The sequence below is a fragment of the uncultured Tateyamaria sp. genome (genome assembly GCF_947503705.1).
Lineage (GTDB): Bacteria > Pseudomonadota > Alphaproteobacteria > Rhodobacterales > Rhodobacteraceae > Tateyamaria.
Genome location: NZ_CANNES010000007.1, coordinates 114385 through 171226 on the forward strand (window position 1 = coordinate 114385; position 56842 = coordinate 171226).

The following is a 56842-nucleotide window of genomic DNA, read 5'->3' on the forward strand; positions in this document are numbered from 1 at the left end:
TCTGTGCAATCCGGCGCAAGTTGCGCTGCAACTCAATCTGGGATGGGACACCGTTCATCACTATGCACCACGATCCCGCAGGCCAAACATCAGGCATAATCCCGTCACTGCCCAACTGCCCGCGCAATCTATGGCTCAGCAAATACCGCCCCGGCGCAATCAAGTCGGCATCGCGAAACTGGATCAACTCCCACGCGTTCAAACTGCCATCGCCAATTGCCATCACATTGCCTCCGTTCAACAGCGCCGCGTCCGAGATTGAGGCAAGCGTGCCGTGGATCATCTTGACCTCCAACGGATCACTGCGGTCGACCAAGGCAGGGTGAACACGGGCCAAAGGCGTTGTCGTAAACCCAATGGACGAACGCGCAGCGACAATCGAGTTGAGGCTGAAGTCAGCATCCGTCGAGGACTGATACACCGCAACACTTCCAGGCCATGGCGTCCCCGTCACGGCGATATGGGGCGCATGCTCCACTTCGTCACCTGTCAATAAGGGCAAATCCATGAAAACCGAAGTCAAAGGCACCGGCGGGACAAATTCCCGCACACCGGCAAGCTCATCGGACAACTCCGACGGTTCATAGACCTCCACCTCGATACGAACGGCCTCGATCAGCTGCATCGCGCCCTGCTCCACACGGTCCACCCTGTAAAGCCCCGCACCTTCGCTCTGATCGGCCTGCACCTTTACGACGTCACCTGCACCAATACCGCTCAGCGATGGTGGCAAGGCGAGGCGCACCGTATCGCGTGAAATCCGGGATTCCGTCAGCCAACGTTCGGCAATCTGGCGTCCTTCGGGCCTGGTCAAGGCCATAGGCAAGTCAGTGGCTGAAACCGCATGGGTCGCATCATCAGCCAAGATGGCTTCTTCAGACAGCACATCAAAATTACCGTCCGTCTGGACAAAGCGCACCCGCACCCGCCCCGCCAATTCCGCCTCTGCCTCGCGGGATTGTTCCAACCGACCGTCCAGATCTTCGCTGATCGCCAAACGCTCTGGCGCAAGAGGCTGCGCATCCAGCCCCGTCCGCATCACAAATTTCAGCAACCCGTCCCGCTCAATCGCGTCAAAGGCATAGCGCAGCATCAAAGGCTGCAACGCGCTGCGGGCATCCGATACATCGTCGATAGCGTAGCCCCGGACATGGCCATAAAGACCCGTGGTGTCATAAGCCGTCAGACCCGCCCGCTCGCAAATCTCGCCAACGACCGACGCCAGCGTGCGCGCCGACGTTCGCCCGTTGATCCAGTGACCGCGTGGGTAGTTTTCACCATCCGACCAAGTGCTCAACGCATTTGGGAAAAACGGATAAGGCCGGGCATCCCAAGCCCAGACGAAAGCGCGAGCCATGTCCACCATCGGCCCGTCATAAAGCTCTGATTGCGGGTTGTTTTCACCATCCACCCAATAGGAGTTCATAGCGCGCAGATATTGCTTCTGGATCAGATCATCCCTTGCGCCGTTCGAGAACTTGGGCACACTACTTTCCGACGATTTTTGGTCCAGGAACTTGTTTGGCTGATTTGTCCCTTTGTCGATGGCGGCACATCCGAACTCGGTAAACCAGATGGGCTTGGATTGAGGCTCCCAGTCCGTCGGGGTCAAGGACCGGACACCGCCCACACGCTCATGGTGCGCATTGCGCCACCAATTCAGGATATCCTTATAGCGCCAGACCCACGGCTCATTGTATTCGCCATCGGTTATGGGTGTCCGAATTTGGGCGGCCTCGGCATCAACGGAATGGTAAAACCAGTCATAGCCCTCACCGCCCGCCACATTGGCGCGCAGATAGTCGAGATTATAAATGTCGCCCCAAACTGCATCCGCATGATCTTCGCCATCACGCCAGTCCGACAACGGCATGTAGTTGTCGATGCCGATGAAGTCGATGTTGTCATCCGACCAAAGCGGGTCGAGGTGAAAATACCGGTCGCCCGTGCCGTCCTGCGGCTGATACCCGAAATATTCGGTCCAATCGGCGGCATAGCTGATCTTGGTATCCGGCCCCACCAAGGCGCGCACCTCAGCCGCCAAGGCGCGCAAACGCTGCACCGCAACAAACTGGTTGCCAGCTCCACGGATCTGGGTCAGCCCGCGCATCTCGGACCCAATGCAGAATGACTCAACACCGCCAGCAGCTGCACAAAGCGCTGCATAATGCAGAATAAAGCGCGACATCGACCACTCTTCGGCTGGGCCGGAATACTGCACTGTTTCGCCCACAACAAAGTCTGCCGCCGTCACAGTGCCAAAGAATGCATCCACCTGCGCATCCGCCCCCACCGTCCCATCCGGCGAGCCGTCAACGCCCGGAGCCACGGACAAGGTGATGCGTCCGCGCCAAGGCAGATGAGGCTGCGTGGCGGACAGATCATAAGGGTTGAGCAGCGCATTACCCTCCAACTGATCCATCAGGATAAAGGGGTAAAACATCACCGCTTTGCCCGCGTCATTCATCGCTTGAATGGCCTCGATCACGGACTGATCTGACGGTGTGCCGCCATAAATGGGCCTGCCATCGGACTGTGCAATTTCTTCGGCGAGCTGACGGGGGATGGCTGCAACCTCCCAGGGCATATTCTCGCCTTCGATATCGCGGCGCTCGACCTTGGGGCGCAGCGTGCAGGTGCCACAGCGCAGGTCATTGCCAAACCACGACACGATCAGGGATGCCGCTTCACAATTGGGCAACTCATCGCGCAAACTGTCGAGAGACTCGGTGAAATCACTGCGGCCCGCGGGCGTGTTGACATTCGCACTCCACCGGCCACGATCGGCATCGGTGTAATAAACCGGCGTCGTGGCCAAAGCATATTCCCCCGTACCGGGCATAAGGGCGACGCCACGCACCGCGCGGGTCATCTCTTCCTCCGCACCATCTGCGCCAGGCTGCTCGGGGCGAACAACTTCAAAGGAAAACTGGGGCACGCGATTGCCAAATTGCTGCAATGCCAGGTTTTCAAACACAACATAGGCTGTCCCGCGATAGGCCGGGACAAAACCTTGACCCTCAATGGCCTCCATAACCGGGTCAGGCTGCTGATCCTGCGCGCCAGTGTAGACGCGCATGTTCAGATCGGGCACGGCGATCTCGTCACCATCAACCCAAACACGGCCGACGCGGGTGATCTCACCCTCACACAAGGCCAAGGCAATGCTGACGGTATAGGAAAACTCGCGGGTCTCTGGACCGCTCGGTGCACCCTTGCCGCCGCCCGTTACCGTTTCAGTCTCCAGGAAATCAGACGCCCAGATCACATGACCACCCAAACGCATGCGCCCATAAAGCTGCGATATCGCTGCGCCCTCACCCGAGTTGGTCAGGCGGAACCGGTCCACCTTGCCATGCTCAACCACGTCAGAGCCCTGGCCGAGCAACCGCTGATCGACCAGCTTGCCGAACGTGGCCCCCACGGCCCGGCCAATAGCCACAGACGACAGACCCGCCAATGTGCCGCCAATCGAGCCGCCAATCGCCGCCCCCGCAGCCGAAAGAACAACAGTCGCCATCAGATGACCTCCTCGGTCGGAATTTCAAAACGCGCTACAACGCGCCGCGCCCATGGGGCGCTCAGCGGGCTCTCCACGACGCCGTGGCCGCTATAGGCATGGACAAAACGGGCATCCGGACCGACTTGGGTCTGAATACCCAGATGCTTGGCCACGGCTCCCGATTTCATCCGAAACAGGATCACATCGCCCGGGGCCCCATCCACCAGGCGTTTGCTCACCAGATGCCGGGTCGCAGCAGCCCAAAGGCGCTCTTCGCCCTGCGGCTCTGACCAGTCGCGCGAATAGGCAGGCGGGCGTTCAGGCTCAGACCCCATCACCGCCATCCAGACGCCGCGGACTAGGCCGAGGCAATCGCAACCCGCTGCTTTGGCATTCATCTGGTGCACATAAGGAGTGCCAATCCAGTCACGCGCCTCGCGAATGATACGCTGATGCAGATCGCTCATCGCAGGCTCCCCCCGGTATTGGCCCCGTGCTGGGTCGGATAGGCCATGACCCAATCCTCGCCCGGCAGGTCGGGAAAACCCTGAAAGTTCAGCAAGTTGTTGAACTTCAACCGACAGGTCTCGAACCGTTTGTCACAGCCCGCTGTCAGGCGCAGCGCCGTACCTTGGGCAATCTCGCCGCGCGCAGGTTCCCACAGCTCAATCCGGCGGATACCATCCGTCACCGTATCGCGCTTGATCATCCCCCAGAGGCCAGCCGCCGCGCCATCCACGATGTCCAGACGACCCCGCTGAAACCAGCCCGGCTCAAACCCGTTCAGGTCATCCCATTCAAACACGCGGCCCTCTGTGATCCGGTCCGCAGGCCCATCAAAAACGTAACCCGGTGTGCTCACATCAAAGCGGCATCCACCGTCCCCTAAAACTGCCGTGCAGGGTTTTTGAAACACGCGGCCCAAGGGACGGTTCAACGCCTCGGTCAGCCCGCGTAGTTCTGCGTGAAACGCCCCACCCGCCCGGCGGATCTCACCGATTGAACCGCGAAACTGCAACCAGCGCACATCAGTGTCCGCCCAGTTCACCATCCAAGCGCGGACCTCAGCTCCATCAAAGCGCCCCGCCTCAATGTCGTCTTCGCGTACCGCGGCATCGGTCAAAGCGCCCAGCGCCTCGGTATTGTCCACGCTCAGCCCCGTACTTTGGGCCAGGGCGGCGGCGGTCAGCCCGGTGTCGGCGCGAAAGGTGATCCCATCAAAGGTAAAATCCCGGTCATGATCGGTAAAGCCATAAGCCACACCATCGGGCCGCGTGATCGCCCAGGCCCGGCACAGCGTGGTCAGCCCCGTGGCCACATGCGCTGCAAACGCCTCGCTCTGCCCGCCCATCACACACGCACCTCGACAATGGGAACATCGGGCACACTGCCCGCCTGAAAGCTCGCCACCGAAGTCTGGATCTGATCGGTGTCAAAGCGAACCGGTACGTCAAACTCAAACCCTGCGCGGATCTTCACCCCCACTTCGGGCGGATGCTGAAAGGTGACGATGCCAGTATTGATGTCGATTTCGTAATCGACAGTTTCCTGCATCTCGTCCTGATCCAACCCTACATAGACCGTGCCCAAAACCGGTTTGGTGATAGGGCGGGCATAGCTATGGTCGCCCGAACGATAAGTCTTGATCAGCGGAAAAGCATCCTTGACGCCATCGCCGGTGGCAATGACCTGATCAAGGTAACTTGGATCGGCACTGGCGTTGGAGGATTTGAAATCCGACCAGTCTTTCCAGCGAAACCCGTACATCTGGCCCATGCGGGCCTCAAAAAATGCGATCAGCGTCTCGATGTCGTCCAGCGACCGCATACCCAGGCCCGCATCATAGCGGCGGCGCGAATGGGCCCAGGGCGTGTTGCGCTCCTCAAAACCGTTGGCGAGCGTAACCACATCCGTACGCCGCTCTGGCCCCCCTACCGAACCAAAGCTCAGCGAAGCAGGAAATCGAACCTCATGAAATTGCATCTGCATAGCTCCCCAAAATTCTCAGCGATTGCGATTGGCACGACCCAAAGCGCGGTTCATCTGGGCCGCGATCTGGGTCTGACTGCGGGCAAAGCCCTGCACATCCGGTGTCGTGATGTTCATGACGACGGTGGGGCTGTTGCCCCCCGCGCCGCGCACGCCCAGCTTGCCATCGGGCCCGCGTGCGAGCGGCATAATGGCTTCCGGCCCCGCCTCACCCATGACGCCCATACCGCCCCGCATGCCAAAGGGGGTGGCCGAACTGACGACCCCGCCCGTGGCAAAGGGCATCACACGGCCCTGACTAAAGGGGGCGCCATCGGCAAAAGGCAGGATGCCACCGACAAGCGACCCCACACCCGAGGCCAGCAAACCACCAAAGTGGTCCGTAACGGGCCGCATGGCCGCGTTAAAGGTGGCGTTCATCATAGAGGTCGCAACAGTGTCCAACGCATCCGACAGGCTCGCCCCGTCAAAGACCAACCCGTCAAAAGCCTTGCGCAACCCCGACGACAACCCCTTTTCCAGGGTCGCCACGTCCTTGCCGGTGGCGGCGAGGCTCTCGCGCATCCGGCGCAATTCGCTGTCAAAGCTGGTCACCATCACCGATGTCGCATCCAGAGTCTGACGCAACCCATCGGTCTGCGTGTCCAACCCCTCGATCTCGTCATCATAGTCGCTCATTGCGCATCCCCTCAGGTTTCGTCCGGCCAGGCCGCCATCAGCGCCTCAAGACCATCGCTGAGCAGCGGGGCAGCCTGCCCCGGGTCGCCCAGCATCAGTTGAAATTCGGCAGGGGTCAGCGCCCAGAACGCATCCGGCGTCAGGCGCAGCCCCTGCATCCCAGCCCGCATCAAAGCGGGCCAGTCCAGGCCACGGCTCATGCAGGCACCACAAAGGCCCGGGCAATCAGCTCCGCGGCGGCGCGAGCCGCCCGCATTGGGCCGCCTTCAATCTCGGCGTGATCCAGTGCCGCAGGGTCCAAGGAACAACCGCCCCCCAGCAACCCGGCCTTGAGCACCGCCAACACGTCAGCGCTGCCAAAACGGCCCTGCTCGAACCGCTCGACCAAAGCGACCAAAGACGGCTCATCCAGAGCCGTCTCCAGCCCCGCCAACGCGCCAAGGGTCAACCGCATCACCTGCGGTGCCCCATTGATGACCAAAGTCACCTCTCCCCTCCAAGGATTGGCCATGGTCAGATCGCGGTAAAGCTCAGGGCACCCGCCGACGCCATGGTCAGCTCATAGGTAGCCTCGCCATTGTGGCTGCCGCTGTACTCCACGGCAGAGACCTGAAACGGGCCCTCCACAATGCCGAAATCGGGAATGATCACCTGAAAATCAGGTGTCTCGCCGTCGAAAAACAGCTGACGCGCCCGTTCGTCCGTACCCGCATCCTTGAACACGCCCGAACCCGAGATGTTGGCCGAGCGGACACCGGCACCTGCCAGCAACTCGCGCCAGCCGCCCTGGCTTTCCAGGCTGGTGACATCGACAGTTTCGGCGTTAAAGCTCACGCGCGTCGCGCGCAGGCCCGCAATGGTTTCGAACTGCCCGTCCGAGGTCATGTCGACCTTGATCAACAGGTCTTTTCCGTTCTGAGCACCCATGGGTATTCTCCGTTTGAAATGAAAGAGTTATTGGTCTTCGACACGGGCGCGGAAGGTCAGGTCGATCATGCGACCAAGGCCCTTGTCGATCTTGCCCGCGCGGGCTTTTTCAAAGCGCAGCGACACCAAACGGCCCCGGCTGAGCGCCAGATCACCGTCATGCAACACGTCGCAAACCGCACCAGCGGCCGCTTTAGCTGCGCTAAAGCCGGGCACATCGGTGATGATGGACACCACAAACAGATGCACCGCGCCGCTGCCGGTCTTGTCATCGGCGGCGCGAACCGTCTCCGGGCCAAGGCTGATGTAGAGGCTCGGCAAAGCCCCCGCAGGCACCGCATCATAAATCGCGTCACCCACGGCCCCCGACACTCCAATATCCGCAGAGAGAGCCGCGAAAACAGCACTCTGCAGAGCGGCAGAAATGGCATAACTCATATCACCACCTCCTCGTCGGACATGCAGATCAGGTAACTGCCATCCGGGTCACGCTCGGCGACGGAGCGGATGTGAAACACCCGATTACCATCACGAAACCGCTGCTCAGGCTTGGGCCGCTCGGGGTGTCCAACAGGGGCGCCACGGACGATCACCGCATAAGGCACGGTCGAAACAGCCGCGCCAGAAGCCACAGTTTCACGCCCTGTGCGGGCCACAAGCTCTGCCCACAACACGCCCAGGGACGTCCAGCTTTCGGAAAAACCCCCTGAGTCATCGGGCACCCGCGACGGGCCTTCCAGTGTCAGGCGCCTGTTCAGGCGCGGCAGGCTCATCTCGCCCCCCCGCCATACAGGCGCATGACCTTGTAACGCTCGATCAGGCTGGTCACACCAAAAGGCATGCAACCGTCGCTTAGCGAGGTTTCATTGCGGAACTCATAGTAATGGGCGGCCAGCAATAAAACAGCCTGACGCAGGTCCGCAGGCACATCCATCCAATCCACGCCAAATCCCGCGTCAAAGGTGACCACCGCCTCGCCCGCTTCCGGCACCGTGGGCAGGGCCACGCCAGTCGAGCGCAAGCGCGGCACATGGCCGTCACGCTCCAACCAATAGGTAGCGCTGTCGATGGACGTGCGCGTACCATCACGCTCCACAATCTCAAGGTCAGTCAACGCATTCACCGGGGCCACGGGCAAGCCATGACTGCCCAGATCGCGCCACACCTGTACAGACAGCTCAAAGGTACGTCCAAACAGAACCTTGCTGGTGCGCGCTTCGATCGCTGTCACCGCTGCCCGCAGAAAGCTGGTCAAGACGGCGTCTTGCACGCTGTCCTGACCAAACCCGCTGCCCAGACGCAGATGCGCCTTGAATTCATCAACCGGCAGCGACCCATCGGGCACTGCGGTCTTTTCGATCAACATCATGGCACATCTCCATAAAACTCTGCCCCTCGTCTGGAATGGTCCGGGCACGCGCCAGTCCGCATTGCTCGGACGGAGGGGAGCAGCTAGACAACACGGCGCAAAATCAGCGCATGCCCGGGACCGGGGACAGGCTGTTAGACCCACCCCCAGCCATTCGCGTCAGGCGGTTAGGCCGTGGCGAATTTCAGGATCTTGATCGCGGCAAAGTCGCTCACATCACCACCCACGCGCTTGGTCGCATAGAACAGGACATGCGGCTTGGCGCTGAAGGGGTCACGCAGCACGCGCAGATCAGGGCGCTCGGCGACCGTGTAACCAGCGGCAAAATCACCAAAGGCGATGGCGTTTGCACCTGTAGCAGCATCCGGCATGTCCTCGGCAATCAGGACGGGATAGCCCATCAGAACAGCAGGCTGACCGGCGGCCAGACCGTCGGTCCACAGGAAACGACCGTCATTGTCCTTCATCTTGCGCACGATGCCCGCGGTCTTCGAGTTCATAACGAAAGACGCATTGGCGCGGTATTCGGCACCCAGGGCATAGACCAGCTCAATGATGGCCTCGGCGGTAACGTCGCCATCAACACCCGAAGGGACATAGCCCAGGTTGCCCCAGCTCCAGATTGCATCATCCACGATTGCATGGGCCAAATAGCCCTTGGGCTTGTCGATGCCGTCACCATTGACGAAAGACGCGGCCTCGGCGCGGGCAAACTTGTCCGCAATACGGCCCGCAAGCCAACCTTCGATGTCAAACGCAGCATCATCCAAAAGACGCTGGGACGCTTTGGGCAGGGCCGACAGCTCGTGCAGCGGAATGGTGATCCGGTCAATCTGAGGCGTGTCAGTCTCAGTCAGGTTCGACGTCTCAGTGGCCCAACCTGTGCCCACATCACCGTGGTCCACGAGAACATCATAGGACGTGGCCTCGACATTTACGACGGATGCGATGGACCGGATCGAGGCGGTCGCATTCAGCACGGATTTCACGGTTTCGGACGTCTGTGGGTCCACAAGGTAACCGCCATCCGAGTTCACAGCGGTGGACAGCGACTTGCCGTCCAGCTCCAGGCCACGCAGGCCGTCATCATCACCCGCACGCAGATAGGCGTTGAACGCCTTCTGATGAGGGGCGCCCAGCTCTGCGCCACCCGCCAAAGGGGTCCGCACAGCAGTCATATTCTTACGATCCAGCATGGTCAGTCGCTCTTCTGTTTGTTGAAGTTTGGTTTGAAGGTCGGCTTGAAAGCCTTTGAATTCCGTCACGAAACCCTGCATGGCCTCTGCGACGTCCTGGGCGGGAGACAAACCTTCCCCGGCCCGAGCCTTGCTCTCGGTCTTGCTCATCAGCATGTCCTCGATTGTGGAAGTTGAGGCGGGCGCGTCAGCGCTGCGCCAAGCTCGCGCGCGCACCCCGAAAGGCCGCCGCCATGTCACGCAATGTGGCGTCGGCGTCGGTCGCAACGTCCTCCGATTTGGCCACAACACGCGCACTGGGAAGCATCGGGAAGGTGACCAAAGACACCTCCCAAAGCTCCAGTTCTTTCAAGAGCCGCTGGCCCTTGTCATTCTTCACCGCCTTGACAGTGCGGTAGCCGATGGACAGGCCATCAATGGCTCCGGCGGCGATCAGTTCCGCCGCCTCGCGGCCCTTGGCCACCTCCGGCAACAGGCGGCCCTTGACCCACAGGCCACGAGCGTCCTCGCGGACCTCGTCCCAAACGCCGATGGGCTGGGCCGGATCATGCTGCCACAACATTTTCACGCTGCGACGATCCCCGGCGATGGCTTTCAAAGAGGCCGCATAAGCCCCCTTGCTCACCACATCACCGCCCTGATCACAGGCACCAAACAGACTGGCATACCCCTCGATCACATGGCCGTCCTGCACCTCGATCCCGTCGCCAAAGCGCGCGAATTTCGTCTCCAAACCGGTCTCAGCCTGCATGGAAGCTCTCCTCTTTCGAATGGGCTACCCTCAGTGAGGGATGGCCGTCATAATGGATTGAAACCCCGTCGCCAGGATCACGGCCACAACGCCGTATACGGTCAGCCACAGGCGCTTTTCCAAGCGTTCGATGACCTCTTCCAGCCGCGCCAATCGGGACGACAGGTTGTCGAAATGAACCGCCGTCAGGCGCTCATGCGCCTCCAGCCGCAGGCCCGGTGCACAGGCAAAGCGTTCAAAATGCTTGCCATCCTCCATCTCAAGCCTCCTCGGACGCCGCAGGCAGACCCAGCAGACGGCGCTTTTCGGCCTCGCTCAGGAAATCAGCCCCCGCCACGCGTGCCCACTGGGCATCGCGTTCGGCGGACAATGCAGGCACCTGATCCAGATCCGGTGACAACACCACATCTTCTCCGGTAAAGGCCCCCAACCACGTGGCCAGCGCCGCCGTCACCCGCGTCGCCTGAGGCAGCACAGTCAGGCGATAAAAGGCACGATTGGCCTCCTGATAATTGGCATAGGTCGCATCGCCCTGAATGCCCAGCAGCATAGGCGGCACCCCAAAGGCCAGGGCGATCTCACGGGCCGCGGACTCCTTGGTCTTCTGAAATTCCATGTCCGAGGGCGAAAAACCCATCGGCTTCCAGTCCAGCCCCCCTTCCAACAACATCGGCCGACCGGCATTGCGCGCGCCCGAATGGTTGGTTTCGATCTCGCTGACCAGACGGTCATATTGGTCAATGCTCAACTGCCCCTGACCGTCCGCGCCCTTGTAGGTAATCGCCCCAGAGGGACGGGCCGCATTGTCCAGCAAGGATTTCGACCAGCGCGACGCCGCCGTATGGACATCGAGGGCCATGGCCGCCGCCTGCATGGGGCTAAAGCCATAGTGATCGTCCTGCGGATGGAACGACTTGATGTGACAAATGGGGCTGACGGGGCCGCTGGCATCAAAGCGGTGCGTCTTGCCACCCACCGCATAGTCATAGGCCACCGGCCATCCATCGGCCCCGGGGACCACAGACATGCGATCCGACCGCAGCACATGCAGCTCCAGCGGCATCCCGCTTTCGCCGGCCACAGCCTCGACATAGGCATTGCCGGTCAGCAAAAGTTGCGCATATAGCGCCTCCAGCAATTCCGCACGGCCCTGCCCCGGATTGGGTCGCTTGATCAGACCCAACAACGGATGGGTGTCAAAACGCTGCTCGGCATCCTGCAACACCAAAGGCAAGGCGGCAGCGGCTTCCGCAATCAACTTGACCGACCGAAAGCCCACCGGGTTGCCCGAAAATCCCGACCGGGTCAAAGACACCGCATCGCGCGGGCTCCAGGCCACGCGCCCCCCGGTCTGCCAGGCCACAACCTTGCCGGTTGCACTGGCCTTTTGCTCCGGCACATCTGCCCGGCGCGCGCTCCGCAAGAAATCAAACACCATCAGGGTCTCCTTCACGTGATCCCAGGGGCCAATGCCCATCCATCCAAAGGAAAAGGGGCGCCGCTCCCGCAAACGCCCCCTCTCCAAAACCAAGGGAAACCCCCAGCTTCATTGTTCCAAAAATACTCAAAAACCGCGAACCAAGGGACACCAGGCACCTTGGTTCATTGTTCCCCGAATATGCAAATCCAAGGGCTACAACCCCCGCACCCCCGGTTGGCGCCATCGGCGCGCAGGCTCGATCATCAACTCATGCAACGCCCAGACCAGCGCGTCGACCCGGTCCGGCGACCCGTCGCCCTCATAGCCAAAGCGGGTCATGCGGGTCATCTGATCTTCCAGGGCGTCCAGCCCCGGAAAATGATGCACCCGGTCCTGCTCGTAAAGGGCCGCCACAGGCTCTGCCCGGGCCACCTTGCCCCGGGTGGCATGAACCGCGCGATAAGGCACCATCGGGTCAATCTGGCGCAACACTTCGCCCACCATCTGACCGCCCTGATTGACCTCAGCGACCAAGCGGTCGCCCTCGAATAACTCCATGGCGTTGATGGCTGCGCGCGCCCATTCCGACGGGCGCGCGCCCTGCACCGTCATGTCGGCGATGACATAGGCGCGCCAATCCTGCGGCGGGCCTTGGGTCGCGGCACCCACCACAACGATGCCGCACTCATCCGACGCCTTGCCCGAAGTGGTGGCCGGATCCAGGCCCACAACAACCCGATCGAAAACGGGGCGACGCAGCGTCCGCACCCCTTCCAGCATCGCCGTGGTCCACAGCGCGCCCTCCGCGTCATTCAACAATACCCCATCCAGCTCCTGACGGCCCAAACGGGTCCCCGCATAACGGGCGCGGACCTCTTCGAGGAACGAGGCGGCCAGGTTGCCCGCATTGGCCTCAGTCGCCGCATGGGTCACCACGGTCGACGACCGCTTCAAAAGAGATTTCAACACGCCCACATTGCGGGGCGTCGTCGTCACGCAGACGCGCGGATCATCGCCCAGACGCAGCGCGAATTGCAGCATGTCCCAGGTCTCTTGCCCCTTTTTCCATTTGGCCAACTCATCCACCCATGCGCAATCAAATTGCGGCCCCCGCAACCCTTCCGGGTCAAAGGCGGTGTGGACAGTGGCCACGGCCCCGTTGGGCCATTCAAGGCGTTTGCGACCGGCCACCCATTTGGGGCGGCGGTCCGGGGGCGAACAGCACAGAATGCCGCTTTCGCCAAAAATCATCACCTCGCGGACCTGCTCGATGGTCTCCCCAACCAGCGCGACACGAGAACACTTACCCGGATCACGCGGCATCGACCCTTCAACCTGCGCCCGGACCCATTCGGCGCCCGCACGGGTCTTGCCTGCACCGCGCCCCCCCCATGATCACCCAGGTGCGCCAATCGCCTTCAGGGGGCAGTTGATGCTCCATGGCCCAGAACTCGAACAAAAAAGGGAGGGCGCCCAAGGCGCCCTCTCCCAACTCACTCAGAAATTGCTCCTGAATTGCAACAGGCGCGGACGCGACCAAGCGCGCACCGAATTTCAGCGACGGCAAGCTCGTGGTTGATGGCATAGCCAGCTTGCACGACTTCTGATCTACTGGCTTTGAGGTTGCCAATTTGCGTCTCCAAACTGATACAGTTTCGCAGCATCGTCGACAAAGACGTCATATCCGTCTTTGCGTCATTCTGTTTTACATCCTCCCCGGCCTCGATCCTCTTGGTGAGATCGCTGATCGCTTTTCGCAGTGACGAAATCTCGTCATGCGCGGCCGAAAGAGCTTCGGTCGTGCGGGCTTCTTCTTCACCCGGGGTATGTAGTGTCATGTTGTGCTCTGACCTCTCATGCGTTGGGTAGTCTCCGCACGAGAGAAATGAAAAAGCGACCAGCCGGGTTACCCCGACGGCCGCTTGCCCACTTCTTCTAGCTTGACACAAGTTATACGTGTAACCGTTCGCAGAGTCAAGCTCTTTGATCTTGACAGGCGAGCGGCGAGCGTGCGTTGCGGTTAATAAAAAGCTAACAAAATCTGAATATTAGGTAAACGCGAGCGCCAAGCCATTGTTTACACGACACAACCCTAACTTGTCCCCGCGGGGACACCTATCCAACCGCCTTCACACCGCGCAGAAAGTTCCAGTATTCCGGCGCGCATTGATAAGGCACGCCGTCCTCATCCACCTCGACGGCGCTGGCATATTTGTAAAACGACCCTTCCGCATTGACGAAATCGAACTCGACCTTGCAATCATAGGACCCTTGCGGCGGATAATCGGCAAAGGCGAAAATGCCGTTCTGCGTGTCGGGCCGGATCGCCGCACCGTCATATGTCGGGTAATACATCGCAATGACCTGCGACGTCCGCCCTTCGATCAACGTGATGTCCTGGCCACCCACCACATGAATGTCGAGCCAAGCCATGCCAGCGCCCGACAGGTCCGGATGCTCCGGCCAAAACGCAATCGCCCGGTTCAACACCACCGCCCGGCGGCCTCGGTTTTCAACGAGCACAACGTAATGATCGCCTGTCGCGGCAATGGTCGACACATGCACCGCAGTCTCGGGGCTGAGGTAGAACTGGACCTGTGGCCCAACCAGCCCCACCAAAGTCACGGCGGCAATGGCAACCGAGGCGCCCGTCGCAATCGTCGTGACCCAGCGGCGCATCCCTTGGGCGCTGCCACACAGAAAACACTTGGCCGCCCCTTTGGGGATCGACTGCTTGCACGCGCAGCACGGCATGGAAAGGTCAGGTTCCGGCATTCGGGACTTCCACAATAACGGACGGATAATCCCGTTTATACTGCCATTGATCGCCGCTGTCTCAGTTGTCCTGATTGGCGCGTTCCGCCTCGATCTCGCGCCAGCGCGCCACGTTACGGTTATGCTCTTCCAGCGTTTCGGCAAAGGCGTGCCCGCCCGTCCCATCCGCCACGAAGAAGATATAGGGCGATCCATCGGGCTGCCCGGCTGCCATCAAGCTCGCACGGCCCGGGTTTGCAATCGGCGTGGGCGGCAGCCCCTGAATGACATATGTGTTCCAGGGCGTCGCCGCACGCAGCTCTGACCGGCGCAGGCCCCGGCCCAACACGCCTTGCCCACGGGTAATGCCATAGATCACCGTCGGGTCTGTTTGCAGGCGCATGCCACGGTTCAGTCGGTTGATGAAAACGGACGACACCTGCCGCCGCTCATCCGCCACAGCCGTCTCCTTCTCAATGATTGACGCAAGGGTCAGCAACTCTTCGGGGCTCTCCAGCGGCACATCCGGGTCACGCGCCTCCCAGGCCGCCGACACCCACAGTTCTTGCTGTTCCGCCATCCGGGCCAGTACATCGCTCCGCTGATCGCCGGGCCGCACCTCATAACTGTCGGGCGCGAGGGCACCCTCGGGCGGGATCTCGTCCACAGCCCCCTGCAACACGTCCATCCCGCGCAGCGCGGTGACCACCTGCCAGCTCGTCACGCCTTCGGCCAGGGCAATGCGGTAACGTGTATCCTGCGCATCGCGCACTTCGGTATAAAGCGCGGGCACCTCATCCACGCCGGGCTGATACTCCGCCTTTTCCACAAAACGATTGGTGGCAGGGTCCAATTCGCGGACCTGTGCGCTCATCCGGTTCACACCAATGCGGTAGACAACTTCGGTGCCGCAGGTGCTCGCCCCGCCGCGCGTGATCACGTCCACGATCTCTTCCATCGAGGCACCCGGCTCCACAAGGAAACTGCCCGCTTTCAAGTCGCTGGTCTTGCCCGCATAATCCGCGCCCATCCGAAAGATCGAGCCGCTGCTGACAGCGCCCTGCGCTTCCAGATCACGGCTCACCCTGCGAAAGTTCGACCCCCGGTCCACCTGAACACAGATGGCCTCCGCCAAAGGCCCCGGGCCTTCATACTGGCCGCGCCCCCACATGATGACGCCCCCCGCAAGAAACAGCGCCACCACCAGAAATGTCACCGCATTAGACGCGATGGACCGCCACATCAGCCGTCAACCTTCCCAAAGATCACACTTGCATTGGTCCCGCCAAAGCCAAAGCTGTTGGACAGGGCATAATCCACCTTGCGCTTCCTCTTGGCATTTGGGGCCAAGTCAATCTCGGATGTGACCGCCGGGTTGTCGAGGTTGATGGTCGGCGGGCAGACCTGATCGCGGATCGCCAGGATCGAAAAAATCGCCTCAATCGCGCCCGCCGCGCCCAGCAAGTGGCCGGTGGCCGACTTGGTCGACGACATGGTGACGTTTGACGCATGATCACCCATCAGACGCTCCACCGCGCCCAACTCGATCGTGTCGGCCATGGTCGAGGTGCCATGGGCGTTGATATAGTCGATATCCGACGGCTCAAGGCCCGCATTGCGTAGCGCCGCACGCATCGACCGCTCACCGCCCTCGCCATCCTCGGATGGGGCCGTGATGTGATAGGCGTCGCCTGACAGGCCATAGCCTTTGACTTCGGCATAGATCTTCGCGCCACGGGCAACCGCGTGCTCGTATTCTTCGAGCACCACGATACCGGCCCCCTCGCCCATGACAAAGCCGTCACGGTCGGCATCATAAGGGCGGCTGGCGGATTTGGGATCATCGGCGCGTTTGGTGGACAAGGCCTTGCACGCATTGAAACCTGCAATCCCGATCTTGCAGATCGCAGCCTCGGCGCCGCCCGCCACCATCACGTCCGCATCGCCATGCATGATCAGACGCGAGGCGTCGCCAATGGCATGGGCACCGGTCGAACAGGCGGTCACAACCGAATGGTTGGGGCCCTTGAAGCCATAGCGGATCGACACCTGACCCGAGATCAGGTTGATCAGCGCGCCGGGCACAAAGAAGGGGGAGACACGACGGGGGCCCTTGGCCTCCATCATCACGGCCGTGTTGGCGATGGAGTTCAGACCACCAATGCCAGAGCCGATGAGAACGCCGGTACGTTCCAGGCTCTCGGTGTCCTCAGGCATCCAGCCCGCATCCTCAACTGCCTGTTGCGCCGCGGCCATGCCGAACATGATAAAGGTGTCGACCTTGCGCTGTTCCTTGGGCTCCATATAGGCGTCGGCATTAAAGGTGCCATCGGTACCGTCGCCCAGGGGCACTTCGCAGGCATAGGTGGTGACCAAACCTTCGGTATCAAACCCGGTGATGGGCCCTGCACCGGATTGGCCGTCCAGAATACGGCTCCAGCTTGCTTCGACCCCATCGGCCAACGGGGTCACAAGACCCAGACCTGTCACAACCACTCTGCGCATGTGCTCATGCCCCTTTTGCTATCTTTGCGCCTCATACCGCGCGGGGCTTACCCTGTTCAAGCCCCGACGGGACGGCCCCGCATCACACAGGCGGCGCGGGCGGGGCGGACAAAATATCGCGTGCGCCGCAAGGCGCTCAATTTGGTCACGAGCCACCACTTAGATCTGCGGCGGAGATTTGCGCAGCAACAGCCGCACCTCCGCCCCTTCGTAAACCGTATCGCGCATCAGCACATAGCCGAGCGCCTCCGCCAGATGCAGCGACACCGCGTGCGCAGGCTCGATCATGCAGACCAGAGGCCCGGTGATCACCCTGTCAAACCAGTCATGGGCCGCGCGCGTGGCCTCGCGGCCCAAACCCTTGCCATGCACCTCCGGGGACAGAACCCACCCCGCTTCGGGCACCGCGTCAAAGTCTTCGCCCACACCCCGCGCGCCATAAAAGAACCCCGTCTGCCCGATCATCCGCTTGCCGTCATGATCTTCAACTGCCCATTGGCCAAAGCCTGTCATCTGCCAGTGGCCTGCATTGCTCAGAAATTTTTGCCAGCACAGATCGCGGGACCGGGGCGCGCCACCGGTAAAGCGGACGACCTCGGGCATTGACCATATTTCGACATAGCGGTCGAAATCACTGGGGCGCATGGCACGCAAGGTGGTGCGCGCCGTGTTTATGGTCGGCACATGTCTGCTCATGGGCGGGTGTCCTGCTCGATCACCGGGGCTGTCTTTTTCGGGGCCGTCTTTTGCCCAACGGTGACGCGGCCTGCGCCCCTTGGCAAGAGGGCAGCAGGGGGAAAACGAAAAACGGCGCTCTTCCGCAAGGAAAAGCGCCGTTTGCTCAGGTCAGTGACCCGAAAAAAGCTTAGGTTGCGTTGGTGATAAAGCCAACCGCGTCACCAAATGTCTGGATGGTCTCAGCTGCGTCATCGGGAATTTCGATGCCGAACTCTTCTTCAAACGCCATGACCAGTTCAACGGTGTCCAGGCTGTCTGCGCCCAGGTCGTCAATGAAAGAGGCGGTGTCGGTGACTTTGCCTTCTTCAACGCCCAGATGTTCCACAACGATCTTCTTCACGCGGTCCGCGATGTCGCTCATATGACTGTCCTCATTCTGCCGGGGCAATATCACGCCCCCAAGTGGTGTCCCCGCAATCGTCCGGGGCTCAGGTCTTGCCCCCTTGGGGCGGTGAAGCTCTGGCACAGAACGCGGGCGTCCGATGCACCAAAACCAAAGATTCTGCGCCGCCTATAGCATATCAGCTATAGATGGCAATAGGAGAGGCACGCACCTGCGCGCCCGTTCCTACAACATGGCCATGCCACCATTTACGTGCAAGGTGGTACCGGTAACATAAGCGGCCTCGGGGCTCGCCAGGTAGAGAACCGCCGACGCAATCTCATGCGCTTCGCCCATGCGACCGGCCGGGATTTGTCCCATGATTCCAGTCTTTTGGTCGTCGGTCAGCTTGTCCGTCATGGCCGTCGCGATAAAGCCGGGCGCAACCGCATTTACCGTGATCCCACGGCTGGCCACCTCATAGGCGAGGCTTTTGGACATGCCGATCATCCCCGCCTTGGACGCGGCATAATTGGCCTGGCCGGGGTTGCCCGTGGCCCCCACAACCGAGCTGATATTCACGATCCGACCCCAGCGCGCCTTCATCATGCCACGCATCACGCCCTTACAGAGCTTGAAGGTGGCCGTGAGGTTTACATCAATCACCGACTGCCATTCGTCATCCGACATCCGCATGAACAGGTTGTCGCGTGTGATACCTGCATTGTTGACCAGCACGTCGACACTACCCATGGCCGCTGCCGCCTCTTTGGGCAGCGCATCCACCGCCGCCATATCGCTGAGGTTGCAGGGCAGCACATGCGCCCGTTCGCCCAACTCGCCCGCCAATGCTTCAAGCGGGTCCACCCGCGTGCCACTGAGGCCCACGGTGGCCCCTGCCGCGTGCAATGTCCGCGCGATATCGGCCCCAATGCCCCCGGACGCCCCGGTCACCAGCGCATTTTTTCCAGTCAGATCAAACATGTCTTTTCTTTCCTCAAGTCCCGGTCACATCCATATAGATATCGACCACATTCAAATTCACATCTTTTGCCACCTGGCGGTAGACTTCGCGCGACCACGTACCGCGCGCCAGACCCCGCCGCGACACCTCACCCGTCAACGCCTGGTAAATCCCCGGCAACTGGTCAAAACCGCCCCGCATCGTATGGCACAGCGCCTGACCACCCGGGGCCTCAAACATCTCGAATCCCGGCAGGGGTTGATCCAAAGGCACCCCAATCCGCACCTCCATCTGGTCGCCATCCAACCGGTAAAGTGCCGTTTGCGGCCCCACAAAAAAGAACCCCGCCCGCCCGATCGCTACATCCAGTTGGGCAAACAGGTCCGGGATCAGCTGCAACCGTGCATCAAAGGGCACCGTGTCACAGATCCCCCCCAAACGCAGCGGCTCAAGCGTGACAAGCTCAGCCATCAAGGGTGGCTTTTACGTCATCGGGGCTGCCAACGGCCCGCGTCGCCACGGACCGGTCGATGCGCCGGATCATGCCCGACAGGGCCTTGCCTGCGCCGATCTCCCAAATCTCGGTCACGCCCTGGCCCGCCATCCACACCACGCTTTCACGCCAGCGCACGGCACCGGTGATCTGCTCGACCAGCAGCCCCCGCAAGGCGGCCGCATCGGCGCACCCTTCGGCGCGCACATTGGGCACGACAGTCACGGCAGGGGCGGCAAAATCCACGCCCGCCAGCGCCTCGGCCATCACATCGGCCGCCGGTGCCATCAAGGCACAATGGAAAGGTGCCGACACCGGCAGCATCACGGCCCGTTTGGCCCCCTTGGCCTTGGCAATCTCGCAGGCGCGTTCAACGGCGGCCTTGTGCCCAGATACGACCACCTGACCCGGATCATTGTCATTGGCCGCCTGACACACCTCACCTTGTGCGGCCTCGGTTGCCACTGCGGTCACGGCGTCAAAGTCCAAGCCCAACAGGGCGGCCATTGCGCCCACGCCCACCGGCACGGCTTCTTGCATGGCGGTACCACGAATGCGGAGCAGTTTGGCCGTGTCCGCCACACTCAACACACCTGCGGCACACAGGGCGGAATATTCACCCAGCGAATGACCCGCCACAAAAGACGCGCGGCTCACGGTGATCCCTTCGGCCTCAAGTGCGCGCATCGCGGCCATCGAGGTCGCCATCAAGGCAGGCTGTGCGTTTTGGGTCAGGGTCAGGGTCTCAAGATCGCCCTCCCAGATCAGATCGCTCAGCTTTTCGCCCAGGGCCTCGTCCACCTCGTCAAAGACGGCACGCGCGGCCGGATAGGCCTCAGCCAGATCGCGGCCCATGCCAATGGTCTGCGCGCCTTGTCCCGGAAATACGAATGCTGTGCTCATCGCCTGCCCCCCTTTGGTGTTATCGCTGTGCCCCGGTGTAAAGCGACCGCTGCGCCCAAGCAAGACACCCCCGCACGACATCTGTGCAGGAATTGGCGGTTGTCACGGGCGCGGCGCGCATAACATTAAGGGGACACGTGTTAACGTCACAGATCAACTGCGGAGAGCGCCGATGCCCCTCACCAATACTGTCGACCGGTTCGGGTCGGTCACCAAAACCTTTCACTGGCTGACGGCCCTTCTGATCCTGACGCTGATGCCCCTCGGGATCGTCGCCAACCGCATGGCCTATGAGTTGCGCAGCGCAACAGGGCCATCTGACGAGTTGCTGGCGCAAACCGCATGGCTCTTTTCGCTGCACAAGACGCTTGGTGTTGCGGTGTTCTTTGTAGCACTCGCGCGCATCGCCTGGGCGCTGAGCCAACCCAAGCCGGGCCTGCTGCACCCGGATCGCAAGATGGAGAGTCTGGCGGCTGAAACGGTGCATTGGCTGCTTTATGGCAGTTTGGTGCTGGTGCCCCTGTCGGGCTGGATTCACCATGCTGCGGCCTCGGGCTTTGCCCCGATCTGGTGGCCTTTTGGTCAAAACCTGCCCTTGGTGCCTAAATCCGAAGCCGTGGCTGCCACCTTTGGTGGCGCGCATTGGGTGCTGACCAAAGTGCTGGCGGTGTCCCTGCTGCTGCACATTGCCGGGGCGCTGAAACACCACGTGGTGGACAAGGACGCCACGCTGCGGCGGATGTGGTTTGGCCACACTTCGGTGCCGCAGACATCGGGCAGTCACAAACACGCCCTGCCGATTGTCGCGGCCCTCGCCTTTTGGGCGTTGGCCCTGTCAGGCGGTGCCGCCATCGGCGTATATGCGCCCCATGGCGAGCATCGGGACGCCGAAGAACTGGCCGAGGTCCAATCGGACTGGCAGGTGCAGGAAGGAAGGCTTGAGATCACAGTGACCCAGTTGGGGTCCGAGGTGACAGGCTCCTTCGCGGACTGGACGGCGGCGATCAGCTTTGACGAAACGGTCGACAATGGTGTCGCGGGCACGGTGGAAGTCACGATTGCCATTGGCTCGCTCACTCTGGGCTCGGTCACGGATCAGGCCATGGGCCCCGACTATTTCAACGTGACCGATTTCCCCACGGCACAATTCGTGGCCGAGATCATCCCGGTGGTGGACGGGTACGAGGCGCAAGGGACGCTGACGATCAAGGGGCAAAGCATGCCCGCCACCCTGCCCTTTGGCCTGTCCGTGAATGACGACACGGCCGAAATGCGCGGCAGCCTGACGCTGGACCGGCTGGATTACGGCGTGGGCACCAACATGGCCGATGAGGCATCGCTGAAATTCGCGGTGGGAGTTGACGTGGCGCTGACAGCAACTCGCGACACCGAATAAACACAACGTCCAAAGCGAAGGGCCATGGCAATCCCATCGATTGCCATGGCCCTTTTGACGTCAGCCAGGAACAGCTTTCCGTCTTTGTTTTTCGCCATCTTTCTTCTGGTTGAAAATATCCTCGCCGAAGGCACGGCTTAGAGGGGCCTGAAAAGGTCTCTCTAAAATAAATCATGTCACGCCGCAGGCGTGTCCTTTCGACAGTCGCCCATGGAAAAGGCCGCGCAATCTCTTGCGCGGCCCGTCGCAGGCATCACTGCGGGTCAGGATCATTCGGCGGCAAGCGCCTCGATGGAGATCTGAACAGCAACCTCGTCACTCACCGCAGGGGCAAAAGCACCCAGGCCAAAGTCTGAACGCAGCAGCGTGGTTGTTGCGTTGAACCCCATCGTGGGTTTGCCCTGGTTGGGGCCAAAGGGATAGGGAGATGCCTGGTTCAGCGTGGCATCCAGGGTCACCGACTTCGTGGTGTCATTCATGGTCAGATCACCGGTGATCAACGCGGTGCCCTCGCCCGTGACTTCGATCCCGGTGGAGGTGAAAGTGATCAAGTCATCCTCGGTCGCGCCAAAGAAATCGTCGGACATGAAATGCCCTTCGCGTGCTTCCCAACCGGTGAACATGCTCATGACAGGCATAGAGACGCTGACGCTGGAGCTTGCGGGATCCGCTTCGTCAAAGACGATCTCGCCTTCAAAGCCCGAGAACATGCCGAATGTGGTCGAATAGCCCAGGTGGTTGTAGGAAAAAACGACCTGGCTGTGGCTGGGGTCCAGGTTGAACGTATCGGCGGCCAAGGCCACGCTGGCGGATGTGCTGAGGGCGGCGGCGAGAAGAAGGGATTTCATTGAAGTGCTCCAAGTTGGTTGCTGTCTGCCGCTCATAAATGGGGCGAAACCGATTTGAAGCAATCCTGCAGAGATCAACAGGTTGTGCGCGCGCCTGAACAGGTGCTGTCAGGCGTGCACATGTCAGCGGATTACAGCTTGCCCGCGTCGCGCAGTGCGCCAAGCACGCTCTTGCGGGTCTGGGGATCGGTCAGCGCCACATCCGCGATCAGATCGCCATGGGCGTCAAAAAGGCTGACAACCCCGCCTTGCACAGCGGCCCCGCCCAGATCGGACATGGCAGTGCGGTCCACCAGTTCCTTGACCCGGCCCGCGAGGCGGACCAGACGCACCTCGCGGCGGGTGGTGTCGATCTCGACCTGAACCAGAGGACGAGCGCGGCCCATCTGCATGATGGCGATGCCTGCAAAGCCCAGAAACAGCGACAAGCCCAGCTTGATCAAGAGCAGGTCCGCGTCCCAGCTTGCACCGGGCAACACCCAGAGACCAAGGGCCGCCAGCACCAGGGTGGTGCCACCCAGGGTCTGTGCGCTGCGCATCACCCAGCGGCGCCCATCGACCATTTGTGGACGATCGGACGGGGCGGCATCGGTCATGAAATCGGAAAGGGCTGTCATCGGAGGTCTCCACCAAACTCGTTACTCAATCCGCAACCTTGCCGCCAAAGGGGGCGGAAATGGGGCGGCAACATGGTTAATGAATGCCTAATTGTGCATGGCGTCAGCCAGCCAGAGCACGTCCACTCAATCGCGGCTGGCAAAAGGCTTGCCCCGCCCGCGCATGCGTGTATACGGAGCCGTCCCTGCAAATACCTTTTGCCGCGCAGTCTCTCGTGACCATCCGCAGGGCTTTTTGGATCGGTCTATGAAATGCGCCTTGATAGAAGTGGAGCACCACCATGCCTCTTTATGAGCATGTGATGATCGCCCGTCAGGACCTGTCGAACACGCAGGCCGAAGGGCTCATCGAACATTTTGGCACCGTCCTGGCCGACAATGGCGGCCAACTCGTGGACAACGAGTATTGGGGCGTCAAGACCATGGCCTACAAGATCAACAAGAACCGCAAGGGCCACTACGCCTTTTTGCGCACCGATGCACCGGCCCCGGCGATTCAGGAAATGGAACGCCTGATGCGCCTGCATGACGACGTCATGCGCGTCCTGACCATCAAGGTCGACGAGCATGCAGAGGGCCCTTCGGTCCAGATGCAGAAACGTGACGAACGTGGTGACCGTGGCGACCGCCGCGAGCGCCGTTGATCAGCAGATAGGAGCTAACCCATGGCTGCAAAACCATTTTTCCGCCGTCGCAAGGTCTGCCCATTCTCTGGTGAGAATGCGCCCGCCATCGACTACAAAGACACACGCCTGCTGCAACGCTACATCTCTGAGCGTGGCAAAATCGTGCCGTCCCGTATCACCGCCGTCTCGGCCAAGAAGCAACGCGAATTGGCCCGTGCCATCAAGCGCGCCCGCTTCCTCGCCCTGCTGCCCTACGCCGTTAAGTAAGGAGAGAAACGATGCAAGTTATCCTTCTTGAGCGCGTTGCCAAGCTGGGCCAGATGGGCGACGTCGTCGACGTCAAATCCGGCTATGCCCGCAATTTTCTGCTGCCGCAGAAAAAAGCGCTGAGCGCCTCCAAAGAAAACATCGCGTCCTTCGAAGCACAGAAAGTGCAGCTCGAAGCGCAGAACCTCGAAACCCGCAAAGAAGCCGAAAGCTTGGGTGAAAAGCTGGATGGCCAGCAGTTCATCGTGATTCGTCAGGCCTCTGACGGCGGCAACCTCTATGGCTCCGTCACGCCCCGTGACGCGGCCGAGGCCGCCACGGCCGAAGGGTTCACTGTGGACCGCAAACAGATCGTCATCGCAGCCCCCATCAAAGAACTGGGCCTGCACGACGTGCACGTGGTTCTGCACCCCGAGGTGGAGGTGACCATTCAGTTGAACGTCGCCCGTTCGCCTGAAGAAGCCGAACTGCAAGCGTCCGGCAAATCGATCCAGGAACTGGCTGCCGAAGAAGAAGCGGCTGCTGATTTCGAGATTGCGGAACTGTTTGACGACATCGGTGCCGCCGCATCCGAGGATGACGATCTGGCCGAAACGGTCGAAGATGTCCTGCCGGAAGCGGACGGTGAAGAGCCCAAGGCCTAAGCCAAGGGACCTGAGATTTGAAAGGCCGCGCATTGGTTTGCGCGGCCTTTTTCGTTTTGACCGCAATGAGGTTTGTTGCAGTGGACTGGGGCCAGCCCCCCCTCTGCCTTTGGCCAAGCAACGGGGGTTCTTGGAACAAAGAAGCGACCCGGGCCGATGCGCGGGACTTTGCCATCCGCCGTTTGACATATCCTTGCCGTAGAGCGACTGTGCGCCCATGCGTAAGCTTTTGATTTTTCTTGTACTCGCAGCCTGTGCGCCCCCGCTCGACAGTGTGGTCATGGACCCCCGTCCGGTGCCCCAGACCCGGGCCGAGATTGCCTTTGTCACGGCTGTGTTCAACGAAATCCAGCCCCGGTCGATTGCCGAGGCGCGCGAGTATTGTGGTGTGATCGGCGTCACCCAAAGCGGCGCCTACCGCGCCACCCCGCCGCGCGCAGGCCGCCGCGCCTCGTGCCTGCCACCGACGCCGAACTGGCCCGATGCGCGCATCATCGCGTCCTATCACACCCACGGAAACACCGATCCGCGCTATTTCAACGAGGTGCCCTCGTTTGACGACATGCGCACCGACATCGAGGCCAACACAGATGGCTATGTCGCCACACCCGGTGGTCGGCTGTGGTATGTGGACGCGCGTGCGCGATTGGCACGACAGCTGTGCGGTTTGAATTGCCTGATCAGTGACCCGGCCTATCGGGACGATCCGGACCTGACGGTTCAGCCCACCTATACTTTGCAGCAGTTGTCAGGGTTTTGAGCGACCCGCCCGGGCGCAATGCCGGGCGCGCCAGTCTTATGGGGTCAGTCGACCTTGAGCTTTTCGATCTGCGAATAGATATGCGAAAGCTCGAACGCGCCAAAGCTGTTCGTCGCGTCGGTGGGCAGGCTGTGACAGATAAAGCAGTTCACCGCGTCGGCCTGTGAATAGGTTTCCATCGTGGCATTGTAGAGGCCGAGAGAGCCGCGCATCTGTGCCGTCTGATCACCGCCCTGATTGGGGATCGGTGCGTCGCCGCCGCTGGCGGGCGTCGTTGTCCAGATGCCACCCGTCTGCACATAGTTCTTGCGCGGATCGCCCGCTGCAAGCTGCCCCAGCACATCCGTGTTGATCGACAAGAGTTCGGTGTTGTTGGTCACCACCTTGTCAAACACATCTTGGGTCACTGTGCCATTGGTCACATCCGAAGGCGCATAAGGCTGGCTGCCCCAGGGCCGGGTGCGCGTGGTATTTGAGGGCACGATGCCACCCTCGCACACGACACCGCCGCCCTTGAGGGTTTCGGCCACAATCTGTTCAACGCCGTCGTCGTCCTTCTTGGTCGTCATACACTCTACATTGGTCCCGGCCGCAGCCGTGTTTGAGGCCAGGAAGTTGAAGGTGCCGCTGGCATCATAGGGAAATTCGACCGGATCGGTGCCGCCATTGTTGTACCAATAGCCCACATCGGGCGCGTTGCTCAGATGCTCGAACGTGGCCCAGACGAATTCGGGGTGGTCCTGCACTGTCGCGACCACGTGCATACCGACCAGTGCCAGCGTGGTGCGCGTCTCGCCCGCAGGCGTCCAGACCGTGTTATCCGCGTTGGCGGTATAGGTCGGCACAATTGCCGGAATGGTGATGTAGTCGCTGATCGGCGAAACGGTGGACGCCTCGACCCAGGAGGTCTTGAGCTCCATCACCAGGGTTTCGGGGGCTTGCGGGAAGGGCAGACTGTTGCCATCCACATAATCCAGCACAGCCATCAGCGCATCGGCATTGGCGGGAAAGTCCGTGATATCGCTGCCCAGCACCGTGTTTTTCTGGAGTGTCAGAAAATCCGCGTAAACATCGTTGGTGTGGACCCCGTAATAGACCAGCGAATTGCCCTGCGACATGAGCGTGCCGCCGGAAAAGCCGGCTTGAGTCACTTCGCCGATCACGTCCCCTTTTTCCGACCGCAGCACCACGTTCAGCGCGTCGACCGAAGCTGCGTTCTGGAAATAGCGCACCCCGTCCTCGTTTGCGGGCAGCACGTTAAAGATAGCCTCGCCATCCAGCACCCGACCATCTCCTTCGGGCGAGGTCAGCCAGAGAAAGGTCTGAGCCCCCCATTGATAGAAATTGCAGATCTGCGGCCCCTCACCCCCGTTGGGGTTGTCGTCGGTAAAGGTGACCGAACTTGGCGGCATGACCGCACCGTTTTCAGTAACTGTGCCGCCAAACCATGGGGCGATGTCGGCCAGACAGGTCTGTGCCGCATCGGTGGGCATCGCCATTTGTGCCAGTGCAGACGTTGAACAGAGCGCCAACGCGCCCACGGATAATCCGAGTGGTTTCAAGTACATATTGGTCCTTTCGGGGGCGCGCAATTGGCCCCGGATCTGTGAACGGGACCGGCGGAAATACTCCTGCACGCATTGCAAGTATCCGGCCCCAACTGCACAGTGCCGCATATTCCCGTTTTGCGTCAACAACCATAAATTGAATTTTTGAGTTAAGGGCAGCGCAGAAAAGGCCGCGCAGTCATGGCGCAGCCTTGGGCACGGTCAGCGGCGGGCCATCATTGGTCCTTGTGGCAGGGATTGCCAATCGCGGTGCATTCGTAGTTCCAGTTCAGAACCGTACCGGTTTGCACGCAGTCAACCCGCCGAAACTGCGCCTTGGTCCAGCGTTTGAAATCCGGACCATGCGTGGTGTTGACCGCGCGGCGCCAGGCGTTCTTGGCCTGCATCTTGGCGGTGCCGCTGATCGCATTTTCGGCATTGCCGAACATCGTGGCGCGGCAATTGTCACCGCTCGACGCCGTATCCTGCGGCGCGCAAGCATCCCGGGCATAAAGGGACCCGTTGTAAACAAAGGGTTTTTGCCCCTGCGTCAGCGACGACAGTTTGCAATTGGCGCCATCATAGTCGCCATAAACGCATGTGGGCCCACCTTGGACGTACACGTTACCCTCGTAGGTAAAGCCGGTTTGCGCCCCCTGTTCTGCGATAAAGCAATTCGCCCCATCCCAGCGACCACCATCAGGGCAACGGTTACACGCACCGTCCATGCTTGGAATGCCGCGCTTGTAATAAAAGTCGGTCCAGGGGTGACGGTACATGGCGATGAACGTGCTGTTGCCGGGCATTGGCGCCGTATTGACTGCGCTCAGATCCGCCCGTGCGTCACCATTTGGGACCCCGCGCAGGAATTTGCCGTGATGGGACCGCAGTGAAACAAAGCCCTGGTCAGACACACTGCCCAGAAAAATACAGCCCGTTGGCGTGCCACCCGCGTAGTTGAACGGATGGATCGTCCAGATCTCCCAGGCTGCGATATGCGCGCGGTTGGCATTCACATCGCCGCTGGGTTCAGCCACAAGGTGGCGGTCATGGGCACTGCGCAACGCGATGCGCGCGCCGCTGGCCACATCTGCGCCTGTGGCATTGCCCTGGTCGTCCAGCACCAGGAATTTCTCCCATTGCTGATCCTCGGCACGGGTTACAGTGGCGTTGCCGTCCAGCTCGGCCGCCATGAATTTAGTGTTGGTCTTGAAGTAGAGCGAAACAACGTCGCCGTATTTCAAACAGCCCGCCGCAGAGGCGGACGTCGCCCACAGCAAGCTGAGGGCCAAAACAATAAAGGTTTTCATAATAGACACTCTTTTTCCAAATGGATTAAGGCCATCCACCATAGCGAGAAATGAGTGTCGGGACAGTCGGGTATACCTGACCCACCACGAAAAAGGGCCGATCCCTGCGGACCGGCCCCAACCTCATACGGAATCGTATGGGTTATTCGTCTTCGAGCGCTTCGACGGCTTTCTGAAGGTCATCCTTGCTGACCTCCTTGTCGGTCACGGTCGCGTTTTCCACGATGTGGTCGACAACCTTGTCCTCGAACAAGGGCGCGCGCAGCTGCTGCTGCATCTGCTGGTTTTGCTGAACGAATTCAACGAACTGACGTTCCTGACCGGGATACTGGCGGGCCTGCGCCATCACGGCCTGGTTCATTTCGCCATCGGTGACTTCAACCGCAGCCTTTTGGCCAAGTTCGGCCAAGAGCAGGCCCAGACGCACGCGGCGTTCGGCCAGTTCAGTGTGCTCTGCTGTAGGCTCGACCTCGGGGTGGTCATGCCCTTCGACCTCGGGGTTTTCCTCGTGCCAGAGCTGGTGCGCGATCTGCTTGGCCTCGGCCTCGACCAGCGAGGGGGGCAGATCAAAGCTGACGGCCGTGTCGAGCTGATCCAGAAGAGCGCGCTTCATCACGGCGCGGGCAGCACCTGCATATTCGCTCTCCAGCTGCTCGCCGATGCGGGTTTTCAGCGTAGCGAGGTCTTCGGCCCCGAATTTGGTGGCCAGCTCGTCGTTGATCTCGGCAGCAACCGGCTCTTTGACCTCGTGAACGGTGCAGTCAAATACGGCTTCTTTACCCGCCAGGTGTTCAGCCTGATATTCTTCGGGGAAAGAGACCGTTACGGCCTTCTCTTCGCCCGCTTTTACGCCGACAAGCTGTTCTTCGAAACCCGGGATGAAGGAGTTGGAGCCCAAAACCAAAGCGTGGCCTTCGGCAGCACCGCCTTCAAAGGCTTCGCCGTCGATCTTGCCCACGAAATCCATCACAACCTGGTCGCCGTCCTTGGCTTTGGCGCCCTTCTTGCGGTCCTTGAAATCCTGGGCGTTCTTGGCCAGAGATTCCAGGGTCTCGTCAATTTCGGCGTCGCCTGCCTTGACCACCAAACGCTCCAGCGTCAGCTTTGCCAGGTCCACCTCGGGGATCTCGGGCAGTGCCTCATAGGACAGGTCCACCGACACGTCGTCGCCTTCTTTCCAGTCCTCATTGGTCATCTTGACCTCGGGCTGCATGGCGGGGCGGTCGCCCGACGCCTCAAAATGATCGGACATGGCGCCATCAATGCTTTCCTGCATCGCTTCGCCCATCAGGCGCTGGCCAAACTGCTTTTTAAGCAGCGCCATAGGCACTTTGCCCTTGCGAAAGCCCTTCATTTCAACGTCAGGCTGCGCCTCGACCAGCTTTTCGTTGACCTTCGCGTCCAATTCAGCGGCGGTCACGGTGATGGCATAGCCGCGTTTCAGACCTTCGTTCAGCGTCTCGGTGACCTGCATGTGTGCTCCCATAGCAAATGGCCCCCGGATGGGGGTTTTTTCGAAATTCGCGCCCTTCTATGCACGGCGCGGGCCTAGTGCAAGCGGATAGGGTCGCAATGGCCAAAATCGCGCCCGGCCGGTCCGCGTCACCCGGCCGGGCGGGGCAAAACAAACACTATCTCCGATGCGGGTGTCATGTATTAATAGTTTAGTAAGCCTGTTGGCGCACACCTGTTGGTCTGACGGTTCAGCCACCGAGGGAGGTTTTCATGGTTCGCCTGTTGAGTGTGTGTATTTTGGCGTTGGCGCTTGTCGCGCAACAGGCGGGGGCCGAGCCTCGCGCGCTGAAGGTTGTGGCCGACGAATGGCCCCCCTTTTCCGGTGCGGCCTTGCCCAATCAGGGCATGTCGCTGGATGTGATTTCCACCGTGCTGCGCCGTGCAGGGTACACCGTTGAAACCCAGGTTATGCCCTGGGCGCGCATCATCGCCAGCGCCAAGACCGATACGGTGGACATTGTCGGCAGCCTTTTTGCCGATACTGAACAGGCCACCTATCTCAATTACGCCAACCCGTTTCATACCACACGCATCCAACTGGTCCGCAGGCTGGGCAGCGACATCACGTTCCGCGATGTGCCATCCCTGCAACCTTACAGTTTTGCCGTAGGAGACGGGTTTCTCTATGAGCCTGAATTCGACCGCGCCGATTACCTGCAAAAGCAGACTGTCACGACGACATTGCAGGCCATGCAGATGGTCGCCTTTGGTCGTGTTGACCTGACCCTGGACAGTGTCGATGTGGTGAACTTTGCCATGCAGAACGAGGATCCCCGCCTGCAAGAACGGGTTGAGATCGCGCCGGGCGTGATGGCCCATCAGGGCATCCACATGGCGGTGCGCCGCACCCTTGACGGCAACGAACAGATCGTCGCCGATTTCAACGCAACCTTGGCCCAGATGCAAAGTGACGGCAGTCTGGACGCCCTGCTTGCCGTACATGTGGGGCAACCGTTGATGGAATGACCCGCTTTTTCGCCAAGGAATGGCTGGCCGTCCGGTTGGTCTTTATGTCGCTGCTCATCGGCTCTGTGCTGTCGGTCTTTTCGACCAGCGTGCAGCTGGCGACCAGTTTTGTGCGCCAAAAAGGCGAGGCGGTGGAAGTCCTGGACCAGATCGAAAGCGCCTTGGCGGATTCTCTGCAACAAGCCCTTTGGACCTTTGATTTTGCACAGGTGGAGATCATCCTGGACGGTTTGAAATCCAGCCCCAGCGTGTCCTTTGTGGAATTGGACACCCCAACGGGGCATCATTGGGAACGCGGCTCCGCCAGCGCCGCTGCGCTGGTGCGCACCTATCCCTTGACCCAGACCACGGACGACGGAACCGTCATGGAGCTGGGCCTTCTGCGCGTGGTTCTCACCGTGGAAGAGATTGTCAGCCGTGTCTGGGCGGAATTCTGGATCATCTTCAGCTCGAACCTGGCCAAGGCCTATGTTGCTGCAATCGCTCTGCTCTATGTGGTTTACCGGCTGATGACCCGCCACATGCGCCGAATTGTCCAACATGTGAATGACCCCACCCCGGTCGAGGTCAAACCGGCCTTGGTGCTGGAGCGGGAGCCGCGGATGTACCCCGACGACCTCGACCATGTGGTCAGCGCGGTGACCGCATCGGAAAACCGGGCGCGCGCAACGCTGAGCAACCTCAGGACCGAGATTGCCGAACGGGCCCAGGCCGAGGCAGAGGCACGCACCGCACTGTCAATCCGCTCAAAATTTCTGGGCACCATCAGCCACGAGGTCCGCACCCCGCTCAATGCCATCATGGGGCTTTTGCACCTGATCGAAACGAACGAGGACGTCCCGAAACAGCAACGCCATTATGCCGAGGTGGCCACAAAGGCGGCCCACCAACTCATGGATCAGCTTTCCAATGCGCTGGACATGTCGCGGCTGGAATCGGAAACCTCACGCATCAGCCCCGAGCCGACTGACATTCGCGTGCTGGCCACCCAATGGGGAGAAACGGCCCAGGCCAGCGCCCATTACCGCAACAAGGACATCACGGTGCATACCCGGATTGATCCCGCGTTGGACGATCAGTATCTCGTGGATGGCGCGCGGCTGACGCAGATCGTGACCAACCTGACCGACAATGCGGTCAAACTGACGCCGCAGGGCCATATCGACATCGCGATTGCCCCGATCATAACCCACATGGCCCGGGATGTGACGAGCCATGGGCTTGAAATCGCGATCTCTGACACCGGGCCCGGCATCAACGAGGCCGACCGCGCGCGCATCTTTGAAGTCTTTGCACAATTGGACGACAGCATCGAGCGCAGCCACGGCGGCGCGGGCCTTGGCCTTGCGATCAGTCGCGAACTGGCCCACCGCCTCGGCGGCACCCTGCAAGTCAGCAACATTGAAAGAAGTGGTTACCGAACCACATTCCTGTTAACCCTCCCCCACAACTACAGGTTGGAGTCTCAAAGTGAGCGCGCGCAAAAAAGTTCTGTTGGTTGAAGACGACGAGTTCACCCGTTTCATGATGAAGGAAATCATCGCAACGTTGGGCGTTGATGTGGAGATTGCGACCAACGGTCAGGACGGCTGTGACGTGATTGCCGCCGCCCCCGAAAGCTTTGGGTTGATCCTGATGGACCTGCACATGCCGCAGATGTCGGGCATCGACGCCACCCGACAGATCAGGGCGCTGCCCGCCAATCCGCCTTGCGACGTGCCCATTATCGCCTTGACGGCGGACGTGACCTACCACGACACGATGCGGGTCAAGAAACTGGGCATGAACGGATTTGCCAGCAAACCCGTCACCCCCGGCCAATTGCTGGCCCTGATCGACGAACACTGCTCCGCAGCCTGAAAACAATTTCGATACCGCGTCCTGTTATGACGCACCGGTATCACCCAAGGACCAGGTTATGACACCGACACCTTCCGCCAAAGACGCGGCAAAAACCAAATCCGCGCAAGGCCCGGACACATCCGACGCCATAGAGGCGACCGACACGCCCGCGGCCCCGCCCCGCTTTGTTGGCATCGCCGCCTCGGCAGGCGGCCTTGAGGCAGTGTCGCTCCTGGCCCAGCACCTGCCGCGCAATCTGAATGCCGTCTACGTGGTCGCCCAGCACATGTCGCCCACCCACAAAAGCATGCTGGCGACCCTGATCGGGCGCGAAACGCGCCTGCCCGTGCACGAGATGACCCCCGAAACCACGCCAGAGGCAGACGCAATCTATGTCTCGCCGCCCAACACGGACGTGATTTACGAGGACGGCCTGCTCAAGCTGCGCCAGCCGTCAGTGCACCCGGCCTCGCCCAAACCGTCGGCGGACCGGTTGTTCAAAAGCCTGGTCAAGGAATGCGGCGAGGCTTGCGTTGGCATCGTCTTGTCCGGCACCGGATCGGATGGCAGCTATGGTGTGCAGGCGATCCGCGAGGCGGGCGGCATCACCATCGCCCAAGAGCCGGGCACCGCAAAATATGATGGCATGCCCACCTCGGCGCTCCAGACAGGTTGCATCGACCTGACCCTGGCCCCCGACCTCATCGGAACGCATCTGGAAAAAATCCTGGCCCGTCCGCGCAATTTCGATGACCTGCAAAGCCTCAATGACGCGCCCAACCCGCTGGGTGAGCTTTTTGGGATCCTGTTGGCCCGCACCCATGTGGATTTCCGCGACTACAAGGAAAACACGCTGAACCGGCGCATCGCGCGGCGTATGGTGGCGCTCGATATCCAGGAATACGACGACTACGTCGATTATTGCCGATCTCGGGTGGACGAGGTGGATGCGCTGCACCGCGATCTGCTGATCTCGGTCACCCGCTTTTTCCGCGACCCCGACCAATTCGACAAATTGCGCGGCGAAATGGCCAAAGTGCTGTCGCGAGGCAAGACCGGCCCGCTGCGGATCTGGGTGGTGGGCTGTGCCACGGGCGAAGAGGCCTATTCGATCGCGATCATGATCGCGGAAATCCTCGGCGGCATCGACATGCTGGCGGTACGCGGTGTTCAGGTCTTTGCCACCGACATCGACCAGAACGCCATCGATATTGCACGCAAGGGTGTGTACCCCATTGCCGCCGCCTCCGACATCCCCGCCGAGTATCTGGCCAACTATTTCAATGTCGGCGAAACCGACATCACCGTGCGACCCGAATTGCGCGCCGTGACCTTGTTTTCGCACCACAACATTTTTCAGGACCCCCCCTTTATCAACGTCGACCTGGTCACCATTCGCAACGTGCTGATCTATTTTAACCTGGCCCTTCAGGAACGCGTGCTCAGCCGCTTGCACTACGCGTTGGCGGCCGGTGGATTGCTCTTTGTGGGCACTTCGGAAACCGTGGGCGAGATGAGCGTATTTTTTGAGGCGCGCAGCAATGCCGACAAGGTGTTTGGCAAACGCAGCAGCATTTCCGGCGAATTGTCAGTTGAGCCCGGTGCCCGAACCTACCAGCGCGAGCGCCGCAACAGCTCTGCCAAGTCGGGCAAAACGACCCCTGCCCTGGCCGCCGAGGCGGACCTGTCGCTGGCCCGGGCCGTGGCCCCCAATGGCATGATCTGCACCCGCAACGGCAGTATCATCGAGGTTTTGGGCGATCTGAGCCCCTTTATCGAAATCCGGGCGGGGGCAACCACCTCGCTCAATGTAAAAATGCTGATCGAGCCTCTCAGAACCGAAGTGACCAGCCTCTTGTCGGTCGCCGTGCGCAACGAGACCCGCCGCTCGGGTCGCTGGCACAGTGTAAGTCTGCCCGTGGGCAACCGTGTCCGGTTGCAGGTCTTTCCCTTCAGTTCCAAGTCGGGGGGCGAGATGCAGTGCCTTGTCGCGGTCGACGCCAAATTCGAAGAGATACAGGAAAGCCGCCTGACTGAGTTGGAAGACGCCGATCAACGCGCCTATGTCGAACGGATGGAGCTTGAAATCCGCTCCACCCAGGAGGCGTTGCAGCAGACCATCGAAGAGTTGCAGACCGCGAATGAGGAACTGCAATCCACCAATGAGGAAATGCAGTCCACCAACGAGGAATTCCAGGCCACCAACGAAGAGTTGGAAACCTCCAACGAAGAGTTGCAATCCACCAATGAGGAACTGCTGACCGTCAACGAAGAGTTGCAGATCAGCTCTGCTGAACGCCACGCACTCGCCTCTGAGCTGGAGGCGATGATGACCACCGCGCCCTATGCCGTGGCCCTGGCCGATCAGGCCCTGATCGTGCGCCGTTTGTCGGCGGTGGCCATGCGCCTCTTTGGTCTGGTGGAACTGCCTCCCACCGGCATCCACCTCAGCCAATGTACCCTGCCCGGCGGTTTTCCGGCCCTGGCCCCCATCGCCAATTCGGTGCTGCGCCTTCAGGAAACCCGCCGCATCCCCATCCTGTCCGAGGGGAAGTATTATTCGATGGTCCTGTCGCCGGTTCATGATCTGCACCGCAAGCTTATCGGCCTCTCGATCACCGTGACTCAATATGACAGCGAACCACTGGCCCATATCGTCGAGATGATGGGCGATGTGACCAAGGTTGCCCACTGGAGCTACAACCTCGACACCAAGGACCTGCTGTGGTCCAACCGCATGTTCACCATCCACGGGCTGGACAATTCCGGCGAGATGCCCACCTGGGATATCGCTCTCAGCCTGATCCATCCAGAGGATCGCGAGGCCGAGATGACGGCCGTGAACAACCTGATCCGCGATGGCGGCAATTACCAGTTTGAACGCCGCGCCTTTGGCCCGGGCGGCCGCGTGCTGACGATGCGGGGCAGCACCATGTTGACCAAGGACGCCGAGGGCAATCCAGTGCAACTGATTGGCGTGTTGTGGGACACCGCCGAACAGACCGAACAGACGATCCGCCTGTCGAACATGGAGAACGTGCACTCTGATCTGGGTATTGGGGTTTTCTCCTTTGATGTGCGCAACAATCAGGCCGAGTGGAACACATTCCTCTTTGATGTTCTGGGCTATAACCCCGTGACCCACAGCCCTTCCGTTGAAAGCCTTTTGGCTCGCATCCACCCCGATCAAAGGGCCGAGGCCGCCGAGCGGTTCCAGACTGCCCTGACCGAGGGCAGCAGTTTTGAACTCAACTGCCTGGTGGTTCAGCCGGACGGGTCGCAAAGCACCTGTGAAATACATGGCAAGGTGCGGCGGGAACGCGGCGGGCGGGTCTCTCATGTCTTTGGCAGTGTCCAGTGCCGCGCCAGCCGCGACGCCGAACCAATACCGCTGTCCCAAACCCTTTGAGCACCAAGGGCGGGCCTTAACCCAATCTTTACCTTGTCGGGGACAAGTTGCGCGCAACGGAATTCGCGACTGGACCCGCTTGAATGGATGCTGCGGCCCCTGACACCCACTCTGACCTGGCGCGTTTGCGCGCGCTGACCCGCGATGTGCATCTGTCCCTTCTGGCGATGGAGCAGTTGGCCCACACCGCCGCCCATGATCTGCGTACGCCGCTGAACACGCTGTCTGGTCTGCTTCAGCTTTTTGACACCAAGTTCGCGGATGACCTCCCAGAGGCGGGCCGCGAATATCTCAACTATATGGGCAAAGCCGTGCAGCAGATGGAGGAACTGACCACCCGTTTTCAGGACGATGCGCGGCGTGCAGGCGCAGATGTGCCGCGCCAACCGGTTGACCTGCATGCAGCCTTGCTCGATCTGCGTTCAAACGTGAAAACCGCCCGGCTGAGCGTTATCGGCACCCCGTTTTTCGTCACTGCGCAGCCCGATCTGCTGGCCATGTTGCTGCGGGGCCTTGTCGATGACGCCTCGCGCGCGGATCAACCGCCGGGCCCTGTCACGCTCCAGCTGATCCTGCACCGCCAGGACGGATTGCGCCAACTGACCTTGCGCGACCAACGTCGCACTTTCGACCAAAGCGCCATTCCCAGAGCACTGCACGCACGCGATACCGGTGGTTTGGCCACCTGTGCCCGCATCTGCCGTCACCACGGTTGGGAGTTGTCTTCCGCACCCGGCGCGGACGGCGGCACCGACCACACGGTATCGTTCGGACGCTGAAACGATGGCCGATTACTCTGAATTTGAACCGTATTCTTCACGAACCGTGCGCCCGCTTCAGCAGTTCTTTACCCCGCGCCCCTATCGGTACCCCCATTGAGAAGACGGAGACGATTATGGCAATGGTATTGCTACTCGAAGACGACGCGGGCCTCAGGTTCACATTTGCACAGACCCTTGAGGATGCGGGCCACACCGTCATTAGCGTCGCCGACAATGACGCCGCTTTGGCGCAATTGCGCAAATGCACGCCGGATGTCCTGTTGCTTGACCTCATGATCAATGGCGCTTTTTCCACCGATGTGGCCGATTATGCGGGCTATGCAGCGCCCGATGCGGCGGTGATCTATGTCACCGGCAGCGGACTTTTCCCAAAGGGAGAGCTTTTCCGGATGTCGCGCAACGCCCGTTGGGTGCTGCGCAAACCAGTGGATCTGGGTGATCTGGCCAATATGGTCGAACACGCCTGCGCACAGGCCAGTGTCAACCCCCCGCAATTGCCATTATGCCCGGTGGCGGCTGCCAAGAAAATCGGCTGAACCGCCCCGTCAAACAGGGGATGGTTCCGCGTCCTGCGGATGACCGGCCAGGGCCACGCGACGCGCCCAAAACCGGCTTTTGACCCAGCGCCGTTCGCGCGCATACACGGCGTGGCGCGCCTCCAGATACTCCTGCACACCTTTGGCCACGCTGTCGCTGTAGGCCTGCATCGCGCCCCGATCCTGCGCCAGGTAAGCGTCCGACGCTTGAATGGCGGTCCACAGCGCCGTCGTCATCCCGTGGGACGACAATGGATCAAAGGCAGCCGCCGCATCACCGATAGCCACCCACCCCGCCCCGATCGCAGGCGCAACCCAGCTGCTGTTTGTGGTGATCCGCCGGGGCACGCTCTGCATTGCAAAACCATAATCGCGCAGATAGGCACCGATGGCTTCCGGCACGCGCGCCTGCGTTTCAAGCGCTGCATTCTTGAACCCCGGCAGGTCCGCGTCTGTGTAAAAATTTACAACCGCGCGATTGTCGGCAAGCAGGGACATGTACCACCAGCCCCGTTCTTCGGCCTCGATGAGGGTCACGGGGCGCGGGGCCTCGCCGTTTTCGCACGCAAAAACGGCATATTGACAGGCAAGCTTATCTGCCTGAAAGCGCGCAGCATATTGCCCGGCCACCACCGCCTTGCGCCCCGTCGCGTCAAAGACAAAGCCCGCTTTGACCGCCTGCCCAGCCACATCCAGATGCCAGCACCCATCCACAACGGTTACGCCCGTCACGTCCTCTTCGAACCGCGTGGCCCCTGCCGCAATGGCCTGGGCGGTCAGCGCATCTTCGAAGGCACCGCGATCCAGGACGGTGGGTGGCCCTTCAAGCTGAACAATTGCGTTGCGCGCAACCAACAGATTACTGCCCCAGGCCGAATAGGTGCCATGGGCGTGGCGGTGCACTTGCGCGCGCAGCATCGCATCCGAGCCAAGCGTTTTCAGCAGCGGAATGGCCGCAGCACTCAGATGTTCACCTGGCTTGAACGCATTCCCGCGCGGGGCGGCAATCCACAAGGGCCGCGCCCCACCTTGCGCCAAACGCAAAGCGGCCGCCGCCCCCGCAATCCCACCGCCCAAGACGGCCACATCATGGATCAATTGGGCAGCATCCCCTGGCTTGGCCGCCAGTCAAACCGCGTTTCCATATTATCGGCATGCTGCATTTCGACAAAGACATCGCCGCGCGGCGAGGGCATGCGCACGACAAAGCCCATGCGCTCCCAGACGGTGATCATGTTGGTGATGCCGTCCCAATAGCTGCCGTTGGCGTGATAGCCGATGCCCGCCACGCCGCGCGACCAACTTATGCGACTGTCCAGAAACTTGTCGCGTTCGTCTTGCGTCAACCCATCGTCAAGAGCGGCGGCATAATACGCCTCGGGCAACACATCGATGGGCAACAGGGCGGGCCACCACACGGCCGTCGGATAGTTCTGCTGCATCAGCACCTGCTGGCAACTGAACGCGTCGCACTGCCAGGGCAAACCCATCCAGCGCGTCAGATCGCCCGCCATTTGCGGCCCGATCGGGGGCGGCGTGTCGCCAAACCCATTGAACGCGACATCCGGCGTCAAAAGCCGCCCGAGGTTCTGGTTCAGGCTGTCGCGGTCCCCATGGGCGATGCGGAAAAGCTCGGCCCCGTCGTCATATTCATGCGCATACATTTCCTTGAGGCGCAGGTAATAGGTCAGCTCAACGCCCGGATGGAATGCACCCCCTGACAGCGGCTCCAACGCGGCCTGGGTCAGCGCACCGGGCTGCAATTCCAGCGGAATATCGTCAAAACTGGCGTAATCCGTGACCGCATCTTCGGCCGCCTGACCGTTATAGTCATCGACAAAGGCCCCCGCCGCCCAGGCCCTCAGATACTCGTATTGCAGCTTGGGGAACTGGAACCATTGCAGCGGGCTGCCATCGTAATTCACGCCATCGCCCAGCATATAGGGGATTTTCAGCCGCTCTTCGATATAGGCGCTGTCGGTCAGGTTATAGGGGTCGCGGAAGAGGTCAAAGATCTCCATCCGAAACGCCTCATTTTCAGGGCTCGGATCGGCCAGGCGGGCCACATATGCAGGATCGCCCAGATCACCGATGGCCATCCAGCCCTGGCGCAGATTGGCCGCCTGCGTCACCCATTCCATCAGGGCGATGCGGCGGAAAGTCGGATAGATATAGGTCATGAACGAGATTGGCAGATCGGGCAAATCGGCCCAGCCCGCCTGCACGTTCATATCCGCAACCACATCGTACATGGTAGTGATGGGCGGGATTTCGGGGGCAAAATTCGGGCCCACACAAGCCACCCAGGATGGTTCGGCCTCAAACACTTCACCGTTGATCTCGACGCTGGCTGTCACCGGACCGTCGCACCAATCATCATGCCACGCATTGTTGTCGGCAAAGCTCGTGATTGCCGCGCCACTGGGCGAATTGGACACCCCATCGGGCGGAACAACCATCAACCGTCCCGCATCATCTGTGCGCAATTGCCCCAAGCCCACCGCGGCGGCATCAGCCTGCCCGCCCCAGAACGTGCCTTCGAACTGATAATCCGGATCGCCACCGCCCGCATTCGTATCCGCGCCAGAGATTTCGAGCAAACCGCCATCAATGATCAGGTTTTCCTCGCGATCCTGATCGGACACAAAATACTGATTGCGCTTTTGCGAGGGCAGTCCGGGGGCCAGATCGCCATTGTCGAGCGGGTTGTTAAAGCCATACCAATTGGCCTTGGTATTGGCCAAATGCACGCCCCAAGTGATGCCGTCCCCGGTCACTTCCCCGATGATATTGTCCTCATCATCAAAGGCGTAGACGCGAAAACGCTGAACCTGCTTCTTGACCTTCTCCAACCCGTCCTTGAAATTTCCATCCGCAGGCATGGGCGGAAGACCCGGGACTTCGGGCGCATAAAACCAGCTTTCCGCGCCGCCGACCCGGCAAATGCCGATGGCAGGATAAATCCGAACCTTCGCCACGGCCGCACCGGATGGGGCCGCACCATAGGCGCTTCGTGTGTCGATATTGGCCCGTGCGGGCATCGGCGCACCCGCGATCAGGGCGGCACTGGACGCCATGCCCAAAAATTGGCGGCGCGAGGCGTGAGTGGAATGATCGGTCATAATAAAATCCTGAAAATAGTTGCCTTCGGGGGGCAGCGTCTACGCAAAGCCGGAAAAAATCAACTCTAGGCTGTAGGTTCGCGCCGTTTCCGTCACCCTTTTGCGATGGCACCGGCGACCGCGCGCACTGTTGCGCCGCGCAATGGGCCCGTGGCACAAACCGCCCAGAGGCCGTGGTCGCGACAAAACCGGTTTTGTGCGCGGATGGTGCGCGCGGTCATTTGCCCATTGATCCGCCCCCCATACAGCCCCCGCGCCCGCAGCTCTTTTTGCAACACGCGCACCCAGGCATTCTTGTTGATCCAAAACGCGGTGCTGGCGGCGCGGGCGTAGTTCTGCGGCTCCGTTTCGGCCAGCGTGGCCTCAACCCTGGTCCAGAATTGGCTTGGCGCGATCAGCGCCGCTATGCGGATACGTTCAGCAGAAAGAACACGGTCACTGATCCCCGGAACGGCTGCTAAATCCTGCCTCAACTTTGTCCCTTTTGTTCCCCCAAGCCGCGCGAGATAGACCAAGGCCGCTTCGGCAAAGCGTGCATCCCCTGACAGTCCTGCGGCCACCACCTGCGCCACGACGCGCTCGGGCGCAGAGCCGGGCAAACGGCCCCAGTTGTGGCGCTGGATCAAGTCACGCGCCGCCTGTGCATCCCCTGCCGCGGCAAGCTGTTCCAGCAATTCACGCCCAAAGGCCCGGTCTGACGCATCGCCAAAATGCCGATCCACATGCGATGTCGCCAACAGGCGTTCGGTGCCGGGCAAGCCCGCCGCCGCCCCGGTTTCGAGCAGGGTCAAGGCCGCCTCTGCCTGCCCCATATCCATCAGGGTCCGAGCCAGCGACGCGGTCGACCAAGGCCGTCCAGCGGCGACGGCGCGCGCATACCAATCGCGCGCCGCCTCCAGGTTTTGCGGGGTGCCACGGCCGTGGCGATAGTAGCCCCCCAATCGATCCATCGCAGGCACATGCCCCTCCCGGGCCAGGGTGTGCATCGCGTGAAAGGCCGCATCCGGATCGGCCCTTTCCTGCAAGATGATCGTTTGAAACAGTGCGCCCTGGCCCTGCGCCTGGGCCGCCCCGACCAAAGCCAAAACCGCCGAAATGGCGTAAACGACATGTTTCATGCGAACCTCCCCTTCCCGGCTCCACCGCTTAAAACAGCAGCAAATCCAACGTGTTGTTGTAAAAGCTGTTGCCGCCATCCGCGTGATCCACGATCAGGATGCTTTGCGCACCAGACAAGGTGATCAGGATGTCACCATTGTCCTGTTGCGTGATGTGATCCGCGACCCATGCGTCAAAGTCACTCTGCGCCGCAACCAGATCAAAGGCGGTCAGGTCGATGGTGTCGGCATTGCCGCCATAGGCTTTGAAATCGGTGATCGTGTCCCGGAAAAAGCCGTTATCGGCCTCAAATACAAACACATCCGCGCCGCCGCCACCGGTCAGCGTATTGATCCCCGTGCCACCCGACAACATATCCTGCCCCGCGCCGCCATTCAGCACATCCGCACCACTGCCACCGTCCAGCGTGTCATGGCCCCAGGATCCGTCAAGGGTGTCAGCCCCCGCGCCGCCCAACAACACGTCATCGCCCGACCCGCCGTTCAACAGGTCGCCGCCGGTGCCGCCGTCCAGACTGTCTGCGCCACCACCGCCCGACAGCAGATCGACGCCGCCCCCGCCGTCCAGCGTGTCATGGCCTGAATGGCCCAACAGCGTGTCATTGCCGGTGCCGCCCGCCAAGGCGTCATGGCCCAGACCGCCGCCCAAAAGGTCCGCGCCGCCATCGCCCGACAGCACATCATCGCCGTCGCCGCCAGCCAGAATGTCGTTGCCGCTCCCACCGCTCAGCGTGTCGTTGTCGGCACGCCCATAAAGCGTGTCAGCGCCAGTCCCGCCGCTCAGGTCGTCATTGCCGCTGCCCCCGGCCAGCCGGTCATTGCCCGCGTCCCCGCGCAGCACGTCATCATCGTCACCGCCCCACAGGCTGTCCGCGCCGATGCCGCCACTCAGGTCATCCTGACCGGCGCCGCCATGCATCCGGTCATGGCCGAAACCGCCACCCAGAACGTCGTCGCCATCCGCACCGTAAAGGCGGTCGTGCCCTGCATCCCCGGTCATTGCATCCGATCCGGTGCCGCCGAACAGGGCGTCAGCGCCCGTGCCGCCTTCCAGCACATCATGCCCGGCCCCGCCAAAAAGGCGGTCGATACCGTCCTCACCCGCAACGCTGTCGTCACCCTCGGCGCCGTGCAGCCGGTCATCGCCACCGCCACCGGCCAGCGTGTCGCCCTCGGCCCCGCCAAACAGGCGATCGGTGCCCGCATCCCCGGCCATGGTATCCGCACCGGTCCCGCCATACAGACGGTCATTGCCCGTGCCACCTGACATCTCGTCGTTGCCGGCACCGCCCCAAAGCCGGTCGTCAATGCCGCCCCCAGCACCTGTGCCAGCACCGGTCACGTCGCCACCATTGATGACGTCATTGCCCGCGCCGCCAAAAATGCGGTCGGCCCCCGCATCCCCATTCAGCGCATCATCGCCCAGCCCGCCACGCAGGGTGTCAGCCCCGGATGCGCCATGCACCGTGTCGTCGCCGCCCTGGGCATAGACCTGATCGGCGCTGTTGCCGCTGTCGATGCTGTCATCGCCTGCCTTGGCATGGACGCGGTCACTGCCTGCACCGCCGTCAATCGTGTCGGCCTCAGCCGTGCCATAGATATGTCGTGTCATTGGTTTTGTCCTTGGTTTCAGAAGGTTGAAGTCCCGGTGGCTCAGGCCACGCGGATCGGTTTGTCCGGCACCAGATCAAGGCGAATGACCCGTTCCAGGTCTTCGGCCTTTACGTCGATCAGGATGCTCAGCATGGATTCGAGGGTGAAATAGGCCCGCAAAACGCGGAAAATCAGGTATTCGGGCAGCGCGATGATGCCCCGCGGTACCCCGTTCAAAAGCGAGGCGGCCACCGCCATGATCGCAGGCGCGCCCGTGGTCACGGCCACGATGGATTGCCAGACGATGGGCGTGTTTTCGTTGAAGGCGAGGCCCCATTCGAGCCCGCCAAAGATGATCAGCGGCACCAGCATCGCGCGGCGTGCCGAGTTGATCAGCATATAGGGCAGGATCACCTTGCCCCGCAGCGTCAGGTTCGGCCCATAGATCAGGTCCCGGCAGCGCGACGAGATATGATAGATCGACCGGAACCAGCGCATCCGTTGCTCGCGCATATGGCTGTAGGACGACGGCACCTCAGAGATATAGCGGATCTTGGGGTCCACGACCGAATGAAAGCCAAGCTCGCCGATGCGCAGCGAAATATCGGTGTCCTCGCCGTTCATCCCCTCGACAAAACCGCCCAAGTAACGCGGGTGATGGCTGCGGTAGACGACGAACATGCCCGGAATGCCCACGACCCCGTTCACCGCTCCCATGGCCACCGAGTAAAACCCGTGTTTCACCAGCACCTCCAGCAGGCGGGCCCGGTCGAAAAGCGCCCCACCGGGGGGCACGGGCACGCCGCCTACGACGCCCACGGCAGGGTCGGTGAAATAGGGCATCGCGCGGCTGAAATTGTCCTCGCCCACCAGCGTGTCGGCGTCCACGCGCACCAGAAATTCGGTCTCGCAGGCGTCAAGGCCCGCATTCAGCGCATTGGATTTGCCGGGCTTGGGCACGTTGATCACCCGCCCCTTGGCGGCTTTGCAGGCGGTCAGGGTCTCGCGCGCGATCTCTTCGGTGTCGTCGGTCGAATTGTTGTTCATGATCAGGATGTGCACCTCGCCCCCGTAATGGGCGGCGGCGCGATCCATCGCGTTGATCGTGTCGCGGATGATGTAGCTCTCGTTATGCGCGGGCACAATGACGGAAACCGGCGGATTGAACTTGCGTTTTTTCGCCGTCAGCACGTCATAGATGGCCAGCAGATAAAGCTGCGCAAAAAGCACGGGCAGGAACAGGAACACCCCCGGCCCGATGCCGCCCAGCAAAGTCCAGCTGCGCATGACCTCGACGGCGTGCAGCTTCATGCCGCCCGCCCAAATGGCGATGGCTGCGGCAACAGCGATGGTCAACCCGAGGCGCAGGATCGCGCGCATCTGGCTCACCGGAATATGCTCGATCCGGATACGGGCGGGCATGAACCCCCGTTCCAGCAGCTTGAACGAATAGACCGCAAAGCCAAAAAGCCCCGAGGCGATGGCACTGAAATGCAGCGAAAAGGATGACCCAAGCACGTGATGCGCCGTGGCATTGGCCAGGTCGAACACCGCACAGCCCGCCAGAAAGGTCAGGACCATATCGAGGGCAAAGAGCGTACGCTCGCGTATGCCCCCCGAACTGAACGCGGCAAAGGCCACAAAGAACGAGATCAGAAAGATGCGGATCGCGATGGCGTGTCGCCCGGAATGGAGCGAAAACACATAGTCCCGGTTGGGAAAGACACCCGACACCAGATCGGTGTTCACCAGCCACAGCTGTGCCGCCGCCAGCGTGGTGAACAGGGCCAGCATCTTGGGCGCCTGCCACTCCGATACCGGCCCGGCAAAGCGTTTGGGCGCGCTGTCGACAGAGATATAGTTGATCTGCTCACGCTTGTCCTCTGCGTCGCTCATCCCTCTGCCCCCCGCAATACGGTGGCGTTTGGCATGACCAGCAAAGTCAAACCGGTGGCGATGAGCGGGGTGTCGATGCTGTGGTCGCGCACGTTCACGCCACCCGTCCCCGTGTCATGGGTCACGGCCCAGATCGGCGCATCGGCAGATATCTCAGGCACAGCATTTCCAGGGGCAATGACCAGAACATGCGCCTTTTGACCTGCCGGTTTAAAAGGCGCGCCTAGCGGGATCACCTGATCAAGCATCTCAAGGGCCTGCCCCGCCTCCAACGCCGACAAAGCCCCACGCACAGCCACATTGATCGGCCCGACCTGGCCCAGCGCGGCGTGCACCTGGGCCAACGGATCGGCGAGCCCGGCATCGCCCAGCACCAGTCGCGAGGAGGGCAACATCTCTGCCACCAGTTCGGGGCCTTGATCGCAGATACCGGTTGTTGGGGCGGTGGTCGTCGCCACGATCTCAAGCGAATTGGTCCGTGTTTGCAGGTCCAAAGGCAGCGCAATCACCGCCTCATATTCGGCCTGCGCGCCGGTGATATGGCCCTGAAACACCAATCGGTTGTTGAGGGTCACGGTCAGCGCCCAATGCTGATTGCCCATCAGGCGACCAAACTGCATATCAAGGTCCAACCGCTCGGGCATAGCCACGCCTGAGGCCAGGTCATAGCGGGTGCGCCAGCTGGCCTTCCGGTGAAAGCGGCGCAGGCCCGCGTTCGCGCCGCTTTGGGCCAGGGCTCCGTCAAACCCGTCGGGCGTAGGCTCTGCAAACGCGCCCAGCGCTGTGCGCAACGCGCCCGTGTCCAGCGCCCCGTCAGGCCCCGCCACAAAGGCAGTGCCCAGCCCCCGACGCTTGGCCTGCGTGGCCAGCACCAGACGGCGGGCCTGTTCATCGGGCTTCAGCCAATGGGGCCACGCCACGCGGGCCACATTGCCCCAGCCATGCACGCGGTCCCGCGGGCTGGTCATTGGCGCGTCGAGCGCCAGAAAAATTGCGCTGGTCGTCTCGATCTCGACCACGGCGGATATGCCGCCGTCTTGGGTACACTGGTGTTGGGGTCCAGTGCCTTGCAGTGAGAAAGAGACGACCAGCTGGTCACCTGCAAAATCCGTCGGTGAAAGGGGAATTTGCAGGGACCGTCCCGCCTGGCCTGAACGCAGCAACACCTCGCCCCGGCGGGCGTTGTGGATCGAGATGCGCAGCACCCCTTCCACCCCGGCCAGAACCTGAGATGTCGCATCGATTTGGAGGTATCCAGACGTTGGACGTGCATCCACCGGAAAGGTGAAGGCGACGCTTTGATAGGCGGGAAAACCGGAAAGTATGACCGGATGGTCAGGGTTCGTGCGCAGGATCATGGCGGCATCCGTGCCTTCGGCGCGGGTCGCCAGGCGGTGCTCGAACACCAGCTGCGGCTCATCAGCCAAATGACGGATAAAGGCCCGCCCCTGATCCAGAACATTCATTGTCGACAGCAGGAGGGCCACACCTGCCAGAAGAAATCCCATAAGCCCAATGCCAATCATACGCATGCTGTTCACCGATGTCTGATGCTGAAAAAGCCGGATGCGCCGGTCCCACCTCCAAGCGGGGCCGACGCGGTTGGCTTTGGAGAGGTCAGGCCGCCTTGCGCGCCTTGGGAACGACAACGCCGGGGCGCTGTTTGTCTGTCCAGGTGGACACACAAGGGATCATCTTGCGGATGCAGCGATCGGCGTATTTGGCGGCGATCTGCTGGGTTTCCTCGATCAACCCTTCGGCCAGCGTGACAGGCTTCAGACCCAGAGAGAGAAAGGTCTTGTTCGAGACACGCAGGTCGTTTTCGGCCGCTTCATTGCGCGGATTGTCCACATTGGCGATGATCGCTCCCGAAGCTTCCGCCACCAGTGCCGCCAGCGACCGCACGGTGTGGGTTTCGGTCATCTGGTTCAGGATCGCGACGTTGTCGCCTTTTGCGGGCGGGTTCTCGACCGCCAGGGCCAGGCATTTCACCGTGTCCTGAATGTGGATGAAGGCGCGTGTTTGACCGCCTGTGCCATGGACCGTCAGGGGGTGCCCCACCACCGCCTGCATGAGGAAGCGGTTCAAAACGGTGCCATAATCGCCATCATAGTCAAAGCGGTTGATCAGGCGCTCGTCCAGGCGTGTCTCGTCCGTCTGGGTGCCCCAGACGATGCCCTGATGCAGGTCGGTGATGCGCAGATGATCGTTTTTGGCATAGAATTGGAACAGCAGCTGATCCATGGATTTGGTCATGTGATACACGCTGCCCGGGTTCGTCGGGTACAGGATGTCACGCTTCATGATCTGTTTGTCGTCGCCGGGCACATAGACCGGCAGGTAGCCTTCGGGAATTTCCAGCCCGTCATCGTCATAACCATAGACGCCCATGGTACCCAGGTGCACGAAATGCGGGTCCAGACCCAGCTCGACCGAGGCGGCCAGCAGGTTGTGGGTGCCCGAGATGTTGTTGTCCACGGTAAAGCGTTTTTCCCGCACGCCCTTCATCGAATAAGGCGCGGCGCGCTGTTCGCCAAAGTGGATGATCGTGTCGGGTTGCAGCGCGTCAAAGAGGCTCAGAACCGCGTCAAAGTCTTGGGCGACGTCGATGTTTTCAAAGGCGATGCTGCGCCCTGTCTGCTCTTTCCATGCGGCCAGACGATCGGCCATGGACGCGATGGGTGTCAGGCTGTCGGCGCCCATTTCGGCGTCGATGGCACGGCGGGACATGTTGTCCACGATGGTGATGTTGTGGCCCAGGCCAGAGAGGTGCAGGGCCGTGGGCCAACCGCAAAATCCGTCGCCACCGACCACAATAATGTTTTTTGCTTCAGTCATGTCTGTGTTCCTTTTGGCGGGCCCCTCCAGGCGGCCCTGTTTAAGATGAACACAGGTTTAAAGGGCCCCGAGACATGGCGCTGGGGTGCGGGGGTATAGGTGAAAGGGAATTGGAGGGGGCGGGCTATCCCAAGGGATAGGGTCGCTCTCACAAAGGGACGTCAGAACCTTGGTCAATGGCCGCATCCAGCACCGAACGGGCCTGCGCGGCACCGGTTTCAAGCGTGGCAACCCAAGATGCCATATCATCTAAGGCGCCTGCGCGGGCCTGATTCTCCAGCTTGGCCAGCTCCTGCTCCAGCCCGGTCTGGCCCAACAGGGCCGCGGCACCTTTGGCCTTGTGCACCGCGTCGGCCAGCGCCTGCATATCCGTGTCGGGGCCCGCTTGGCGCATCTGGACGATCAGGTCGCTCAACTCGCTGAGGAAGGTGTCGGCCACCTTGCGTACGCGGTCAGCTCCCAAAAGGCCGATCATCTCGGTCAGCGCCTGAGGAAAATGCTTGGCGTCCAGCCTGCTGAACTGGCCTGCCGTCACCTCGGCAATCACACTGTGCAGCGCATCCAGACGAATGGGCTTGGTGTGAAAGCGATCCATGCCTGCGGCCACTGCGCTTTCGCGGTATTCCTCGCGACCATGCGCGGTCAGGCCCACGATATGGGTGGCCGCATTGGGCCCGCCACCCGCCCGCAAGCGCTGCGTGGCCTCAATCCCGTCCATGACGGGCATGCTGATATCCATGAAAATGAGGTCAAAGGCTGTGGTGCGGGCCACGTCCAGCGCCTCGGCCCCATTGACGGCCTCGTGCACGCTGTGGCCCATGGCCTGCAACATATCCCCCAGCACGCTGCGATTGACGGCATTGTCCTCGACAATCAGGATCGTGCAGCTTTGAGCGGGGGGCGGCGCATCCTGCACCGGAGCGGGATCAGGCGCGGGCACCGTGCGCTGCACCGGCAGGGTCAGCACGAATGTGGCCCCCTGCCCGACCGTACTTTGCACCGACACATCGCCTTCCATCGCGCGCGCAATACGGCGCGAAATCGACAGGCCCAACCCATCGCCCCGTGCCTGTCGCCCTTCGCTTGTGGCAAAGGCAAAGAAATCCTCGAACACCTGTTCCTGCTGATCGGCAGGAATGCCGATGCCCGTATCGCTGACCGCAAAGCGCAACGAGGTCGCATCCTGGCCGTGAATCCCGCTGACATGCAGGGCAATATGCCCTTTTTCGGTGAACTTGATCGCGTTGCCGATCAGATTTGTCAGGATCTGGCGAATGCGCCCCGCATCCCCGTGATATGGCCCGCGCATGGCCGGCTCGATCTCCAGTGTCAGGGCCAGACCCTTTTCCTGCGCCAAAGGTTCAAACACATCGACCAGGCCTTGCATGAAATCGGTCAGGGCAAAGCCCTGCTGCGTCAGTTGCAGCTCGCCCGTCTCGATCCGGGTGATATCGAGAGCCTCGTTCACCTGCTCCAGCAGGATCTCGCTCGATGAGGTGGCAATCTTGGCATAGCGCTCTTGCTTGGGCGACAGATCGGTTGTCTTGAGCATATCGAGCACGCCCAGAATGCCGTTCAGGGGCGTCCGCATCTCGTGGCTCATCACGGTCAGGAACTGGGACTTGGCCTTGTCGGTGCGCTCGGCCCGGTCGCGGGCCTCGATCAGCTTCTGCTCGTTGATCTTGCGGGCGCTGATGTCGCGGATATAGGCGATAAAGGTGGTGGCATCGCCCTCCTGCATCGTGGTGATGTTCAGCTCCACGGGGAATTCTTCGCCGCTCTTGCGCAGGGCGGCCAGTTCCACCCGGCCCGCATCGACAACGCGGGGTTTTCCCGTGCTCAAATACCGCTTCATCCCGTTATGATGGGCGTCGCGCATCCGGTGCGGGATAAATGTATCCTCCATGGTCAGGCCCACAATTTCGTCGCGGGCCCAGCCAAAGACGTCCTCGGCGGCGGCATTGAAATCAATGATCCGGCCCGCATCATCCGCCGTCACGATGGCATCCAGCGAAGCCGCCACCGTCGCCGACAACTGCTTGGACGAGGCCAACAGGGCCGCATCGCGCCGCGCCGCGCGCTGCAACAACCGATCCAGAAACAGCATAAGGATCGCCATCAGGATCAACAGCGACATCGCAATGCCCCCTGTCAGAGACAACTGGCGGGCAAACTCGGCCCGGCGCGCCTCTGACCGCTCGGCGCTCAGGCTGACACCCAACAGTGCAATGTCGCGAACATGCGGGCGGACCTCCTGCACAAGACGGCGCATCTGGGTCAGGGCCGCCCCGGTCAGGGGCCCCGGCGCATCGGAAATCGCAATGGCGGCCTCGGCAAAGGCGTTGATGGGCGCGATGGCGGCAGCAGCCTCCGGGCTGTCTGCAAAAATGGCCGCTGCACGGCCCGAATTGATGATGTTCAGACGGCTCAGCGCGATATCGACGCGCAACTGCACCTCGTCATTGGGGTATTGGCCCGTGGCCTGTTGCTGGGTCAGGGTCGCGTCGAGGTTCGCAAATTCGGTGTCGATCTGCGAAATACTCCACTGCATGTTGTCATCGGCGGCCCGCGACAGGTCGCGCAACTGCGACAGCAGGTTAAACGCCATCACCCCCAACAAGAAAATCAGCAGGCCAATGCCTGCCAATACCGTTATGCGATACGGATTTGCCTTGGGCTTCACATCTGACCTCCCGCTCGGGGTCACGCGACGCGGTCCCCTTGCCGCCTATTCTATGACCCGCAATCGGTTCAGTTGCCAGATACTGTAGGAATAGATGGTTTCGGTCTGGTATTCGGGGCCCTCATCATAGGGAAAGACAACCCAATACGGGCCCTTGTCGCGTACCGACATCGGCGCACCGTCCATACGGGTGGCCACGATGGGGGCTGTGGCCTGCACTGCTTCCATCGGCATCACGACCTTGTAGTCGTTCAGGGCCACCATTTCGACGGACGCACCGTCCAGTCCTGCCAACACGGATGCCAGCGGCACGCCCGAAAACGTCACCTCGCCGTCCGTCCATATGGTTGTGGTGCGAAACGTCACCTGTTCCATGGCATCCAGATCGGCGAGGCTCAGTTCCAGTGGTTCGGATGAGGAGGCGGATGCCGTCACCAGCAGCGCCATTGGCGACTGCGCCAAGGCCGGCACAAGCCCGCCCAAAAGTAACATGAACGCAGCAAAAATTGCCCGTGAGTGGTGAAGTTGCGCCATTTCTGTCTCTCCAAATACGAATAGGCCGGGCTTATACCGATGCGGGCATCTGCGTCAGCAAAGCATTGGCATAGGCACCTATACCAAAGTATAGTTGAGCCACGATTTAGCCCAAATTTTCGGTTGTAACCGCGTTCAAGAGTAAGAAAGCTGCCCACATGCCCACGATCCTCATTGCCGACGACCACGATCTGGTCCGTGACACCATCGCCGCCTATCTGGAAAGCGTGGACGGGTTTGTGGTCAAAACCGCGGGCAATCTGGACGAAGCATTGACGCTGATGACCGGTCTGGATGCCTTCGATCTGCTGATCCTGGATTACAACATGCCGGGGATGGATGGGCTGAACGGGCTCGACCGGGCGCGCAAGGCCTTCCCCGCGACCAAAGTGGCGCTGATGTCCGGTGTGGCCAACCGCGAGGTCGCCAACAAGGCGATGGAGCAAGGGGCAAACGGGTTCATCCCCAAATCCCTGACGGCCGTGTCGCTGGTCAACGCGATCAAATTCGTGCTCTCGGGCGAGCGGTATTTCCCTTTCGATTTCGGCACCACAGATAGCACAGCCACCCCCACAGGCGCCTTCGCCACCCTGTCAGAGCGCGAGATGCAAACCCTCGAACAGCTGTGCATTGGCCTGTCCAACAAGGAGATTGCGCGCAATCTCGGGGTGCAGGAGGTGACGGTCAAACTGCACGTGAAAAACGTGCTGGCCAAACTGGGCGTGTCCAACCGGACCCAGGCGGCCCTGCTGGCCAAGGAAAAACACCTCTTTTAAAGGCGCGAATTGGCATGGCGTATGGCAGGGCAGCGGTACCGCCACCCTGCCGAAGGCGCAACCACGCGCTATGCGTCACGCCACCGCCGGTAGCGCTTGGTCATTTTCTTCAGCTTCATCTGCGTGCGCACAAAGGCGAACAAGGGGCGCATGCGCGGGTTCGGCGCTTTGCCCCGCGACAACCGATCCAACTGGGCATAGGCCAGCATCATCGTGGCCAAACCGGCCATGCGCTTGTTTTTCCAGTCCACCACCGGCAAGGCGATGTCGAGGGATTGCCCGGCTTTCCACCGATTGGGCAGATCGGGCACATAGGCCATCGCTGTGGCCATCCCCAACACCGACACCCCGATGCCCCCGGCCTTGTTGACCAACGCATCTTCGGCCACCTGCCGCCTGCGAATGCCGCCAGTGACCATGACCGGCATCTGTGCGATGGCGGCGATCTCCTTGGCGAACTCCACGAAATAGCCCTCGCGACGGGCCGTGCTTGTCCCGTCTTCGGGTCGGCCCTGCATGGCGGGGCTTTCATAGGATCCCCCCGACAGCTCGACCAGATCAACAGACATATCGCCCAGTTGCCGCACCACCCAGGTGGCGTCATCCGAGTCAAAGCCGCCTTTCTGGAAATCCGCCGAGTTCAGTTTGACAGAGACCGAAAAGTCTTTGGACACGCGCGCCCGCACGGCCCGAACCGTTTCAAACAGAAACCGCGCCCGGTTCTCCAGCGGACCACCCCATTTGTCTGTCCGACGATTGGTCAAGGGCGACAAAAACTGATTGATCAGATAGCCGTGGGCGGCGTGGATCTGCACACCGGAAAAGCCCGCCGCCTCGGCCAGGGCCGCCGTGGTGGCAAAACGGTCGATCAATCGATCCACCTCGGCACTGGTCAGGGCGCGGGGCGGGCTGAAATTCTTGGACATGCCCGGGATTTCGATGGCAACATCCGACGCCGAAACCGCTTCCTCGCCCAGCATCTTGTATGTCTGGCGGCCCGGGTGATTGATCTGCATCCAGAATTGCCCACCCCCCGAACGGCCTGCCTCGGCCCAGAGCTTGAAGGGGGCAAGGTCGGCGCCCTCCTGCAACACAACGCTGGCCGGGCCACTCAGGGCGTCCGGCGCAATCATCACGTTGCCGGTGATCAAGAGGCCCGCGCCACCTTCGGCCCATCGGCGGTAAAGGGTGTTCAGTCGGTGATCGGGCACCTGGCCTTGTGCGGCCAGGCTTTCTTCGGTTGCGGCCTTGGCCAGCCTGTTGGGAAGGGTCGTGCCATTGGGCAATGCGAGCGGGGAAAAGAGAGGAGAGGAGTTCATCTTGGGTGCCTTGTTTATTGGAACCCGCCTGATATAAACCTTCGACAATAGTTGAAGGTCAAGAGGCATGAAAATCGGTCAACTTGCAGAGGCTGCGGGGGTGTCGACCTCGCGCATCCGCTTTTACGAAAAACACGGGCTGGTGCCCGCCGCCACACGGCTCGAGAACGGGTATCGTGACTATCCCGAAGAGATGGTGTCGCGGCTGCGCACGATCACGATGAGCAAGGCACTGGGGTTCACCCTGTCCGAGATCCGCGCCTTCCTGCCGGATGATCCCGGTGATCTGATTGCACGGGACGACGTGCGGGCGCTATTGCAAACCAAGCTTTCCAATGTGGATCAACAAATGACCGAGCTGAAGGCGATCCGACAACGGGTCTGCGACATGATCGCCTATTTCGAAAGCCCCGACGGCCCAAGCTGCTGACCCGCAGGTCAGCAGGGCTTAACGCTTAAAAGCGGCAAAGTTCACGTGTCTGGGAAAAACGCCCGAAAAATCGGAGTTGGTGCGGCCGGCGAGACTCGAACTCGCACGAGTGTTACCTCACAGCGACCTCAACGCTGCGCGTCTACCAATTCCGCCACGGCCGCACGCCTTGACTTGGTGAAGGGTCTTTAGCCGCGAACGCACCCGATGCCAAGAGCGATTTCAAAGAAAACGCGCCCATGCCCGGCCCGCAACCGCGCCCACGCATCTAGCGCTTGAAAATCCGTCCGCGCAGGGTGATCTATAGCAGGCCACAGCCGCGAAAGGCCCGCCCATGCCAGATGACGCCCCCACCCCGCCCCAAGGACCCGTGGTGCAGGTCGATATCGTGTCCGATGTGATGTGCCCCTGGTGCATCATCGGATTTCGGCAATTGGAACAGGCGCTTGGGGTCACCGGCACCGGCGCGCGCATCCGCTGGCATCCGTTCGAGCTGAACCGCGATATGCCACCCGAAGGGCAAAACTTGGCCGAACATATTGCGCAGAAATACGGCTCCACCCCCGAACAATCGGCCCAGAACCGGGCGCATATGAAAACCCTGGGCGACAGCCTTGGCATCAATTTCAATTTCACGGACGACAGCCGCATCGTGAACAGCTTTGCCGCCCACCAACTGCTGGACTTCGCGCTGAGCCAGGGGGCGCAACACCCGCTGAAACTGGCGCTCTTTCAGGCGCATTTCACCGATGGCAAGGATGTGTCCGACATCGCCACCCTTTTGGACGTGGCCGAGAGCGTCGGTCTGGACCGGGACGCGGCCGCGCAAGTGCTGGAAAGCGGCGCGTTGGCCGCCTCCGTGCGGGAAAAGCAGGAATTCTGGACCTCGCGCGGCATCTCTGGCGTGCCCTCGATGGTCTTTGGCGGCAAATACCTTTTGACCGGCGCGCAAGGCGTCAAAAACTATGCCGATATACTGCAAAAGGTCGCAGCCGAAGAGGCGGCCTGACACAATGGTTGAGTGGATCACCACCCCCGGGCTGACAGATTATCGCGCTGCCGAGGCGTGGATGGACGCACGCGCAACAGCCATCGCGGCAGGCGAGGCTGAGGAATGCATCTGGCTGTTGGAACATCCGCCGCTCTACACCGCGGGCACCTCCGCCAAGGCGGCGGACCTGACGGACCCGAACCGCTTCGACGTGCACCAGACTCGGCGCGGCGGGCAATATACCTATCACGGGCCGGGCCAGCGCGTGGCCTATACGCTGCTGGATGTGGGCAAACGTGGCCGCGACGTGCGCGCCTTTGTCCAAAGCCTGGAGGCCTGGGTGATCGCAACGCTTGCAGAATTCAACGTGACCGGGGAAATTCGCGAGGGCCGCGTGGGCGTCTGGGTCACCCGGCCTGAAAAACCGCCCCAACCAGATGGGAGCGTGGCCGAAGACAAGATCGCCGCCATCGGCATCCGCTTGCGCAAATGGGTCAGCTTTCACGGGCTGAGTATCAATGTCGAACCCGACCTGAGCCACTTTGACGGCATCGTGCCCTGCGGGATCAGCGATCACGGGGTGACCAGCCTTGTCGATCTGGGCCTGCCCGTCACGATGGAGGATGTGGACATGGCCCTGCGCCGCCAGTTTGATGCGGTCTTTGGGGTGCAGACGGCATAAGAAAATTGAAGTAATTTTCTTGGGGCTTTGCCCCCGGCCTGCGGCCTCCCCCAGGATATTTTTGGCCAAAAGAAGGTCAGCCCAGCATGCCCGCCAGGGCGCGTGCCTCATAGCCTTTCATGACGGGGCGCACGCAGCGGCTGGCGCACATCAGCAATTCGGGGAAGATGCGTGCGATTTCCGAGGCAACAGCCCCTTCCTCGCTGTCGCCCCATTCCGCAGCTTCCGCCGCTTCCCGGCTGAGGTGAAAACTTTCGGTCGGCGCCCCTTCGGCAAAGATCACCTCGTGGCGGTCCATCAGGATATGATAATAGGTGATCCGGGGGCGCGGCGCGCGGTAGATCAGATCGCCCCGCACCAGGTTGCCCGCGCTCACCAGCACCTCATCCGCGCCGAAGAGCATCTGCGCCCGCCAGTCCGAAATCAGCATCCGGTGCGCAGGCGAGACCAGCAGGTCGCGGTCATTGCCCAGCGCGCCCGCCGATATGCAGATCGGGGCAAGATCGCCCGCCGCATCCACTTCGCGGCGCAGCACGGCGCGCACAGGACGATCCCCGTTGTCCAGCGTTTTCAAACGCATACCGCGCTTGAGCGCCTCAACTGCCACCGGGCCGTCAACGGTGTCGATCAGCGCGCCGGCAGTGAAACAGGCCACATTCGTATTGTCCTCGGTCAGCTGATCCGACGTCACGCCCGTAAAGGTGATCGAGCCGCCCAGTGCGGTGTTGTCGCTGAAATCCCCCACCGATTGGTTCAGCACCCCATCGTCTTCGAGGTCGGCGCGCAACTCGTGGATGTGGGTGTAATAGGCGCTCAGATCGATAAAGTCGTTGTTGGTCTGGTCGCCGTCGTCGATGGCCCCGCTGTTGCCTGCATTGAAATCGGTGATGACATCATTGCCGTCACCCGGCGCAAAGATGAAATCATCGTCGCCCGCACCGCCGGTCAGGGTATCGTCGCCCGTGCCGCCCGTCAGCGTATCGTCAGCGGAATCCACCCGCACGACGGTGAAGTTGTCGATCGCAAAGCTTTCATTGTCGATCGTGCTGTTCAGATCCGTGCCAAAGCCGATGGTCAGTTCGGGCGGCGGGTTCGTGATGGTCAGCGACACGCCCATGATCGTGTCCTGGGTCCCCGTGGAATAGCCCAGCTCGCCGGTCTGTTCATTGGTAAAGGTAAAGCTGTAGGTGGCCCCGTCTGGCCCGACAAAGCTTTGCGGTGCCGGATCGGTGGTGTCGCCTTCGGTAAAGGGGACAAGCACTTCGGTGCCGTTGACGGTGATGA

55 protein-coding genes, 1 tRNA gene and 1 pseudogene (2 of these 57 running past the window's edge) are annotated in these 56842 nt (G+C 61.2%); 15 read left to right on the top strand and 42 right to left on the bottom strand.

Features of this window, described 5'->3' with window-relative positions:
• The 25 genes and pseudogenes from Q1A44_RS15695 to fabD form a co-directional block, all read right to left on the bottom strand.
• Nucleotides 1–3520, bottom strand: the 5' portion of a protein-coding gene (locus tag Q1A44_RS15695) for a glycoside hydrolase/phage tail family protein (protein WP_299627179.1). It extends 404 nt beyond the left edge of the window; only the first 3520 of its 3924 coding nucleotides appear in the window; its start codon is at nt 3518–3520; the stop codon falls past the left edge of the window.
• Nucleotides 3520–3969, bottom strand: a complete 450-nt coding sequence (locus tag Q1A44_RS15700; RefSeq protein ID WP_299627181.1) for an NlpC/P60 family protein — start codon at nt 3967–3969, stop codon at nt 3520–3522. The genes Q1A44_RS15695 and Q1A44_RS15700 overlap by 1 nt, the downstream gene beginning before the upstream one ends.
• Entirely contained in the window at nt 3966–4853 is an 888-nt protein-coding gene (locus tag Q1A44_RS15705) for a DUF2163 domain-containing protein (RefSeq protein ID WP_299627183.1), read from the bottom strand. The genes Q1A44_RS15700 and Q1A44_RS15705 overlap by 4 nt, the downstream gene beginning before the upstream one ends.
• Complete coding sequence (locus Q1A44_RS15710; RefSeq protein ID WP_299627185.1) at nt 4853–5485, bottom strand: DUF2460 domain-containing protein; 633 nt, start codon at nt 5483–5485, stop codon at nt 4853–4855. The genes Q1A44_RS15705 and Q1A44_RS15710 overlap by 1 nt, the downstream gene beginning before the upstream one ends.
• Nucleotides 5486–5506: 21 nt before the next feature.
• The gene (locus tag Q1A44_RS15715; protein ID WP_299627187.1) at nt 5507–6169 is read right to left on the bottom strand and encodes a phage tail tape measure protein; all 663 of its coding nucleotides are present in this window, start codon (nt 6167–6169) and stop codon (nt 5507–5509) included.
• A gap of 11 nt (nt 6170–6180) precedes the next feature.
• The gene (locus Q1A44_RS15720) at nt 6181–6369 is read right to left on the bottom strand and encodes a rcc01693 family protein (protein ID WP_299627188.1); all 189 of its coding nucleotides are present in this window, start codon (nt 6367–6369) and stop codon (nt 6181–6183) included.
• Complete coding sequence (locus Q1A44_RS15725; RefSeq protein WP_299627189.1) at nt 6366–6680, bottom strand: gene transfer agent family protein; 315 nt, start codon at nt 6678–6680, stop codon at nt 6366–6368. The genes Q1A44_RS15720 and Q1A44_RS15725 overlap by 4 nt, the downstream gene beginning before the upstream one ends.
• Nucleotides 6681–6682: 2 nt before the next feature.
• The gene (locus Q1A44_RS15730) at nt 6683–7096 is read right to left on the bottom strand and encodes a phage major tail protein, TP901-1 family (RefSeq protein ID WP_299627191.1); all 414 of its coding nucleotides are present in this window, start codon (nt 7094–7096) and stop codon (nt 6683–6685) included.
• 27 nt (nt 7097–7123) lie between these two features.
• Nucleotides 7124–7534 (bottom strand): DUF3168 domain-containing protein, encoded by a 411-nt coding sequence (locus Q1A44_RS15735; RefSeq protein ID WP_299627193.1) that lies wholly within the window; start codon nt 7532–7534, stop codon nt 7124–7126.
• Complete coding sequence (locus Q1A44_RS15740) at nt 7531–7869, bottom strand: head-tail adaptor protein (RefSeq protein WP_299627195.1); 339 nt, start codon at nt 7867–7869, stop codon at nt 7531–7533. Before Q1A44_RS15740 ends, Q1A44_RS15735 begins: the two co-directional genes overlap by 4 nt.
• Nucleotides 7866–8465, bottom strand: a complete 600-nt coding sequence (locus Q1A44_RS15745) for a head-tail connector protein (protein WP_299627198.1) — start codon at nt 8463–8465, stop codon at nt 7866–7868. The genes Q1A44_RS15740 and Q1A44_RS15745 overlap by 4 nt, the downstream gene beginning before the upstream one ends.
• 167 nt (nt 8466–8632) lie before the next feature.
• Nucleotides 8633–9811, bottom strand: coding sequence for a phage major capsid protein (locus tag Q1A44_RS15750; RefSeq protein ID WP_299627200.1), 1179 nt, complete (start codon nt 9809–9811; stop codon nt 8633–8635).
• Nucleotides 9812–9848: 37 nt separating this feature from the next.
• Nucleotides 9849–10412, bottom strand: a complete 564-nt coding sequence (locus Q1A44_RS15755; RefSeq protein ID WP_299627202.1) for an HK97 family phage prohead protease — start codon at nt 10410–10412, stop codon at nt 9849–9851.
• A 30-nt stretch (nt 10413–10442) separates the two neighbouring features.
• Nucleotides 10443–10670, bottom strand: coding sequence for a hypothetical protein (locus tag Q1A44_RS15760; RefSeq protein ID WP_299627204.1), 228 nt, complete (start codon nt 10668–10670; stop codon nt 10443–10445).
• 1 nt (nt 10671) lies between these two features.
• Entirely contained in the window at nt 10672–11850 is a 1179-nt protein-coding gene (locus tag Q1A44_RS15765) for a phage portal protein (RefSeq protein WP_299627206.1), read from the bottom strand.
• A gap of 195 nt (nt 11851–12045) precedes the next feature.
• Nucleotides 12046–13273, bottom strand: a pseudogene (locus tag Q1A44_RS15770) (terminase family protein).
• Between the two features lie 52 nt (nt 13274–13325).
• Nucleotides 13326–13670, bottom strand: coding sequence for a hypothetical protein (locus tag Q1A44_RS15775; RefSeq protein WP_299627209.1), 345 nt, complete (start codon nt 13668–13670; stop codon nt 13326–13328).
• 277 nt (nt 13671–13947) lie between these two features.
• Nucleotides 13948–14607: a hypothetical protein gene (locus Q1A44_RS15780; protein ID WP_299627211.1), complete on the bottom strand. Its 660-nt coding sequence runs from the start codon at nt 14605–14607 to the stop codon at nt 13948–13950.
• A gap of 61 nt (nt 14608–14668) precedes the next feature.
• Nucleotides 14669–15829, bottom strand: coding sequence for an endolytic transglycosylase MltG (mltG, locus tag Q1A44_RS15785; protein WP_299627213.1), 1161 nt, complete (start codon nt 15827–15829; stop codon nt 14669–14671).
• On the bottom strand, nt 15829–17091 hold the full coding sequence (gene fabF / locus Q1A44_RS15790) for a beta-ketoacyl-ACP synthase II (protein ID WP_299627215.1): 1263 nt from the start codon (nt 17089–17091) through the stop codon (nt 15829–15831). Before fabF ends, mltG begins: the two co-directional genes overlap by 1 nt.
• A gap of 159 nt (nt 17092–17250) precedes the next feature.
• Nucleotides 17251–17787 carry a GNAT family N-acetyltransferase gene (locus Q1A44_RS15795; RefSeq protein WP_299627217.1) on the bottom strand — a complete coding sequence of 179 codons (537 nt, stop codon included), beginning with the start codon at nt 17785–17787 and terminating at the stop codon, nt 17251–17253.
• A gap of 169 nt (nt 17788–17956) precedes the next feature.
• The gene (locus Q1A44_RS15800) at nt 17957–18190 is read right to left on the bottom strand and encodes an acyl carrier protein (RefSeq protein WP_299627219.1); all 234 of its coding nucleotides are present in this window, start codon (nt 18188–18190) and stop codon (nt 17957–17959) included.
• 207 nt (nt 18191–18397) lie between these two features.
• On the bottom strand, nt 18398–19135 hold the full coding sequence (gene fabG, locus Q1A44_RS15805; RefSeq protein ID WP_299627222.1) for a 3-oxoacyl-[acyl-carrier-protein] reductase: 738 nt from the start codon (nt 19133–19135) through the stop codon (nt 18398–18400).
• A gap of 13 nt (nt 19136–19148) precedes the next feature.
• Nucleotides 19149–19586, bottom strand: coding sequence for a GyrI-like domain-containing protein (locus Q1A44_RS15810; RefSeq protein WP_299627224.1), 438 nt, complete (start codon nt 19584–19586; stop codon nt 19149–19151).
• On the bottom strand, nt 19579–20511 hold the full coding sequence (gene fabD, locus Q1A44_RS15815; protein ID WP_299627226.1) for an ACP S-malonyltransferase: 933 nt from the start codon (nt 20509–20511) through the stop codon (nt 19579–19581). The genes Q1A44_RS15810 and fabD overlap by 8 nt, the downstream gene beginning before the upstream one ends.
• A 172-nt stretch (nt 20512–20683) precedes the next feature.
• On the opposite strand from fabD, the gene Q1A44_RS15820 reads away from it, so the two are divergent.
• Nucleotides 20684–21907 (top strand): cytochrome b/b6 domain-containing protein, encoded by a 1224-nt coding sequence (locus Q1A44_RS15820; protein ID WP_299627228.1) that lies wholly within the window; start codon nt 20684–20686, stop codon nt 21905–21907.
• 269 nt (nt 21908–22176) lie between these two features.
• Here the strand turns inward: Q1A44_RS15820 and Q1A44_RS15825 are convergent, their stop codons facing one another.
• Nucleotides 22177–22755, bottom strand: coding sequence for a YceI family protein (locus Q1A44_RS15825; protein WP_299627230.1), 579 nt, complete (start codon nt 22753–22755; stop codon nt 22177–22179).
• A gap of 131 nt (nt 22756–22886) precedes the next feature.
• Nucleotides 22887–23372, bottom strand: a complete 486-nt coding sequence (locus tag Q1A44_RS15830) for a hypothetical protein (RefSeq protein ID WP_299627232.1) — start codon at nt 23370–23372, stop codon at nt 22887–22889.
• A 281-nt stretch (nt 23373–23653) separates the two neighbouring features.
• Between Q1A44_RS15830 and rpsF the strand changes: the two genes are divergently transcribed.
• From rpsF to Q1A44_RS15850, 4 genes are all read left to right on the top strand, one after another.
• The gene (gene rpsF / locus Q1A44_RS15835; RefSeq protein ID WP_299627234.1) at nt 23654–24016 is read left to right on the top strand and encodes a 30S ribosomal protein S6; all 363 of its coding nucleotides are present in this window, start codon (nt 23654–23656) and stop codon (nt 24014–24016) included.
• Between the two features lie 21 nt (nt 24017–24037).
• On the top strand, nt 24038–24265 hold the full coding sequence (gene rpsR / locus Q1A44_RS15840; RefSeq protein WP_028957713.1) for a 30S ribosomal protein S18: 228 nt from the start codon (nt 24038–24040) through the stop codon (nt 24263–24265).
• Between the two features lie 11 nt (nt 24266–24276).
• A complete protein-coding gene (gene rplI, locus Q1A44_RS15845; RefSeq protein WP_299627236.1) occupies nt 24277–24909 on the top strand; it encodes a 50S ribosomal protein L9 in 633 nt (210 codons plus the stop codon).
• A gap of 217 nt (nt 24910–25126) precedes the next feature.
• Nucleotides 25127–25669, top strand: a complete 543-nt coding sequence (locus Q1A44_RS15850; protein ID WP_299627238.1) for a DUF4329 domain-containing protein — start codon at nt 25127–25129, stop codon at nt 25667–25669.
• Between the two features lie 44 nt (nt 25670–25713).
• On the opposite strand, the gene Q1A44_RS15855 is transcribed toward Q1A44_RS15850, so the two are convergent.
• From Q1A44_RS15855 to tig, 3 genes are all read right to left on the bottom strand, one after another.
• The gene (locus Q1A44_RS15855; RefSeq protein WP_299627240.1) at nt 25714–27237 is read right to left on the bottom strand and encodes a hypothetical protein; all 1524 of its coding nucleotides are present in this window, start codon (nt 27235–27237) and stop codon (nt 25714–25716) included.
• Nucleotides 27238–27452: 215 nt separating this feature from the next.
• Nucleotides 27453–28526 carry a hypothetical protein gene (locus Q1A44_RS15860; protein ID WP_299627242.1) on the bottom strand — a complete coding sequence of 358 codons (1074 nt, stop codon included), beginning with the start codon at nt 28524–28526 and terminating at the stop codon, nt 27453–27455.
• 142 nt (nt 28527–28668) lie between these two features.
• Nucleotides 28669–30000 (bottom strand): trigger factor, encoded by a 1332-nt coding sequence (tig, locus tag Q1A44_RS15865; RefSeq protein WP_299627244.1) that lies wholly within the window; start codon nt 29998–30000, stop codon nt 28669–28671.
• A gap of 251 nt (nt 30001–30251) precedes the next feature.
• Between tig and Q1A44_RS15870 the strand changes: the two genes are divergently transcribed.
• The 6 genes from Q1A44_RS15870 (at nt 30252) to Q1A44_RS15895 (ending at nt 37576) form a co-directional block, all read left to right on the top strand.
• Nucleotides 30252–31007 carry a transporter substrate-binding domain-containing protein gene (locus Q1A44_RS15870; protein WP_299627246.1) on the top strand — a complete coding sequence of 252 codons (756 nt, stop codon included), beginning with the start codon at nt 30252–30254 and terminating at the stop codon, nt 31005–31007.
• The gene (locus tag Q1A44_RS15875; protein ID WP_299627248.1) at nt 31004–32509 is read left to right on the top strand and encodes an ATP-binding protein; all 1506 of its coding nucleotides are present in this window, start codon (nt 31004–31006) and stop codon (nt 32507–32509) included. The genes Q1A44_RS15870 and Q1A44_RS15875 overlap by 4 nt, the downstream gene beginning before the upstream one ends.
• The gene (locus Q1A44_RS15880; protein ID WP_299627250.1) at nt 32478–32867 is read left to right on the top strand and encodes a response regulator; all 390 of its coding nucleotides are present in this window, start codon (nt 32478–32480) and stop codon (nt 32865–32867) included. The genes Q1A44_RS15875 and Q1A44_RS15880 overlap by 32 nt, the downstream gene beginning before the upstream one ends.
• A gap of 58 nt (nt 32868–32925) precedes the next feature.
• A complete protein-coding gene (locus Q1A44_RS15885; protein ID WP_299627252.1) occupies nt 32926–36258 on the top strand; it encodes a chemotaxis protein CheB in 3333 nt (1110 codons plus the stop codon).
• Nucleotides 36259–36341: 83 nt separating this feature from the next.
• Entirely contained in the window at nt 36342–37037 is a 696-nt protein-coding gene (locus Q1A44_RS15890) for a HAMP domain-containing sensor histidine kinase (RefSeq protein ID WP_299627254.1), read from the top strand.
• A 116-nt stretch (nt 37038–37153) separates the two neighbouring features.
• On the top strand, nt 37154–37576 hold the full coding sequence (locus Q1A44_RS15895; RefSeq protein ID WP_299627256.1) for a response regulator: 423 nt from the start codon (nt 37154–37156) through the stop codon (nt 37574–37576).
• Between the two features lie 9 nt (nt 37577–37585).
• Here the strand turns inward: Q1A44_RS15895 and goxB are convergent, their stop codons facing one another.
• The 9 genes from goxB to Q1A44_RS15940 all read right to left on the bottom strand — a co-directional run bounded on the left by goxB (nt 37586) and on the right by Q1A44_RS15940 (nt 51318).
• Entirely contained in the window at nt 37586–38674 is a 1089-nt protein-coding gene (gene goxB, locus Q1A44_RS15900) for a glycine oxidase maturase GoxB (protein ID WP_299627258.1), read from the bottom strand.
• Nucleotides 38671–40698, bottom strand: coding sequence for a CTQ-dependent glycine oxidase GoxA (gene goxA / locus Q1A44_RS15905; RefSeq protein WP_299627260.1), 2028 nt, complete (start codon nt 40696–40698; stop codon nt 38671–38673). Before goxA ends, goxB begins: the two co-directional genes overlap by 4 nt.
• Nucleotides 40699–40790: 92 nt before the next feature.
• A complete protein-coding gene (locus tag Q1A44_RS15910) occupies nt 40791–41816 on the bottom strand; it encodes a hypothetical protein (RefSeq protein ID WP_299627262.1) in 1026 nt (341 codons plus the stop codon).
• A 28-nt stretch (nt 41817–41844) separates the two neighbouring features.
• Nucleotides 41845–43428, bottom strand: coding sequence for a calcium-binding protein (locus Q1A44_RS15915; protein WP_299627264.1), 1584 nt, complete (start codon nt 43426–43428; stop codon nt 41845–41847).
• 41 nt (nt 43429–43469) lie between these two features.
• On the bottom strand, nt 43470–45305 hold the full coding sequence (locus tag Q1A44_RS15920) for a glycosyltransferase family 2 protein (RefSeq protein WP_299627266.1): 1836 nt from the start codon (nt 45303–45305) through the stop codon (nt 43470–43472).
• Nucleotides 45302–46837: a cellulose biosynthesis cyclic di-GMP-binding regulatory protein BcsB gene (locus tag Q1A44_RS15925; RefSeq protein ID WP_299627268.1), complete on the bottom strand. Its 1536-nt coding sequence runs from the start codon at nt 46835–46837 to the stop codon at nt 45302–45304. Before Q1A44_RS15925 ends, Q1A44_RS15920 begins: the two co-directional genes overlap by 4 nt.
• Nucleotides 46838–46922: 85 nt before the next feature.
• On the bottom strand, nt 46923–48143 hold the full coding sequence (locus tag Q1A44_RS15930; protein WP_299627270.1) for an NAD-dependent epimerase/dehydratase family protein: 1221 nt from the start codon (nt 48141–48143) through the stop codon (nt 46923–46925).
• 148 nt (nt 48144–48291) lie between these two features.
• Entirely contained in the window at nt 48292–50826 is a 2535-nt protein-coding gene (locus tag Q1A44_RS15935; RefSeq protein ID WP_299627272.1) for a PAS domain-containing hybrid sensor histidine kinase/response regulator, read from the bottom strand.
• A 45-nt stretch (nt 50827–50871) separates the two neighbouring features.
• A complete protein-coding gene (locus Q1A44_RS15940; RefSeq protein WP_299627274.1) occupies nt 50872–51318 on the bottom strand; it encodes an oxidoreductase in 447 nt (148 codons plus the stop codon).
• A gap of 200 nt (nt 51319–51518) precedes the next feature.
• On the opposite strand from Q1A44_RS15940, the gene Q1A44_RS15945 reads away from it, so the two are divergent.
• Entirely contained in the window at nt 51519–52136 is a 618-nt protein-coding gene (locus Q1A44_RS15945) for a response regulator transcription factor (protein WP_299627275.1), read from the top strand.
• A gap of 68 nt (nt 52137–52204) precedes the next feature.
• On the opposite strand, the gene Q1A44_RS15950 is transcribed toward Q1A44_RS15945, so the two are convergent.
• Nucleotides 52205–53455 (bottom strand): NADH:flavin oxidoreductase/NADH oxidase family protein, encoded by a 1251-nt coding sequence (locus tag Q1A44_RS15950; RefSeq protein WP_299627276.1) that lies wholly within the window; start codon nt 53453–53455, stop codon nt 52205–52207.
• Between the two features lie 67 nt (nt 53456–53522).
• Here Q1A44_RS15950 and Q1A44_RS15955 point away from each other — a divergent pair, with 67 nt between their 5' ends.
• Nucleotides 53523–53885: a MerR family transcriptional regulator gene (locus tag Q1A44_RS15955; RefSeq protein WP_299627277.1), complete on the top strand. Its 363-nt coding sequence runs from the start codon at nt 53523–53525 to the stop codon at nt 53883–53885.
• A 77-nt stretch (nt 53886–53962) separates the two neighbouring features.
• Here the strand turns inward: Q1A44_RS15955 and Q1A44_RS15960 are convergent.
• Nucleotides 53963–54049 (bottom strand) — tRNA-Leu (locus tag Q1A44_RS15960).
• 170 nt (nt 54050–54219) lie between these two features.
• Here Q1A44_RS15960 and Q1A44_RS15965 point away from each other — a divergent pair.
• Together Q1A44_RS15965 and lipB are read left to right on the top strand one after the other, a co-directional pair.
• Nucleotides 54220–54894: a DsbA family oxidoreductase gene (locus Q1A44_RS15965; RefSeq protein WP_299627278.1), complete on the top strand. Its 675-nt coding sequence runs from the start codon at nt 54220–54222 to the stop codon at nt 54892–54894.
• A 4-nt stretch (nt 54895–54898) separates the two neighbouring features.
• A complete protein-coding gene (gene lipB / locus Q1A44_RS15970; protein ID WP_299627279.1) occupies nt 54899–55558 on the top strand; it encodes a lipoyl(octanoyl) transferase LipB in 660 nt (219 codons plus the stop codon).
• A gap of 76 nt (nt 55559–55634) precedes the next feature.
• Here the strand turns inward: lipB and Q1A44_RS15975 are convergent, their stop codons facing one another.
• Nucleotides 55635–56842, bottom strand: the end of a protein-coding gene (locus Q1A44_RS15975) for a Hint domain-containing protein (protein ID WP_299627280.1). Its footprint extends 1324 nt past the window's final position; the window shows 1208 of its 2532 coding nt (coding positions 1325–2532); the start codon falls outside the window, past its right edge — the gene reads right to left on this strand; it ends in the stop codon at nt 55635–55637.

Coding starts and splice junctions, on each gene's coding strand:
- Q1A44_RS15950 (WP_299627276.1), bottom strand. CDS start 53,455: ATGAACTCCTCTCCTCTCTTTTCCCCGCTCGCATTGCCCAATGGCACG.
- Q1A44_RS15920 (WP_299627266.1), bottom strand. CDS start 45,305: ATGAGCGACGCAGAGGACAAGCGTGAGCAGATCAACTATATCTCTGTC.
- fabG (WP_299627222.1), bottom strand. CDS start 19,135: ATGTTTGATCTGACTGGAAAAAATGCGCTGGTGACCGGGGCGTCCGGG.
- Q1A44_RS15720 (WP_299627188.1), bottom strand. CDS start 6,369: ATGAGCCGTGGCCTGGACTGGCCCGCTTTGATGCGGGCTGGGATGCAG.
- Q1A44_RS15945 (WP_299627275.1), top strand. CDS start 51,519: ATGCCCACGATCCTCATTGCCGACGACCACGATCTGGTCCGTGACACC.
- Q1A44_RS15710 (WP_299627185.1), bottom strand. CDS start 5,485: ATGCAATTTCATGAGGTTCGATTTCCTGCTTCGCTGAGCTTTGGTTCG.
- Q1A44_RS15870 (WP_299627246.1), top strand. CDS start 30,252: ATGGTTCGCCTGTTGAGTGTGTGTATTTTGGCGTTGGCGCTTGTCGCG.
- Q1A44_RS15745 (WP_299627198.1), bottom strand. CDS start 8,465: ATGATGTTGATCGAAAAGACCGCAGTGCCCGATGGGTCGCTGCCGGTT.
- Q1A44_RS15765 (WP_299627206.1), bottom strand. CDS start 11,850: ATGGTGTTTGATTTCTTGCGGAGCGCGCGCCGGGCAGATGTGCCGGAG.
- tig (WP_299627244.1), bottom strand. CDS start 30,000: ATGCAGGTCACCGAGACGCTGAACGAAGGTCTGAAACGCGGCTATGCC.
- Q1A44_RS15735 (WP_299627193.1), bottom strand. CDS start 7,534: ATGAGTTATGCCATTTCTGCCGCTCTGCAGAGTGCTGTTTTCGCGGCT.
- Q1A44_RS15875 (WP_299627248.1), top strand. CDS start 31,004: ATGACCCGCTTTTTCGCCAAGGAATGGCTGGCCGTCCGGTTGGTCTTT.
- goxA (WP_299627260.1), bottom strand. CDS start 40,698: ATGACCGATCATTCCACTCACGCCTCGCGCCGCCAATTTTTGGGCATG.
- Q1A44_RS15755 (WP_299627202.1), bottom strand. CDS start 10,412: ATGCAGGCTGAGACCGGTTTGGAGACGAAATTCGCGCGCTTTGGCGAC.
- Q1A44_RS15885 (WP_299627252.1), top strand. CDS start 32,926: ATGACACCGACACCTTCCGCCAAAGACGCGGCAAAAACCAAATCCGCG.
- Q1A44_RS15825 (WP_299627230.1), bottom strand. CDS start 22,755: ATGAAATCCCTTCTTCTCGCCGCCGCCCTCAGCACATCCGCCAGCGTG.
- Q1A44_RS15915 (WP_299627264.1), bottom strand. CDS start 43,428: ATGACACGACATATCTATGGCACGGCTGAGGCCGACACGATTGACGGC.
- Q1A44_RS15890 (WP_299627254.1), top strand. CDS start 36,342: ATGGATGCTGCGGCCCCTGACACCCACTCTGACCTGGCGCGTTTGCGC.
- Q1A44_RS15715 (WP_299627187.1), bottom strand. CDS start 6,169: ATGAGCGACTATGATGACGAGATCGAGGGGTTGGACACGCAGACCGAT.
- Q1A44_RS15925 (WP_299627268.1), bottom strand. CDS start 46,837: ATGCGTATGATTGGCATTGGGCTTATGGGATTTCTTCTGGCAGGTGTG.
- Q1A44_RS15750 (WP_299627200.1), bottom strand. CDS start 9,811: ATGAGCAAGACCGAGAGCAAGGCTCGGGCCGGGGAAGGTTTGTCTCCC.
- Q1A44_RS15955 (WP_299627277.1), top strand. CDS start 53,523: ATGAAAATCGGTCAACTTGCAGAGGCTGCGGGGGTGTCGACCTCGCGC.
- Q1A44_RS15725 (WP_299627189.1), bottom strand. CDS start 6,680: ATGGCCAATCCTTGGAGGGGAGAGGTGACTTTGGTCATCAATGGGGCA.
- Q1A44_RS15930 (WP_299627270.1), bottom strand. CDS start 48,143: ATGACTGAAGCAAAAAACATTATTGTGGTCGGTGGCGACGGATTTTGC.
- Q1A44_RS15775 (WP_299627209.1), bottom strand. CDS start 13,670: ATGACACTACATACCCCGGGTGAAGAAGAAGCCCGCACGACCGAAGCT.
- Q1A44_RS15830 (WP_299627232.1), bottom strand. CDS start 23,372: ATGACAGCCCTTTCCGATTTCATGACCGATGCCGCCCCGTCCGATCGT.
- Q1A44_RS15740 (WP_299627195.1), bottom strand. CDS start 7,869: ATGAGCCTGCCGCGCCTGAACAGGCGCCTGACACTGGAAGGCCCGTCG.
- Q1A44_RS15700 (WP_299627181.1), bottom strand. CDS start 3,969: ATGAGCGATCTGCATCAGCGTATCATTCGCGAGGCGCGTGACTGGATT.
- Q1A44_RS15850 (WP_299627238.1), top strand. CDS start 25,127: ATGCGTAAGCTTTTGATTTTTCTTGTACTCGCAGCCTGTGCGCCCCCG.
- Q1A44_RS15795 (WP_299627217.1), bottom strand. CDS start 17,787: ATGAGCAGACATGTGCCGACCATAAACACGGCGCGCACCACCTTGCGT.
- Q1A44_RS15730 (WP_299627191.1), bottom strand. CDS start 7,096: ATGGGTGCTCAGAACGGAAAAGACCTGTTGATCAAGGTCGACATGACC.
- fabD (WP_299627226.1), bottom strand. CDS start 20,511: ATGAGCACAGCATTCGTATTTCCGGGACAAGGCGCGCAGACCATTGGC.
- Q1A44_RS15855 (WP_299627240.1), bottom strand. CDS start 27,237: ATGTACTTGAAACCACTCGGATTATCCGTGGGCGCGTTGGCGCTCTGT.
- Q1A44_RS15810 (WP_299627224.1), bottom strand. CDS start 19,586: ATGGCTGAGCTTGTCACGCTTGAGCCGCTGCGTTTGGGGGGGATCTGT.
- Q1A44_RS15860 (WP_299627242.1), bottom strand. CDS start 28,526: ATGAAAACCTTTATTGTTTTGGCCCTCAGCTTGCTGTGGGCGACGTCC.
- Q1A44_RS15800 (WP_299627219.1), bottom strand. CDS start 18,190: ATGAGCGACATCGCGGACCGCGTGAAGAAGATCGTTGTGGAACATCTG.
- Q1A44_RS15895 (WP_299627256.1), top strand. CDS start 37,154: ATGGCAATGGTATTGCTACTCGAAGACGACGCGGGCCTCAGGTTCACA.
- mltG (WP_299627213.1), bottom strand. CDS start 15,829: ATGTGGCGGTCCATCGCGTCTAATGCGGTGACATTTCTGGTGGTGGCG.
- Q1A44_RS15780 (WP_299627211.1), bottom strand. CDS start 14,607: ATGCCGGAACCTGACCTTTCCATGCCGTGCTGCGCGTGCAAGCAGTCG.
- rpsF (WP_299627234.1), top strand. CDS start 23,654: ATGCCTCTTTATGAGCATGTGATGATCGCCCGTCAGGACCTGTCGAAC.
- Q1A44_RS15705 (WP_299627183.1), bottom strand. CDS start 4,853: ATGGGCGGGCAGAGCGAGGCGTTTGCAGCGCATGTGGCCACGGGGCTG.
- lipB (WP_299627279.1), top strand. CDS start 54,899: ATGGTTGAGTGGATCACCACCCCCGGGCTGACAGATTATCGCGCTGCC.
- Q1A44_RS15910 (WP_299627262.1), bottom strand. CDS start 41,816: ATGAAACATGTCGTTTACGCCATTTCGGCGGTTTTGGCTTTGGTCGGG.
- Q1A44_RS15760 (WP_299627204.1), bottom strand. CDS start 10,670: ATGGAGGATGGCAAGCATTTTGAACGCTTTGCCTGTGCACCGGGCCTG.
- Q1A44_RS15820 (WP_299627228.1), top strand. CDS start 20,684: ATGCCCCTCACCAATACTGTCGACCGGTTCGGGTCGGTCACCAAAACC.
- Q1A44_RS15965 (WP_299627278.1), top strand. CDS start 54,220: ATGCCAGATGACGCCCCCACCCCGCCCCAAGGACCCGTGGTGCAGGTC.
- rplI (WP_299627236.1), top strand. CDS start 24,277: ATGCAAGTTATCCTTCTTGAGCGCGTTGCCAAGCTGGGCCAGATGGGC.
- fabF (WP_299627215.1), bottom strand. CDS start 17,091: ATGCGCAGAGTGGTTGTGACAGGTCTGGGTCTTGTGACCCCGTTGGCC.
- rpsR (WP_028957713.1), top strand. CDS start 24,038: ATGGCTGCAAAACCATTTTTCCGCCGTCGCAAGGTCTGCCCATTCTCT.
- Q1A44_RS15940 (WP_299627274.1), bottom strand. CDS start 51,318: ATGTTACTTTTGGGCGGGCTTGTGCCGGCCTTGGCGCAGTCGCCAATG.